54 protein-coding genes and 1 tRNA gene (1 of these 55 cut by a window edge) are annotated in these 57,055 nt (G+C 63.6%); 33 read left to right on the forward strand and 22 right to left on the reverse strand.

All coding sequences use genetic code 11. The features are described from left to right. Positions 1–134 precede the first annotated feature (134 nt). The 6 genes from G9U53_RS26870 (at position 135) to G9U53_RS26895 (ending at position 4,809) form a co-directional block, all read left to right on the forward strand. Positions 135–947: a lytic murein transglycosylase gene (locus G9U53_RS26870; protein WP_116058051.1), complete on the forward strand. Its 813-nt coding sequence runs from the start codon at positions 135–137 to the stop codon at positions 945–947. 214 nt (positions 948–1,161) lie between these two features. Beyond that, positions 1,162–2,448, forward strand: a complete 1,287-nt coding sequence (gene eno, locus G9U53_RS26875; RefSeq protein ID WP_003946309.1) for a phosphopyruvate hydratase — start codon at positions 1,162–1,164, stop codon at positions 2,446–2,448. A 134-nt stretch (positions 2,449–2,582) separates the two neighbouring features. Then, a complete protein-coding gene (locus G9U53_RS26880) occupies positions 2,583–3,194 on the forward strand; it encodes a septum formation initiator family protein (protein ID WP_063316805.1) in 612 nt (203 codons plus the stop codon). Next, positions 3,191–3,736, forward strand: a complete 546-nt coding sequence (locus G9U53_RS26885) for a DUF501 domain-containing protein (RefSeq protein ID WP_003946286.1) — start codon at positions 3,191–3,193, stop codon at positions 3,734–3,736. The genes G9U53_RS26880 and G9U53_RS26885 overlap by 4 nt, the downstream gene beginning before the upstream one ends. After that, complete coding sequence (locus tag G9U53_RS26890; protein WP_165639609.1) at positions 3,733–4,698, forward strand: Ppx/GppA phosphatase family protein; 966 nt, start codon at positions 3,733–3,735, stop codon at positions 4,696–4,698. Before G9U53_RS26885 ends, G9U53_RS26890 begins: the two co-directional genes overlap by 4 nt. A 34-nt stretch (positions 4,699–4,732) precedes the next feature. Beyond that, positions 4,733–4,809 (forward strand) — tRNA-Leu (locus G9U53_RS26895). A 93-nt stretch (positions 4,810–4,902) separates the two neighbouring features. Here G9U53_RS26895 and G9U53_RS26900 read toward each other — a convergent pair. The 3 genes from G9U53_RS26900 to G9U53_RS26910 all read right to left on the reverse strand — a co-directional run bounded on the left by G9U53_RS26900 (position 4,903) and on the right by G9U53_RS26910 (position 7,713). Beyond that, positions 4,903–5,589 (reverse strand): hypothetical protein, encoded by a 687-nt coding sequence (locus G9U53_RS26900; RefSeq protein WP_007728826.1) that lies wholly within the window; start codon positions 5,587–5,589, stop codon positions 4,903–4,905. Positions 5,590–6,551: 962 nt separating this feature from the next. Further along, the gene (locus tag G9U53_RS26905; protein WP_064444008.1) at positions 6,552–6,746 is read right to left on the reverse strand and encodes a hypothetical protein; all 195 of its coding nucleotides are present in this window, start codon (positions 6,744–6,746) and stop codon (positions 6,552–6,554) included. A gap of 289 nt (positions 6,747–7,035) precedes the next feature. Continuing rightward, positions 7,036–7,713 (reverse strand): tellurium resistance protein TerA, encoded by a 678-nt coding sequence (locus G9U53_RS26910; RefSeq protein WP_007728823.1) that lies wholly within the window; start codon positions 7,711–7,713, stop codon positions 7,036–7,038. A gap of 295 nt (positions 7,714–8,008) precedes the next feature. On the opposite strand from G9U53_RS26910, the gene G9U53_RS26915 reads away from it, so the two are divergent. The 8 genes from G9U53_RS26915 to G9U53_RS26950 all read left to right on the forward strand — a co-directional run bounded on the left by G9U53_RS26915 (position 8,009) and on the right by G9U53_RS26950 (position 18,389). Then, positions 8,009–10,312 carry an EAL domain-containing protein gene (locus G9U53_RS26915; protein ID WP_233405558.1) on the forward strand — a complete coding sequence of 768 codons (2,304 nt, stop codon included), beginning with the start codon at positions 8,009–8,011 and terminating at the stop codon, positions 10,310–10,312. Further along, the gene (locus tag G9U53_RS34275; protein ID WP_165639610.1) at positions 10,305–12,695 is read left to right on the forward strand and encodes an EAL domain-containing protein; all 2,391 of its coding nucleotides are present in this window, start codon (positions 10,305–10,307) and stop codon (positions 12,693–12,695) included. Before G9U53_RS26915 ends, G9U53_RS34275 begins: the two co-directional genes overlap by 8 nt. Before the next feature lie 46 nt (positions 12,696–12,741). Further along, the gene (locus G9U53_RS26925; protein WP_007728815.1) at positions 12,742–13,593 is read left to right on the forward strand and encodes an SDR family oxidoreductase; all 852 of its coding nucleotides are present in this window, start codon (positions 12,742–12,744) and stop codon (positions 13,591–13,593) included. Between the two features lie 3 nt (positions 13,594–13,596). After that, positions 13,597–14,502: a TIGR03619 family F420-dependent LLM class oxidoreductase gene (locus G9U53_RS26930; RefSeq protein WP_165639611.1), complete on the forward strand. Its 906-nt coding sequence runs from the start codon at positions 13,597–13,599 to the stop codon at positions 14,500–14,502. 68 nt (positions 14,503–14,570) lie between these two features. Further along, positions 14,571–15,257, forward strand: a complete 687-nt coding sequence (locus G9U53_RS26935; RefSeq protein WP_083058226.1) for a nitroreductase — start codon at positions 14,571–14,573, stop codon at positions 15,255–15,257. A 73-nt stretch (positions 15,258–15,330) separates the two neighbouring features. After that, complete coding sequence (locus G9U53_RS26940; protein ID WP_165639612.1) at positions 15,331–16,467, forward strand: methyltransferase; 1,137 nt, start codon at positions 15,331–15,333, stop codon at positions 16,465–16,467. Positions 16,468–16,661: 194 nt separating this feature from the next. Next, positions 16,662–17,513 carry a Bax inhibitor-1/YccA family protein gene (locus G9U53_RS26945; protein WP_007728810.1) on the forward strand — a complete coding sequence of 284 codons (852 nt, stop codon included), beginning with the start codon at positions 16,662–16,664 and terminating at the stop codon, positions 17,511–17,513. Between the two features lie 120 nt (positions 17,514–17,633). Further along, positions 17,634–18,389 (forward strand): enoyl-CoA hydratase/isomerase family protein, encoded by a 756-nt coding sequence (locus G9U53_RS26950; RefSeq protein WP_165639613.1) that lies wholly within the window; start codon positions 17,634–17,636, stop codon positions 18,387–18,389. Between the two features lie 66 nt (positions 18,390–18,455). Here G9U53_RS26950 and G9U53_RS26955 read toward each other — a convergent pair whose 3' ends face one another. Both G9U53_RS26955 and G9U53_RS26960 read right to left on the reverse strand, forming a co-directional pair. Continuing rightward, on the reverse strand, positions 18,456–19,673 hold the full coding sequence (locus G9U53_RS26955; protein WP_019744600.1) for an acetyl-CoA C-acetyltransferase: 1,218 nt from the start codon (positions 19,671–19,673) through the stop codon (positions 18,456–18,458). Positions 19,674–19,794: 121 nt separating this feature from the next. Next, complete coding sequence (locus tag G9U53_RS26960) at positions 19,795–20,766, reverse strand: SGNH/GDSL hydrolase family protein (RefSeq protein WP_042448870.1); 972 nt, start codon at positions 20,764–20,766, stop codon at positions 19,795–19,797. Between the two features lie 71 nt (positions 20,767–20,837). On the opposite strand from G9U53_RS26960, the gene G9U53_RS26965 reads away from it, so the two are divergent. The 3 genes from G9U53_RS26965 (at position 20,838) to ilvA (ending at position 24,739) form a co-directional block, all read left to right on the forward strand. Continuing rightward, complete coding sequence (locus G9U53_RS26965; RefSeq protein WP_003943292.1) at positions 20,838–22,223, forward strand: cystathionine beta-synthase; 1,386 nt, start codon at positions 20,838–20,840, stop codon at positions 22,221–22,223. 44 nt (positions 22,224–22,267) lie between these two features. After that, positions 22,268–23,440 (forward strand): cystathionine gamma-synthase, encoded by a 1,173-nt coding sequence (locus G9U53_RS26970; RefSeq protein ID WP_003943272.1) that lies wholly within the window; start codon positions 22,268–22,270, stop codon positions 23,438–23,440. 135 nt (positions 23,441–23,575) lie between these two features. After that, positions 23,576–24,739, forward strand: coding sequence for a threonine ammonia-lyase (gene ilvA, locus G9U53_RS26975; protein WP_242692799.1), 1,164 nt, complete (start codon positions 23,576–23,578; stop codon positions 24,737–24,739). Positions 24,740–24,745: 6 nt separating this feature from the next. Here the strand turns inward: ilvA and G9U53_RS26980 are convergent, their stop codons facing one another. Further along, on the reverse strand, positions 24,746–25,540 hold the full coding sequence (locus G9U53_RS26980; protein WP_003943281.1) for an FAD:protein FMN transferase: 795 nt from the start codon (positions 25,538–25,540) through the stop codon (positions 24,746–24,748). Further along, positions 25,537–25,782: a hypothetical protein gene (locus G9U53_RS26985; RefSeq protein WP_153211881.1), complete on the reverse strand. Its 246-nt coding sequence runs from the start codon at positions 25,780–25,782 to the stop codon at positions 25,537–25,539. The genes G9U53_RS26980 and G9U53_RS26985 overlap by 4 nt, the downstream gene beginning before the upstream one ends. A 205-nt stretch (positions 25,783–25,987) precedes the next feature. Here G9U53_RS26985 and G9U53_RS26990 point away from each other — a divergent pair, with 205 nt between their 5' ends. Beyond that, complete coding sequence (locus G9U53_RS26990) at positions 25,988–27,088, forward strand: C40 family peptidase (RefSeq protein WP_003943296.1); 1,101 nt, start codon at positions 25,988–25,990, stop codon at positions 27,086–27,088. Positions 27,089–27,176: 88 nt separating this feature from the next. On the opposite strand, the gene greA is transcribed toward G9U53_RS26990, so the two are convergent. Both greA and G9U53_RS27000 read right to left on the reverse strand, forming a co-directional pair. Beyond that, the gene (gene greA, locus G9U53_RS26995; protein WP_007726385.1) at positions 27,177–27,671 is read right to left on the reverse strand and encodes a transcription elongation factor GreA; all 495 of its coding nucleotides are present in this window, start codon (positions 27,669–27,671) and stop codon (positions 27,177–27,179) included. Positions 27,672–27,898: 227 nt separating this feature from the next. Then, positions 27,899–28,324 (reverse strand): DUF4307 domain-containing protein, encoded by a 426-nt coding sequence (locus G9U53_RS27000; RefSeq protein WP_007726384.1) that lies wholly within the window; start codon positions 28,322–28,324, stop codon positions 27,899–27,901. A gap of 303 nt (positions 28,325–28,627) precedes the next feature. On the opposite strand from G9U53_RS27000, the gene mca reads away from it, so the two are divergent. Genes mca through G9U53_RS27015 form a run of 3 tightly spaced genes read left to right on the forward strand, consistent with a single transcriptional unit; the run spans position 28,628 to position 31,864 of the window. Next, the gene (gene mca, locus G9U53_RS27005; protein WP_007726383.1) at positions 28,628–29,506 is read left to right on the forward strand and encodes a mycothiol conjugate amidase Mca; all 879 of its coding nucleotides are present in this window, start codon (positions 28,628–28,630) and stop codon (positions 29,504–29,506) included. Further along, entirely contained in the window at positions 29,503–29,817 is a 315-nt protein-coding gene (locus G9U53_RS27010; RefSeq protein ID WP_007726381.1) for a hypothetical protein, read from the forward strand. Before mca ends, G9U53_RS27010 begins: the two co-directional genes overlap by 4 nt. A 19-nt stretch (positions 29,818–29,836) precedes the next feature. Then, positions 29,837–31,864 (forward strand): thioredoxin domain-containing protein, encoded by a 2,028-nt coding sequence (locus G9U53_RS27015; RefSeq protein WP_042448864.1) that lies wholly within the window; start codon positions 29,837–29,839, stop codon positions 31,862–31,864. On the opposite strand, the gene G9U53_RS27020 is transcribed toward G9U53_RS27015, so the two are convergent. Further along, positions 31,831–32,499 (reverse strand): hemolysin III family protein, encoded by a 669-nt coding sequence (locus G9U53_RS27020; RefSeq protein ID WP_003945269.1) that lies wholly within the window; start codon positions 32,497–32,499, stop codon positions 31,831–31,833. The genes G9U53_RS27015 and G9U53_RS27020 overlap by 34 nt on opposite strands. A gap of 172 nt (positions 32,500–32,671) precedes the next feature. Between G9U53_RS27020 and G9U53_RS27025 the strand changes: the two genes are divergently transcribed. Further along, entirely contained in the window at positions 32,672–33,439 is a 768-nt protein-coding gene (locus G9U53_RS27025) for an isoprenyl transferase (RefSeq protein ID WP_003945211.1), read from the forward strand. A 6-nt stretch (positions 33,440–33,445) separates the two neighbouring features. Here G9U53_RS27025 and coaA read toward each other — a convergent pair whose 3' ends face one another. Further along, positions 33,446–34,378 (reverse strand): type I pantothenate kinase, encoded by a 933-nt coding sequence (gene coaA, locus G9U53_RS27030; protein ID WP_003945270.1) that lies wholly within the window; start codon positions 34,376–34,378, stop codon positions 33,446–33,448. A 172-nt stretch (positions 34,379–34,550) separates the two neighbouring features. Here coaA and G9U53_RS27035 point away from each other — a divergent pair, with 172 nt between their 5' ends. The 5 genes from G9U53_RS27035 (at position 34,551) to G9U53_RS27055 (ending at position 41,102) form a co-directional block, all read left to right on the forward strand. Beyond that, positions 34,551–35,747 (forward strand): DUF885 domain-containing protein, encoded by a 1,197-nt coding sequence (locus G9U53_RS27035; protein ID WP_161120280.1) that lies wholly within the window; start codon positions 34,551–34,553, stop codon positions 35,745–35,747. A gap of 76 nt (positions 35,748–35,823) precedes the next feature. Then, positions 35,824–37,131: a serine hydroxymethyltransferase gene (glyA, locus tag G9U53_RS27040; protein WP_003945195.1), complete on the forward strand. Its 1,308-nt coding sequence runs from the start codon at positions 35,824–35,826 to the stop codon at positions 37,129–37,131. 151 nt (positions 37,132–37,282) lie between these two features. After that, a complete protein-coding gene (locus G9U53_RS27045; protein ID WP_165639615.1) occupies positions 37,283–38,716 on the forward strand; it encodes an amidase family protein in 1,434 nt (477 codons plus the stop codon). Between the two features lie 26 nt (positions 38,717–38,742). Beyond that, positions 38,743–39,459 carry a LuxR family transcriptional regulator gene (locus G9U53_RS27050; RefSeq protein ID WP_063316812.1) on the forward strand — a complete coding sequence of 239 codons (717 nt, stop codon included), beginning with the start codon at positions 38,743–38,745 and terminating at the stop codon, positions 39,457–39,459. 275 nt (positions 39,460–39,734) lie between these two features. Continuing rightward, a complete protein-coding gene (locus tag G9U53_RS27055; protein WP_003945274.1) occupies positions 39,735–41,102 on the forward strand; it encodes a PhoH family protein in 1,368 nt (455 codons plus the stop codon). A gap of 60 nt (positions 41,103–41,162) precedes the next feature. On the opposite strand, the gene G9U53_RS27060 is transcribed toward G9U53_RS27055, so the two are convergent. The 5 genes from G9U53_RS27060 to G9U53_RS27080 all read right to left on the reverse strand — a co-directional run bounded on the left by G9U53_RS27060 (position 41,163) and on the right by G9U53_RS27080 (position 45,987). Then, positions 41,163–41,567: a carboxymuconolactone decarboxylase family protein gene (locus tag G9U53_RS27060; protein ID WP_003945227.1), complete on the reverse strand. Its 405-nt coding sequence runs from the start codon at positions 41,565–41,567 to the stop codon at positions 41,163–41,165. Between the two features lie 30 nt (positions 41,568–41,597). Then, positions 41,598–42,023 carry a limonene-1,2-epoxide hydrolase family protein gene (locus tag G9U53_RS27065; protein WP_007726363.1) on the reverse strand — a complete coding sequence of 142 codons (426 nt, stop codon included), beginning with the start codon at positions 42,021–42,023 and terminating at the stop codon, positions 41,598–41,600. Between the two features lie 17 nt (positions 42,024–42,040). After that, the gene (locus G9U53_RS27070) at positions 42,041–43,654 is read right to left on the reverse strand and encodes a serine hydrolase (protein ID WP_165639616.1); all 1,614 of its coding nucleotides are present in this window, start codon (positions 43,652–43,654) and stop codon (positions 42,041–42,043) included. Positions 43,655–43,751: 97 nt separating this feature from the next. Continuing rightward, positions 43,752–45,323 (reverse strand): MFS transporter, encoded by a 1,572-nt coding sequence (locus G9U53_RS27075; RefSeq protein ID WP_070162415.1) that lies wholly within the window; start codon positions 45,321–45,323, stop codon positions 43,752–43,754. A 97-nt stretch (positions 45,324–45,420) separates the two neighbouring features. Next, positions 45,421–45,987, reverse strand: a complete 567-nt coding sequence (locus G9U53_RS27080) for a TetR/AcrR family transcriptional regulator (RefSeq protein ID WP_165639617.1) — start codon at positions 45,985–45,987, stop codon at positions 45,421–45,423. Between the two features lie 340 nt (positions 45,988–46,327). Here G9U53_RS27080 and G9U53_RS27085 point away from each other — a divergent pair, with 340 nt between their 5' ends. After that, a complete protein-coding gene (locus tag G9U53_RS27085) occupies positions 46,328–46,783 on the forward strand; it encodes a nitroreductase family deazaflavin-dependent oxidoreductase (RefSeq protein WP_042920867.1) in 456 nt (151 codons plus the stop codon). 59 nt (positions 46,784–46,842) lie between these two features. Further along, positions 46,843–47,562, forward strand: a complete 720-nt coding sequence (locus G9U53_RS27090) for an NAD(P)-binding domain-containing protein (protein WP_082661311.1) — start codon at positions 46,843–46,845, stop codon at positions 47,560–47,562. A 49-nt stretch (positions 47,563–47,611) separates the two neighbouring features. Here G9U53_RS27090 and G9U53_RS27095 read toward each other — a convergent pair whose 3' ends face one another. Both G9U53_RS27095 and glpX read right to left on the reverse strand, forming a co-directional pair. After that, positions 47,612–49,015 carry a class II fumarate hydratase gene (locus tag G9U53_RS27095; protein WP_003945220.1) on the reverse strand — a complete coding sequence of 468 codons (1,404 nt, stop codon included), beginning with the start codon at positions 49,013–49,015 and terminating at the stop codon, positions 47,612–47,614. A 101-nt stretch (positions 49,016–49,116) separates the two neighbouring features. Next, complete coding sequence (glpX, locus tag G9U53_RS27100; protein ID WP_003945202.1) at positions 49,117–50,151, reverse strand: class II fructose-bisphosphatase; 1,035 nt, start codon at positions 50,149–50,151, stop codon at positions 49,117–49,119. A gap of 180 nt (positions 50,152–50,331) precedes the next feature. Here glpX and G9U53_RS27105 point away from each other — a divergent pair, with 180 nt between their 5' ends. Then, a complete protein-coding gene (locus tag G9U53_RS27105) occupies positions 50,332–50,901 on the forward strand; it encodes a DUF4245 domain-containing protein (protein ID WP_003945206.1) in 570 nt (189 codons plus the stop codon). Between the two features lie 21 nt (positions 50,902–50,922). On the opposite strand, the gene G9U53_RS27110 is transcribed toward G9U53_RS27105, so the two are convergent. The 3 genes from G9U53_RS27110 to G9U53_RS27120 are packed head-to-tail and all read right to left on the reverse strand — an operon-like array spanning position 50,923 to position 52,999. Beyond that, positions 50,923–51,141 carry an exodeoxyribonuclease VII small subunit gene (locus tag G9U53_RS27110; RefSeq protein WP_003945276.1) on the reverse strand — a complete coding sequence of 73 codons (219 nt, stop codon included), beginning with the start codon at positions 51,139–51,141 and terminating at the stop codon, positions 50,923–50,925. Next, the gene (gene xseA / locus G9U53_RS27115) at positions 51,138–52,403 is read right to left on the reverse strand and encodes an exodeoxyribonuclease VII large subunit (RefSeq protein WP_042920858.1); all 1,266 of its coding nucleotides are present in this window, start codon (positions 52,401–52,403) and stop codon (positions 51,138–51,140) included. The genes G9U53_RS27110 and xseA overlap by 4 nt, the downstream gene beginning before the upstream one ends. Next, entirely contained in the window at positions 52,400–52,999 is a 600-nt protein-coding gene (locus G9U53_RS27120; protein WP_030536251.1) for a lipid droplet-associated protein, read from the reverse strand. Before G9U53_RS27120 ends, xseA begins: the two co-directional genes overlap by 4 nt. A gap of 155 nt (positions 53,000–53,154) precedes the next feature. On the opposite strand from G9U53_RS27120, the gene G9U53_RS27125 reads away from it, so the two are divergent. After that, positions 53,155–54,168: a 4-hydroxy-3-methylbut-2-enyl diphosphate reductase gene (locus G9U53_RS27125; RefSeq protein WP_003945273.1), complete on the forward strand. Its 1,014-nt coding sequence runs from the start codon at positions 53,155–53,157 to the stop codon at positions 54,166–54,168. 69 nt (positions 54,169–54,237) lie between these two features. Here G9U53_RS27125 and G9U53_RS27130 read toward each other — a convergent pair whose 3' ends face one another. Then, the gene (locus G9U53_RS27130) at positions 54,238–55,194 is read right to left on the reverse strand and encodes a DUF6542 domain-containing protein (protein ID WP_042448843.1); all 957 of its coding nucleotides are present in this window, start codon (positions 55,192–55,194) and stop codon (positions 54,238–54,240) included. A gap of 217 nt (positions 55,195–55,411) precedes the next feature. On the opposite strand from G9U53_RS27130, the gene G9U53_RS27135 reads away from it, so the two are divergent. Together G9U53_RS27135 and G9U53_RS27140 are read left to right on the forward strand one after the other, a co-directional pair. After that, the gene (locus G9U53_RS27135) at positions 55,412–56,587 is read left to right on the forward strand and encodes an exonuclease SbcCD subunit D (RefSeq protein WP_064689303.1); all 1,176 of its coding nucleotides are present in this window, start codon (positions 55,412–55,414) and stop codon (positions 56,585–56,587) included. Continuing rightward, a protein-coding gene (locus G9U53_RS27140; RefSeq protein WP_165639618.1) for an SMC family ATPase crosses the window boundary here: on the forward strand, positions 56,584–57,055 show its 5' end (the start). The gene runs 2,507 nt beyond the window's last position; the window shows 472 of its 2,979 coding nt (coding positions 1–472); its start codon is at positions 56,584–56,586; its stop codon lies beyond the right edge, outside the window. The genes G9U53_RS27135 and G9U53_RS27140 overlap by 4 nt, the downstream gene beginning before the upstream one ends.

Here is a 57,055-nt window from a genome sequence, read left to right on the forward strand (position 1 = left end):
GGGCGACTCCTGACTGAGTGAGTGCAACAGCTTCTGACGAACGCATGAGGCTAGGCCAGCCTTAACTCAGAAGAAGATACTCCATCATCGACTGCGAACCATGCTCTCACCTGTACTTTTGCTGTTCTTTACCAATGGATTCGGGAGTAGTTCACTCGCATGTGGATGATGGAGGGGTGTACCGAACTCCCGCAGCCCGCAGAAGTCCCCGGCGTCTCTCGCGAGCCGTAGCAGCAGTAGCTGCCGGAACAGCTTTGCTGGGCGCAGGCGTCGTGGCTTGCGGATCGAACGAACCGAAGGTTGCTATTCCCGAGGGCATACCCCCAGGTACCGGCTCTCCGACGCCGCCGATCGACATCAATGCTCCCGGCCGCAGTGCTGATCAACTCGCCGACTGGGCAGCGGGATTGTCGGACGACATCGGGATCGGGACGACGGCACTCGAGGCCTACGGGTACGCCGCCGCGGTGATGGCCGAGACGCTTCCCGGCTGCGGAATCGGGTGGACAACTTTGGCCGGTATCGGCAGCGTCGAGAGCCGCCACGGGACCTACGACGGCTCGTCGGTCGACGCGTTCGGCCAGGTTGCTCCGATCATTCGGGGAATCCCTCTCGACGGTGGCCCGGGAGTTGCCGAGATCCCCGATACCGACGGCGGGGCGATGGACGGCGATCCAGTGCACGACCGTGCGATGGGGCCCATGCAGTTCATCCCCGAGACGTGGCTCAAATGGGGAGTCGACGCCAACGGCGACGGCCGGGTGGACCCCGACAACATCGACGACGCTGCCCTCACGGCCGCCCGCTACCTGTGTGCACGCGGGGGAGACCTCACTTCCGCTGCCGGATGGCAGCAGGCACTGATGGCGTACAACCTCTCGGGCGACTATCTCGCGCTCGTTCGTGATCGTGCGTCGGCGTATTCAGTCGGGGTACGGCCGGACTGACGGTGATCGATCCGCAGGTCGGACCCGTGACCGCGCGTCGATAAAGAAGCCTTCGGCCCGTGCGGTTAGGCTGTGTGCTGGCACTACAGAGGTGCTGGCACTGCAGAGGCCCAGCCGCGATCGTGGTCCTCTTTCGACCGGAGGGGTCGGAGCCCAAGTGTCAAGCACGCAGAGCGTGCCCCAATGCGAAGCCCATTCGAAGGAGAACCACACAGTGGCCAGTATTGAGCAGGTCGGAGCTCGCGAGATCCTTGATTCCCGTGGTAACCCCACGGTTGAGGTCGAGGTTCTGCTCGAAGACGGAAGTTTCGCCAGGGCTGCGGTGCCGTCCGGCGCTTCGACGGGTGAGCACGAAGCCGTCGAACTGCGCGACGGTGGCGCACGCTACGGCGGAAAGGGCGTCGAGAAGGCCGTGGAGGCTGTGCTCGGCGAGATCGCTCCTGCCATCATCGGCATCGACGCAACCGAGCAGCGCACGGTCGACCAGGCGCTGCTCGACGCGGACGGCACCCCGGACAAGTCGCGTCTCGGCGCAAACGCTCTGCTCGGTGCCTCGCTTGCCGTGGCTCGCGCCGCCGCCGAGTCCTCGGGCCTCGAGCTGTTCCGCTACGTCGGTGGCCCCAACGCTCACGTTCTCCCTGTCCCGATGATGAACATCCTCAACGGTGGCGCGCACGCAGACACCGGCGTCGACGTCCAGGAGTTCATGGTTGCTCCCATCGGCGCACCGAGCTTCAAGGAATCGCTGCGCTGGGGCGCCGAGGTCTACCACTCTCTGAAGTCGGTTCTCAAGGAGAAGGGCCTCTCCACCGGTCTCGGCGACGAAGGCGGATTCGCGCCCGACGTCGCAGGCACCAAGGAAGCACTCGACCTCATCACGATCGCCGTGAACAAGACCGGCCTCAAGCTGGGTACCGACGTCGCGCTCGCTCTCGACGTCGCTGCCACCGAGTTCTACACCGACGGCACCGGCTACAAGTTCGAGGGCAAGAACCGCACCGCGGCCGAGATGGCGGCGTTCTACGCCGAGCTCATCGACGCCTACCCGCTCGTTTCCATCGAGGATCCGCTCGACGAAGACGACTGGGACGGCTGGGTCGCACTCACCGATCAGATCGGCAACAAGATCCAGCTCGTCGGCGACGACCTCTTCGTCACCAACCCCGAGCGCCTCGAAGAAGGCATCGTCAAGGGTGCGGCCAACGCACTCCTGGTGAAGGTCAACCAGATCGGCACCCTGACCGAGACCCTCGACGCCGTCGATCTCGCTCACCGCAACGGCTACAAGACGATGATGAGCCACCGTTCCGGCGAGACCGAGGACACCACCATCGCCGACCTCGCGGTTGCCGTCGGCAGCGGCCAGATCAAGACCGGTGCTCCGGCACGCAGCGAGCGCGTTGCCAAGTACAACCAGCTGCTGCGCATCGAGGAAAACCTCGGCGACGCAGCACGTTACGCCGGCGAGGTTGCGTTCCCGCGCTTCGCTTTCGAGGCCTGACGGAAATCTAAGATTCAGTAGTGTCTGCACAGCGCGGTAAGCCACGATCCCCCGGCGGAAGTCCGGGGGGTCGTGGTTCCCGTCGTGGGGACACACCGTCGCGTGCGCGTCGGGACAGTGCCCGACGCCCACGCGTGTCGGAACCTTCGGTAGATCCGGAAGCAGTCGATTCCGCTGTGACAGGCCCCGCGCAACCGGGGGTCTCCGCCGAGAAAGCGTCGGCGCGAGGGTCGAAGTCGGCCCGGGGGAAGAGCGGAACCAACAAGTTCTGGTCTCGGCTTCCGAAGTCGGACAACACCATTTTCGGCTTGTCCACCAGTCGGGCAGTTGTGCTCGCGATGGTTGTGCTCATGCTGGCGCTGACACTGGCAGTGCCGCTCCGTACTTACATCAGCCAGCGTTCGGATGCCGCGCAGGTGGCGGCGGAACGTCAGGTACTCGAGGAAGAACTGCGAAAGCTGCAAGGGCAGAACGCGCGCTTCGACGACCCTGCGTACATCGAAGCTCTTGCACGAGAACGCCTTCGGTACGTCAAACCGGGCGAGACCCCGTTCCAGGTTCAGCTTCCCGGTGACTACAAGGAACCCGAGAAGAAGCAGGAAAAGGAAACACCGCTCACAGGTCCGTGGTATCGCGATCTGTGGCAAACGATTTCGGAACCGCCAGTGGTTCCCGAGACGACGACACCGGCCCCGATGCCGTTGGCGCCGATAGAGCCAGAAGAACAAGGAGTACCCACCGGGTGAGCAACACGTCCGAAAATTCCCCACAGGTTTCACAAGCGGATCTCGACGCCGTTGCCGCTCAATTGGGCCGTGAGCCACGCGGAGTGATCGAGATCGCGTACCGCAGCCCGGACGGTCAGCCGGGCGTGGTCAAGACCGCCCCCAAACTTCCGGACGGAACACCGTTCCCGACGTTGTACTACCTCACGGACCCGCGACTGACTGCCGAAGCGAGCCGTCAGGAATCCGCCGGCGTCATGCGTGAAATGACCGAACGCCTGACCCAGGATCCGGAACTTGCCGCGGCCTATCGACGGGCATACGAGTCGTACCTTGCCGAGCGTGACGCGATCGAATCTCTGGGAACCGACTTTGCCGGCGGTGGGATGCCGGATCGTGTCAAGTGCCTGCACGTGCTGATGGCACATTCGCTTGCCAAGGGACCCGGCGTCAATCCGCTCGGTGACGAGTCCGTCGCGTTGGCCGGTCACGGAAAGCTGCGCGGCACTGCAATTCCCGCGGACTGGCCTGGCATCGACGATGCCGACAACACCGACCGGTGACTCGCCGTGTCGCCGCAGTCGATTGCGGTACCAACTCCATTCGACTGCTGATCGCCGACGTCGGCGCCGACGGTCGTCTGGTGGATGTCCGGCGCGAGATGCGCGTCGTGCGACTCGGTCAAGGTGTTGATGCGACAGGGACATTCGCGCCCGAGGCCATCGAACGCACCCGGGTCGCGCTGGTCGAGTACGCGTCGATGATCGCCGATGCCGGAGCAACCGCCGTTCGCATGGTCGCCACCTCGGCTACTCGCGACGCTGCGAATCGGGAAGAATTCTTCACGATGACGCGGGACGTGCTCGGCGCGGTGATTCCCGGATCCGGAGCAGAGGTCATCACCGGCGACGAAGAGGCGCGCCTCTCGTTCAGCGGTGCTGTGGGAGAACTCGATCCGTCGGAGGGCCCCTTCGTGGTGGTCGATCTCGGCGGCGGATCCACCGAAGTTGTCCTCGGCGACACATCGGGCGTCCAGGCTGCGTACTCCACCGACATCGGCTGTGTGCGCGTCACGGAGCGTTGCTTACCGTCGGATCCGCCTACAGCAGAGCAGGTTTCCGAGGCGACGGCTTTCGCGACCGCGAAACTTGCCGAGGCGTTCGAGGCCGTACCTGTCGAGAAGGCGCACACGTGGGTGGGTGTCGCTGGAACCATGACGACGCTGGCCGCGATCGCGCAGGATCTTCCGGAGTACGACGCCGAGAAGGTGCACCTGTCGAGGATTTCGTTCAATCAACTGTTCGACGTGTGCGAGCGTCTCATTGCTATGCCTCGGGTTGATCGTGCTGCCTTCGGCCCGATGCATCCGGGGCGGGTGGACGTCATCGGCGGCGGAGCGATCATCACCACGGTGCTGGCTCAAGCGTTCGAAGCCAAAGCCGGGATCGCCGAACTGGTTGTCAGCGAACACGACATACTCGACGGCATCGCGATGTCGGTAGCTCAGACCGACCCGATAGTCTGATCCCTGCCGCACCCGACCCGTCGGGTGCGGCAAGGCCCCCATAGCCCAATTGGCAGAGGCAACGGACTTAAAATCCGTCAAGTGTCGGTTCGAGTCCGACTGGGGGCACCACGTAGATCCTCCTGCACATTGAATCGAAAAACCCCGCTCGTCCTCTTCGGGCGGGCGGGGCTTTCCGTGGAGCAGCGACTGACCACCAAGTGGCTACTGAGCCCAGACGGTCGTCCCGGCAGGAGCATTCAGCGTGTTGACGAGATCGATGCCGGCTACGACAGCCGCGCCGCCGCCGCCGAGGATCGTTCCGGCGACACCGCCGATTCCGGCGCCTGTTGCGAGGCCACCCAGGCACAGTGCCGCGGCGACGGGGAGTCCGACGATGGTCAAGCCCAGCGGAGCGCCGACAGCGCAACCGATTCCGGCGCCGACGATGGTGCCGAGCAGGCTGCCGACCTGAGTGCCGAGTCCGAGTTGGCTCTGGAAGTGCGCAATCGCCCGATCATTCTCCTCGGGCGAGGCGACGGGCGTCCATTCCTTTGCCGCAGGCGCACTCTCGGGTCGAGGTGTTGCCTTCGCCGAATCGGTGATCGGTGTCAGCGTGAGGGTCTTACCGTCTTCACTGATCGTGCGATCGAAGGGGAACTGTAGATCCCCGAGGTTGTATGCGAGAGGCAGGGAAACAAGGTCGGCTCCCTTGCTGTCCTGCAAGACGACGGACTTGCCGTCGCCGGACACCTTGAACAACCCGGCGTCGATGGTGGTGACGATCGACTTGTCGACGACCTTCGCTTCGTAATTCACGTCGGTCGACGGATCAGCTGATGCGATCCCTGTTGATGCTCCGACTGCAGCGACCGCTAGAGCAGTCACAGCCGCCTTCTTGAAGAAACCCATAGTTCAACCCCGTGTTCGCCTGCGTGTGCTCGCAGAAACTCGACAACTTCGGACATTGGTAAACCCCCGACAAAGCCTTCGTATTAAAGCAGACCGAAGTGACGGAAGGGATAGTTGCGCTCGGGCCGACCGGAAGCGGCCGGTGTAATCGAATGTGCAGCGTGCAGTATCAAGTTGTCGAACATGTGTGCGAAAATGTGGAGATGCGGTTGACCGAGCAATCCCCGGACTGCTGCCCCAACGGACACCGGCTCACGGCGAACACATGCCTTGTCGGTTGGGAGGTCTGCGGGTGTGCCTCGACGGAGAATGGCGGACACAGGACCCATTACTGCAGGCGATGTGGTGAAACTGTCCGGACGCCGGAGTGTGTCGGCGTGGATCCGCAGAAAAGTCGGTGGAGTTGAAGTGCTGTTACGTTGTGTTTCAAAGAGATTCGCGAGAGCCTCACCCGGCGGATCGGTGCCGGGTGAGGCTTGTGGATCAGGTAGGCGGGGCGACGGGTGCGTCGCTGCTTCCTCCCGAGCTCCCGCTCGACGAGCCGGTGCCGAACAGTAGGCCGAAGAAGCCGGAGATTGCGCCGAAGAAATCGAACATGGGCGAGCCTTTCGCGAGGACGAATGCGGTCACGACAAGTGGCCGACTTGTGGTGGTGTTCAGAGAAGTTCCGTCGACATTGACGGCAAAGGCGTCGGACGAAGGCCGACTGCCGGATGAAATGTACGATTCGCCCCGGTTTGATACAAGTCTTTCCCGAGTAACAGTTACTTGAGGCTTAAATTATCGGGGGTGCCTGCCCGATCGGGGGTGCCTGCCTGATCTGGGGTGCCCTGCCTGCTTGGGTGGGGCAACCAGGCGGGGCAGTGGTTGGCCGTCCCTCTCAATACCGACCTACGGCGAACCATCGGCGTTGAAACTACCCACAGTTCGTGACGTGCGCCACTTACGTACCGGTACCTTCGTTAGCCGAGGTCGGACGTTGCGGCGAAGGCGGTCGTCGACGTCCCCGCGGGGATGTGGTTCATCGAGAAATCGCGGTCCCGATCAGGGTTGACGACGCTTGCCAACAGGAGCATGGCGGCGACAAAGAGAACTCCTGCGGCGAGGTAGGCGATTCTCACGGGCAGGCGCGGGCGTCGATCTGAATTCGTGGACATTCACGTTCTCCATCGGTGCATGTTGGACGAACGCCTAGTTTAACGATCAACTAATGAAAGGGTGCGAACAGTGACGCAAGATACGAAAAGGCCCTCGATCTCGGGGGAAATCGAGGGCCTTTCCGGTCGAACGTCGGCGCCGCCAAGCACATAGCGTCACCGACCCACTATCGGTGTCGAGCGTGACCCCTCATGTCCGACCCCACTTCTCGACACTATCCAGTAACTTGCGACATTGTGGATGATTCGGACATTGTCGTTCGGATGGGGGAGATCGCGTCCGCAGCCCCTACTTTCGTCCGGCAGCCCATTTCATTCCCCAGTTGTAGGCCCGATCGAGATCTGACTGACTGCCGTTGATGTACTGAACTTCGCGCGTCACCGTCACGCCTTGACCTGAACTTTGGATGAGCGCGATCGCGCACAGTCGCTCCTGGTTGCTCGCGGAGTCGAGTCGCACTTCCACCTCCGGCCCGTTGGTGGGATACAAGGTGACGACGCCGTCCACGGCCGCCCAGTTGGGAGCGCCGTCGTAGATCATCGCGAAGATCAGGATTCGCCGGAAAGCGCTTGGGTCACCAAGATTGACGTGCATGTTCTCGCCGCCGGTGTTCGCGCCACTGCGGTCGTCGCCGTCGAGGGAGATGTAGGGCGGAGAAGTCAGTGAACCGAAACTGTTACCCAAGGCCTGAACTACTCCCTTGGACCCGTCGGCAAGTTCGTAGAGGCATCCGAGGTCCAGGTCGACCGCACCAGAGCCTGCGCCGGCGAGCTTGGCGAGAAAACCGGTCTTCTTCGGTGGAGCCCCCTGTGACCAGTTGAGGTTCACGCGCATATTGCCTTGTCGTTCACCCGCCTTCGCGAGGTTGACCGTCGGCGCCGATTTGGTGAGCGTGATCTTGCTCAGGCTGACCGGTGCTTGCGACGGAGTGGACTCGCCGGAACGTCGGGTGTAGTCGATTGCCATCGTGATAGTCCTTGTCTGAACTCGAATGAGTCCGATCGTGTTACCCGTCGAGGAATCTCCACCGACGTGATCGGCGATCTCCGGCCATTGTCCCTCATGTCTGATTTCAACCGTGGGTATCAAACTCGCCGCACCAACTTCCGGCAGACCAGCAGTTTGCTGATTACTGTGTCTGTGGGCAGACCTGACTCCGAAATAGGTCGGACGTACTGGTTGACACCGCAGTGCCCAATTACGGGAGAATTGCTGAGTCGGACGTCCGATTCGATTGCGTCGTGGGAGCGGGAGGTAAGAGATGTCAGTCCTGTCTCTTCTTCAACCCCACCAGAGAGAAAGACTGACGCCCGCCCAGCGCGATGACGTCACTCGCGAGCAGATAGCCGTCACCTTCGGCGTGCTGCCATGGGCCGCTGCCGTCCACCTCGTCGTCACACTCGGGCTGACGTTGTATGTGATTCCGCCGGACAGCGGACTGTTACCAAGCCTGTGGCCATTTCTGTCCGGCGTGATCGGGTTGGTGGGGATGTGCGTGGGTCTCGCCATTCATTTCAACCTGATCACACCCACGTACCGGATGTCCTACGCGTTTCTCATCGTCGAATTTGCTGTAGTCGGGATCCTGTATTCCTCGCTCGCCCTGGTCCTGTACCCGATCCTGGACGATTCCGGCGATCTGATCCTGATAGCGGTCACCACATCGATCACCGGTGCCGGAGCCGTGGCCACCGCGATGTTGCGAGTGGTGGGGGTCACCTGGGTCCTGTCCAATCTGATAATCCTCGGGGTGGCATTCTGGCTTCAGCCGGGACCCGAGTTCGAACGAATTCTCATTGGAATGATCGCCTATGGCGCGGCTCTGATCGGCGGCACGATAGTGGTCTCGGGCAACCTGGAATCTCGCTATCGAGCTGAATTGAGCGCCGCGTCGGAACGATCGGTCGTGCAGATGCTTCTCGAAGACTTCGAAGGCAACGCCGGGGACTTCGTGTGGGAGACGGACCAGAAAGGCAAGTTCAACCGAATCCCGACGCGGCTCGCGGTCGAAGCGGGGCTGGACTCCACCGAGTTGCAGGGAACGGCGTGGCAGGACCTGTTCATGGAGTTGGGCACCCTACGGATCCCCGGCGGGATCGATGCGCTCATGGAGTTGCAGCAGGCCCGCCACACGAAGACCGCATTCGTCGACGTGCTCGTTCCGGTCCGAGTTCACGGTGAAATTCGGTGGTGGCAGATCTCCGGACGCCCGCGCCCCGGCCGTACACCCGACGAGTTCGTCTGGCGAGGAGTCGGTTCCGACGTCACGGAAGTAAAACTGCAGAGTGACGAGATCGTGCGGATGGGTCGTGTGGACGCACTCACCGGTATGCCGAACCGGCACAGCTTCTGGACCGAGCTTGAGCGACTGCTGCGCGAGCCGTACACAAGCGAAAGTGGTCTCGCGTTGGCCATGCTCGACCTCGACAACTTCAAGTCGGTCAACGACACACTGGGACACACCGTTGGCGACGCGGTTCTGCGAGAGGTCGCGGATCGCCTGTCCGAAGCCGGCGGGGTGTCACAGTTGTTCGCACGTCTGGGGGGAGACGAGTTCGCGGTTCTTTTCACCGATGTGGGTGACAGCTCACAAGTTCGTACTCTGCTCGGCCGCTACATCGAAACTCTGCACGAGCCGATCACAGTGGCCGGTACGCGGTTGGAGATCGGATGCAGCATCGGGTACTACCTCCCCGACGAGCTGCCGTCCTCCGCCGACGAGATGATGGGCGCTGCGGACCTGGCCTTGTTCGCGGCAAAGGAATCCGGGCGCGGGGCCGTACGTGAATATCGAGACTCGATGAAGTCCGTGGCCGATCGGCGGGCCCGCCTGCTCGAAGATCTGGGAAACACTGTCGCGGAGAAGGACCTCGAACTCGAGCTGTTGCCCAGGATCGACGTGGTTTCCCGCGAGATCGTGGCCGTGGAAGTCCGCGTGATCTGGCACAACGCCCGCCTCGGTGCCGTTACGTCCGCCGAATTCATGAGCGTCGCAGACGACACCGGTTTGGCGTACTCACTGGGGACTACCGTCTTCGAGTTGGCCTGCGAGGCGGCGTCCCGCCTTCCTGATCACCTGCGGGTAGCCGTCGCGGTATCGACGCGTCAGCTCGAATCGGATTCCTTTGTCGTCGCGATAGGGGACTCGCTTCGACGATCAGGTGTCAGTGCACATCAGCTCGAGCTCCAACTCAACGAATCATCGGCGATCACCGACGAGTCCAAGTTTGCGTTGCACGCCATCGCGGACATGGGAATCGCGCTGACCGTGGACGAGTTCGGCGCCGGATTCTCCTCGCTCGCATCACTGTCCGGCCTTCCGTTCACCCGAGTCCGGATAGAACGCTCCATTTCGGGTGCAGTGCCTGGTGGACGGTCGATCCTCGAAGCTGTCGTGGATCTGGTCGACGCATTGGGAATGGAGGTCGTCGTCTCGGGAGTCGACGGTGAGGAAGACTTGAAGTCCGTGGCCGCTGCAAGGGTGAGGACTGTTCAGGGATACATCGCCGGCGGAGCCATGTCGGTCGACGCGGTCGCAGCGGCGGTAGCAGGCCGACGTGGATGACCCGGCAGTACTCCGTAGGCGTCGCGTCGGGACGTCGGTGCGCAAACTCGGTCGCAGCGGCACGGAACAACACCTCTCGGATTACGATCGCCGTCGCCTACTCGATCGACGACTGCGGTTCACCGCGCGCGTACTGCCGTGGTCGTTTCTGACCGCGGCGGTTGCCTTGTCAGCGATCGTGGTGCTTCTGCCGGTGGATGCCGGATGGTTCACCTTCGCCTGGTCGAGCGTCATGCTGTTGTCGAGCGCTGGATTCAGTGTGTATTGGCTCCGGCGCTCGCGTCTCGGCGTCTCCGAGTCCCAGACCACCGAACTGGTGGTACTCACAGTCGAAATCATTGTCTGGGGAGTGCTCCTGGCGTGCTTGGCTCTCGTTCTCTTCCCGATGCTCGATCCTCGTGACGAGTTGGTACTGAGCTCGACCTTGATCGGTGGGATCGCGGTCGGCGTGTTTCCCACCATGATGTTTCGCGGAATCACTGTGGTCTGGATCAGCCTGGTGGGAGTCGGGTTGGCCGGGGCGTTCTGGACGGAACCGGGCACATCGCGTTTCGTGCTGATCGGGGTGCTGGTCGTCTTTGTAGGTTCGCTCTACAGCGGAACTTTGCTGTTGGCCAAACTTTTCGAGAGACGGCTACGCGCCGAACTGATAGCCGAGGACGAACGAGATCTCGTCGAGTTGTTGCTCAACGATCTCGAAGACGGAGCACAGGATTGGCTCTGGGAGACCGATTCGCGCGGTATCGCCAGTACCGTGTCGTATCGCTTCGCCGAGCAGGTCGGTTTGCCGGCAGCACAGATTCGGGGCCGCACAATGCACGAGATCCTGATCGGGATCGGCGCGTCCCGAACAGATGTGGGCAGGAAGTCCCTTGATCTCCTCGCCGCGAATTTTCAAGCCGGGACGGCGTTTCGGGACCTCACCATGCAGGTCGTCGTTCGGGGCGATACTCGCTGGTGGTCGATGTCAGGTCACCCGGGCAGTGGCGATGGGGCGACCTACGGGTGGCGCGGTGTCGGATCCGATATCACGCACTCGTATCACCAGCGCCAGAACATCTTGCGATTGGCAGAGATCGATTCGTTGACCGGTCTCAGAAATCGGTACAGCTTCAACGCTCAACTGTCTTCGCGGATTCGGGACGGACACAGGGTGTGGCTGGCAATTCTGGATCTGGACAACTTCAAGTCGATCAACGACCGGTTGGGACACCACATCGGAGACGACGTGCTTCGCGATGTTGCCGGCAGACTGCACAGCGTTCTGCGATCGAACGAGATCTGTGGCCGACTGGGGGGTGACGAGTTCGCCATCGCCTTCGACGACCTAGCCTTCGACGACATCGGGAGTGCAGATGAGGTGGAGAAGAGATTCCAAACGATTCTCGACTCATTCGAACGACCATTTTCACTGGTCGGCAACCAGATTCGCATTCGTGCCAGTCTGGGGTACGGCTCGATGCCCGACGACGCCGACAGCCTCGAAGACCTGGTGATTGTCGCGGACCTCGCGCTTTACCACGCAAAGGAGAGCGGTCGGAACCAGATTCGCGCCTTCGATGCGACTTTGCGGGATCGTGCGACGGGTAGGGCTAGGGCACTGTTGGATCTTCGTCGTGCGTTGATCGACGAAGAGTTCGAGTTGGTTTATCAGCCACAGGTCTCGGCCGCGACTGGAGTTGTTGTCGGGTTCGAGGCTCTGCTGCGGTGGAACCATCCGACTTCAGGTCTCGTCTCGCCGGGAGACTTCATTTCGGTCGCCGAGGAAACCGGCTTGATCGTGCCGATCGGTGCAGGTGTTCTGAGGGCTGCCTGCACGGCGGCGACAACGTGGCCGGAGGACATTCGGGTTGCCGTCAATGTTTCTCAGGTGCAACTGCGTTCGAGTCGATACGTCGACTCGGTACGCCGGACACTGATCGAGGTGAACCTCCACCCCAGCCGACTCGAGATCGAGGTGACCGAATCGTTGGTCATCGACGACGCCGACCGAGATGTGTTGGTACAGCTCTCGGCGCTCGGCATCGCCATTGCGATGGACGACTTCGGCACAGGGTTCTCCTCGGTTGCCAGCTTGGCCCGGCTGCCGCTCGATCGGTTGAAGATCGATCGGGCGTTCGTCGCACCGCTGGACGCGGATCCCTCGAATTCGAGGTTCGCTGTCTTGCGAGCCGTCATCGCGATTGCCAAGTCTCTGGGGCTGGACACCGTCGCCGAGGGCGTGGAGACGGAGAGGCAGCGCGCGATAGTGACCGAGTGCGGATGTGACGTGATCCAGGGGTACCTCGAGGGAATGCCGATACGGGCAGCCGAGATTCCGCACTATTTGAATGGGCGACTCGGCGGTTCGAGCAGGTGGGGTGTCGCGGCTACCACTGAGTGAGAACTTTGCGCCCGTTTTGCCGTTCGATGTGTGACGGTACGCCGAAGTGCTTCACATCGAACTGCAGAAGGGTGTCTTCGTGGTGGTCGGATCGGCGTACTCCCCAGGGCCGATGTTGGTGGGTAAGAAGGCAGTGGTCACAGGCGGTTCCCAGGGAATCGGCGCAGCGATTGTTCGAGCATTTGCATCGCATGGCGCGTCAGTTCTGGTTGTCGATGTGGCTCCTCTTGGCGACGTCGAATTCGACTCGGCTGCAGGTGGTTCGATCAACTATCTCGAGTACGACGTGCGGACGCGGGAAGTCCCCGTCGCGTTGACCGAGTTCGCCCCGGACGTCCTTGTGAACAACGTGGGTCATTTCCTGAACCCGCCGACAGAGTTCACCGGTACGGATCCCGGTTTCTGGTCCGAGGCCGGCAGCATCAATTTCGATCACGTCGTGCGTCTGACCCATGCCCTGCTTCCCGGCTTGATCGACCGCGGTTTGGGTGGATCGATCGTGAACCTGACGACGGTGGAGGCGCATCGAGCGATCCCGGGCCACACGATGTACTCGGCATACAAGGCCGCGCTGACACAGTTCACCAGGAGCCTTGGTGTGGAGATCGGTCGAACCGGAGTGCGCGTCAACGCCATTGCCCCGGATCTGATCGAGTCGGTACAGGTGCCGTATCGCACGATCGTTCCCGCCGACGACTGGGACAAGTGGCCGGGGTGGGCACCGTTGGGCGGACCGGGCCAGCCGGTCGACATTGCCGGCCCCGCACTGTTCCTGGCTTCCGACCTGGCGAGATACATCACCGGAACCGTGATCCACGTCGACGGCGGCTCGCACGCTGCCGGAGGCTGGTTCCCCACAGAAGAGGGTGGCTGGACCAACCGGCCCCGAAAGGCTTGACACATGACAACTTTCAGTCTGAACGTTCCCAACTTCGGCACCACTCTCGGGGAGGACTCCTACGCGAAACTCGTGCAGGTCTGTCAGAGCGCGGAAGCTGCCGGCTTCGACCGGGTCCTCGTCACCGATCACGTGGTGATGGGCTCGGACAACTCGGCGTACACGTGGTCGGCGTTCCCCACCGAGCCCGACGCCAACTGGCTCGAGCCGCTGACCGTCCTGGCTTTTGTTGCCGGACAGACGAAGACAATTCGCTTGGGGACAGGAATCGTCATCGCGGCGCTGCGCGGGGGAGCGGTACTGGCCAAGACGGCCGCGACACTCGATCTGCTCTCCGGTGGCCGACTCGACCTCGGCGTCGGAACCGGTTGGCAGGAACGTGAATACGAGGCGGCAGGTATGGATTTCGGTAAAAGGGGACCACTGCTCGACGACGCTCTCTCAGTGTGCCGGGCCCTGTGGAGTGCGGCGCCGGCGAGCATCGACACCCCTCGTCTGAAGTTCGACGACGTGTACTGCGCGCCCCGTCCGGCCGCTGGAATCCCGATCTGGGTGTCCGGTTCACTCTCCAAGGCCGTTGTACGACGCGTTGCAACCTGGGGTGACGGGTGGATTCCGATCATGGGTGCCGCGGACGACGACCTACGTGAAGGGATCGACGTCATCGGCAAAGCGATGGCGGATCTCGGACGCGATCCAGCGGAATTGCAGGTCCGTGGGCGACTGACCGTCGTACGCGGGTCCGACGGTTCGATCGACCTCCCGGCGACGATGATCGGCGCCGAGCAGCTGCTCGAATCCGGTGCCACCGATGTGCTGGTTGCGCTGGCAGCAGTAGATCCGGATCCGGATGCGGCGATGGCAGAGTTCGGCGAGCTGGTGTCGGCCTTCGCAAAGGTGACCCGCTGACGATTGCGTCGAGGCGGTAGTTCTATCGTGCGAAGTGTTGTAGTGCAGCCTGATCGAGGAGAGAACACATGACCGAGAGCATCGTCGTGGATACGAGCCTGGAAGCGTTGCTCGACGCCCGGATCAGCTGCCGCGCCTACGAGGACCGTCAGGTGCCACGTGAGGTGATCGAGGAGATCCTTCGGCTGGCGCAGAAGACGCCGTCGTGGTGCAACACGCAACCGTGGCAGGTCGCGATCACCGAAGGGGAGGGCACCGAGCGATTCCGCGCCGGCCTCGGTGAGTACGTGATGGCCAACGCCCAGGAGTCGGACTTCGAGTTCCCGCGCGCGTACCAGGGCATCTACAAGTCGCGTCGGTTCGACTGCGCGATGGCGCTGTATTCGAGCGTCGGAATCGAGCACGGTGACCGCGCCGGATCCGCGGCACAGACGATGAAGAATTTCGAGCTCTTCGGCGCTCCTCACGTCGCGATCATCACCACCGACGAGGCATTGGGCACCTACGGCGCAGTCGACTGCGGGTTGTACGTGAACAGCTTCCTGCTCGCGGCCCAGAGTCTGGGGGTCGCCACCATCCCGCAGGCGGCGCTCGCGGGCAGCTCCAAGTTCATTCACGAGCATTTCGGTATCGACGACACTCGCAAGGTTGTCTGCGCGATCTCGTTCGGGTACCCCGACACCGACCACCCGGTGAACGGATTCCGCACCGAACGCGAAACCGTCGACAACGTCGTGCAGTGGAAGTCGAACTGACAGGGATGTCGAACTGATCACCTGCTGGTCGGGGGATTGAGTGTTGCGTAGTTCCACCTGAAAGACTGGTGGCATGTCCGACACACCCGAACTGTTCGATCGTCTGCGCCGATTCCCCGATGTCGAGGCACCCAATCTCTTTGCCGTCGATGCGGCTGATCGTCTGATCCTCGACGAGGCCGCCGACGCTCTTGCCGCGGCACCGGCGGGCACCGTCGTCGTGATCGGCGATCACTACGGTGCGCTGACTGCCGGTGTTGCGCTCGTGCACGGAATCGCCGCCGTGCGCGTTCACCAGGATCCGCTCACCGGAGAGCTGGCCCTCGCGAACAATGCGCGCGAACTCGGATTCAGTGACGCCTTCACCTCGCACGGACTGGACGAGGAGTTGCTCAGCGGCGCCCGCGTCGTGCTTATGCAATTGCCGCGTAGCCTCGCCGAACTTGCCGAGATCGCCCAGCTGATCGCGCTTCACGCCGACCCGGCGGTTCGTGTCTTCGCCGGTGGGCGTGACAAGCACATCACCCCGGCGATGAACAAGGTTCTCGGCGAATCGTTTTCCGACGTCAGCGCCTCGCGTGGGCGTCAGAAGTCCCGCGTACTCAAGGCTTCGGAACCGAAGGCCGAGGTCGTCGTCACGTTCCCGATGGCCGAGCGCCTGGAAGAGTTCGACCTCGACGTCGTTGCTCACGGCGCAGTGTTTGCCGGTGCGAGCCTGGACATCGGCACCCGGTTGCTCCTGGAGAACCTCGGAAAGATTGCGGTCGATCCGCTGAGTGACGTGATCGACCTGGGTTGTGGCAGCGGTATTCTCGCGGCGGCGATCGCGCGGAAGTTCCCGGACGTGCACGTGATCGCAACGGATCAGTCCTCGGCAGCCGTCGCTTCGGCTCTGGCGACCGCGTCCGCAAATGGCGTCGGCGATCGAGTGAGCGGCCTGCGCGACGACGCCGTGAGTTCGTTGCCCAGTGCGAGCGCGGATCTGGTTCTGTTGAACCCGCCGTTCCACGTCGGCGCGGCGGTCCACACCGGCGGAGCACTCAAGATGTTCGAAGCTGCCGGCCGTGTCCTGCGTCCCGGTGGCGAGTTGTGGACTGTTCACAACGCGCATCTGGGGTATCGCGAACCGTTGAAAGCCGCGGTGGGTCCGAGCGAGGCGATGGCGAAGAACGCGAAGTTCATCGTGATGAAGTCGGTCAAACCGTCCTAGTATCGAAAAGGGACGAGTGTCGACGAGTGTTGATCTTCCGGAAATGCGCCGGGAACTACAACCGAAGCTTCGACGTTGTAAATTACGAGTGCTTTACTTTTAGTCAGGTACACGGACCGTGTCGGAAACTCGGATCCGTCCGGCGAACCCGCGACGCACCCGTCGTAGGCCACCACGATGAAGGGATGATCACGGTGCGCACCACCAGCAACCCGGTGTTCCGCAATCTGCCCAAGCAAGAGGGCAACGGATACGCCTCGTTCGGATCTGCGACGGCGGGCGCCTCGCAGGCAACCCAGCAGTTCGGTCAGCCGCAGTACGCTCCGGCCGAGCCGTACCAGACCGGTCCCACCTCGCGGGCCATGACGATCGACGACGTCGTCACCAAGACGGGCATCACGCTCGGTGTGCTGACGATCTCGGCACTGGTGTCGTACTTCCTGGTCAACAACAACGCCGACCTCGCAGCCCCGCTGGTCATCGGCGGCGGTCTCGTCGGCCTCGTTCTGGTTCTGGTCGCTACGTTCGGCCGCAAGATGGACAACCCGGCAATCGTGTTGGCGTACGCCGTCGCCGAGGGTCTGTTCCTCGGTGCGCTGTCGTTCATGTTCACTGATATTCAATTCGGTGGCGTCGGCGGATCCGCACTGATCGCGCAAGCAGTCCTCGGAACGTTCGGCGTGTTCTTCGGCATGCTGGTCGTCTACAAGACCGGTGCGATCCGGGTGACACCGCGTCTGACGCGAATGATCATCGGCGCATTGATCGGCGTTGTCGTTCTGGCCCTCGGTAACCTCGTCGCGAGCTTCTTCGTCGACGGCGGGCTGGGATTGCGTGACGGCGGAACGCTCGCCATCATCTTCAGCCTCGTCTGCATCGGCATCGCAGCCTTCAGCTTCCTGCTCGACTTCGACGCCGCTGATCAGCTGATCCGTGCACAGGCGCCCGAGAAGGCAGCCTGGGGCGTCGCATTCGGCCTCACCGTCACCTTGGTCTGGCTGTACGTCGAGATCCTGCGTCTGCTGAGCTACTTCAACAACGACTAGTTCTCGAGTCGATCCGTAACACGAAGAAGGGCCCCGCGAGGGGCCCTTCTTTTGTCGTCTGTGGACGGTTACGGTGCTTGGATACCTAGCAACTGCTTGGTTTGGAACGAAGGGGAGCGAATGTCGACAAACACCTCTGAACCCATCCTGGTCGCGGATGCCGGAGCAGTGCGAACGCTGACCCTCAATAATCCGAGTCGCCTGAACGCATTTGATGCAGCCGGTTTTCGAGCGTTCACCAAAGCGCTCGACGACGCGGCGTCGGACGAAGCCGTGGCCGTGGTGATCGTCGAGGGCGCAGGCAAGGCATTTTCCAGTGGCGTCGACCTACGCGCACTCGCCGAACCAGGCGCAGACAACGCCGACTTCGGCCACGCATTCGCGCCGCTGATCGTCGCGCTGGTGGAGTTCCCGAAGCCATTGATCGCCGCGGTACACGGCGCTGCCGTCGGCATCGGCCTGACCATGCTGCTTTACTGCGACGTCGTCTACGTTGCCGAGGACGCACGTCTGCGTGCACCGTTCACTTCGCTGGGTACAGCTCCCGAAGCTGCCAGTAGTTGGTTGCTGCCCAAGGTGATCGGAACGCAGCGAGCCGCCGAGCTGATCCTGTCGGCCCGGTGGCTCAGCGGCGTCGAAGCTGCCGCCTACGGACTGGCGACAGCCGCCGTGCCGGCCGACCAGGTACAGGCACGCGCCCGCGGGAGTGCCGAGCAGATTGCCGCCAACGTCGGACCGGCAGTCCTTGCCGCCAAACGACTGCTCCGTCACGGATGGGCGGACGAAGCTCGCGCTGCCGTGCAGCGTGAGGACGACGCTGCGCGAGAGTTGATTCGCGAGTTGGGGAGTTTTGCTCGGAAGTTCACGACTACCTGAAACCCGACCACACGAAAGCGGCCGCCCGGCAGAAGCCGGGCGGCCGCTTTCGACGTGCTCAGGGGATCAGCTGAGGCGCTCGATCACCATTGCCATGCCCTGTCCGCCGCCGACACACATGGTCTCGACGCCGAAGGTCTTGTCCTGCTCCTGCAGGTTGTTGATCAGGGTGTTGGTGATACGGGCACCGGTCATACCGAAGGGGTGACCCAGCGCGATCGCGCCACCGGAGATGTTGAGCTTGTCCTCTTCGATGCCCAGTTCGCGAGCGGATCCCAGGACCTGCACTGCGAATGCCTCGTTGATCTCGAACAGGTCGATGTCGGAGATCGACTTGCCGGCGATCTTCAGGGCGTTCTTGACGGCCTGGATCGGGCCGAGGCCCATGATCTCGGGGGACAGGCCCGAGACGCCGGTGGAGACGATGCGAGCGAGCGGGGTCAGGCCGAGTGCCTTTGCCTTGGTGTCGGACATGATCACCAGTGCGGCTGCGCCGTCGTTGAGCGGGCAGGCATTGCCGGCGGTGACGGTGCCGTCGGGGCGGAAGACGGGCTTGAGGCCGCTGATGCCCTCGTAGGTGGTGCCGGCGCGGGGGCCGTCGTCCTTGGAGACGACGGTGCCGTCGGCGAGCGTGACGGGCGTGATCTCACGCTCGAAGAAGCCGCGCGCGATGGCTTCCTCGGCGCGGTTCTGGCTGCGAACTGCCCAGCGGTCTTGGTCTTCGCGGGTGATGCCGGTGGCCGAAGCGACGTTCTCGGCGGTCTGGCCCATGCCCAGGTACACGTCGGGGATCAGGCCCTCTTCGCGAGGATCGGTCCAGGCGACTCCACCTTCGGCGAGCTTGGCGCTACGGGCCTGCGCTGCGTCGAAGAGCGGGTTCTTGGTGTTGGGGAGGCCGTCGGCGTTGCCGGTGATGAAGCTGGAGACGGACTCGACGCCGGCGGAGATGAAGACGTCGCCCTCGCCTGCGCGGATGGCGTGCAGCGCCATGCGGGTGGTCTGCAGCGAGGAGGAACAGTAACGGTTGACCGTGACACCGGGGAGGAAGTCGTAGCCGAGCTGGACGGCGACGACGCGGGCGATGTTGAAGCCCGACTGACCGGCGGGCTGGCCGCAACCGAGCATGAGGTCGTCGATCTCGGTGGGGTCGAGCTCGGGGATCTTTGCCAACGCGGCGGCAACCATCTGAGTTGCGAGGTCATCCGGGCGGATGTCCTTGAGCGAACCCTTCATTGCGCGGCCGATGGGCGACCGTACTGCTGAGACGATTACTGCCTCGGGCATGAAAACTCCTTTTGTGTACTGCTCGAGGGCGGCTTGAAACGCCGTCGAGCAGGGCAAGTTGAATGCAGCTTCGACTTACAATTTACGTTGCCGCTCCCAGATGGTGGTCACGCAGTCTCACTCAGTTGACGTCGGGGCGCTGACCTGCAGGTTTGGTGCGTCTCGCGAAGGCTTTCCACTGGGTTGCCGCCGCCGTCAGTCGGGCCGCGACGGTGCGGGCTTGCGCCGCCTCCGAGACGTGGGGGAGTTCGGGTAGCGGGCCACCCTGCCATTCACCCAGAGCCGACGCGAGAACCGGGACGATCTGCTTCGCCGCGAGTTCGTATCCGGCCGCGGACGGATGGAAACGGTCGGCCGAGAACATCGTGTCGGGCGAGGCCAGGAATTCCTTGGCCAGCAGGTCGGCCAGTGGAACGGGATGACCCCCGGCGTTTCTGGTCGCGGCCGCCTGGGCGAGTGCGAGGCGATGGCCCCATTCGCGCACCACGGAGCGCAGAGGTTGCGGGATCGCCGTGACCACCCCCAGATCCGGGCAGGTGCCGACAACAACGACGGCGCCGCTCTCGCGTAAGCGTCGAACCGCGTCGCCGAGGCGTTTAGCCGACGCGTGAATCGCGTTCTTGGCGGTGACGTCGTTGGCGCCGATCAGGATCACCGCAGCGTCCGGGGGAGGACCGGCGACGAACATGGCGTCGACCTGCCCACTCAACCCGCGGGAGGTGGCGCCCCCGATGGCCTTGGTGCTCAAACGGATTCGCTTCCCGGTTTCACTCGCAAGCAGCTTCGCGACCTGAACACCCGGAACTTCCGAGGCCGTCAGCGCGCCCACGCCGGCCGCAGACGAATCGCCGAAGATCATCAAGTGGAGATCGAAGGGCACGGCCCGCCACCAGAGTTCCGGGTTGTCGGCGCCGGGCGCGTACACCCCGTCCGCCTCGGGTGGCTTGGCGATATTGCGACCGATCACCCCGCGGGCCGCCCCCGCCTGCGACATCAGATAGTTGTAGCCCAACCAGGAGAGCGTGCCTGCACTCGATCCGGCCACCACCGTGGCCACCGACGCTTTCAGTCCGGTTCGACTCACACTTGCCAATCTAGCCGGATTGCACCACCTTCGCCCGACGTCCGCGCGCACCGTTTTCTTTCATCTGGGAACATGGACGAATGCGCATCGCGGAACACGTCGTCGACCTCATCGGCAACACCCCACTCGTCAAGCTCACGTCCGTCACGGGCGAAAACTTCGGCACGGTGGCAGCCAAGGTCGAATACCTCAACCCTGGCGGTAGCTCCAAGGACCGCATCGCCGTCAAGATGATCGACGCAGCCGAGGCTTCGGGTGAACTGAAGCCGGGCGGCACCATCGTCGAGCCGACCTCGGGCAACACCGGAATCGGCTTGGCGCTCGTGGCGCAAAAGCGTGGATACAAGTGCGTTTTCGTCTGCCCAGACAAGGTCAGCGAAGACAAGCGCAACGTCCTGCGCGCCTACGGCGCCGAGGTGGTCGTGTGCCCCACGGCCGTCGCGCCGGACAACCCGAACAGCTACTACAGCGTCTCCGACCGTCTCACCCGTGAGATCCCCGGCGCCTGGAAGCCCAACCAGTACTCCAACCCGGGCGGACCGGAGAGCCACTACGAGACCACCGGCCCCGAGATCTGGGCCGACACCGACGGCAAGATCACGCACTTCGTCGCGGGCGTCGGCACCGGCGGCACCATCACCGGCACCGGCCGCTACCTCAAGGAAGTTTCGGGCGGCAAGGTCAAGGTCATCGGCGCAGACCCCGAGGGCTCCGTCTACTCCGGCGGCACCGGTCGTCCGTATCTGGTCGAAGGCGTCGGCGAAGACTTCTGGCCGTCGGCATACGACCCGTCCATCCCGGACGAGATCATCGCCGTCTCGGATGCCGATTCCTTCGAGATGACGCGTCGCCTCGCCCGCGAGGAGGGACTGCTGGTCGGCGGTTCCTGCGGTATGGCCGTCGTCGCTGCCCTCGAAGTAGCCAAGCGTGAGGGCCCCGACGCCCTGATCGTCGTCCTCCTCCCGGACGGTGGCCGCGGCTACCTGTCCAAGATCTTCAACGATCAGTGGATGGCGTCGTACGGATTCCTGCGCACCCCACTCGACGGCAAGACCAACGTCCCCACCGTCGGCGACGTTCTGCGTGGCAAGTCGGGCGAGCTGCCGGACCTCGTTCACACCCACCCGTCGGAGACCCTGCGCGACGCGATCGAGATCCTGCGCGAGTACGGCGTGTCCCAGATGCCCGTCGTGGGTGCGGAACCGCCGGTCATGGCAGGCGAGGTCGCCGGAAGTGTGTCCGAGCGGGATCTGCTGAGCGCGGTCTTCGAAGGCCGTGCGCACCTTGCGGATTCCGTCGAGAAGCACATGAGCAAGCCGTTCCCGCTCATCGGTTCCGGCGAGCCGGTCTCGGCTGCCACGAAGGCGCTCGGGGACACCGACGCACTCATGGTCGTCGACGACGGCAAGCCGGTCGGTGTCATCACGCGCCACGATCTCCTGGGTTTCCTGAGTTCGGATTCCTGAGTTCGGATTCCTGCGCCGGCACCGGCGCCATTAGGCTGGGGACCATGAGTGAGCAACGCAGCAAGGCCGACAACATCAGCTGGCAGGGTTTCTCCACGAAAGCGGTGCATGCGGGTTACGAACCCGATCCGCTGACCGGTGCGGTCAACGTGCCGATCTACGCGAGTTCCACCTTCGCCCAGGACGGCGTCGGTGGAATGCGCAGTGGCTTCGAGTACGCGCGAACGGGTAACCCCACCCGTCGCCCACTCGAGGCGAACCTCGCCGCGCTCGAATCCGGAACCTACGGCCGAGCGTTCAGTTCGGGAATGGCGGCCACCGACTGCCTGCTCCGTTCGGTACTTCGACCCGGCGATCACCTGGTCATCCCCGACGACGCGTACGGCGGAACCTTCCGTCTCATCGACAAGGTGTTCACGCAGTGGGGGATCGAGTACACCCCGGCTCCGGTGTCCGACGTCGATGCGGTGCGCGCGGCGATGAAGTCCAACACCAAGCTGGTCTGGGTCGAGACGCCCACGAACCCGCTGCTCAATATCGGTGACATCGAGCTCCTTGCCGAGGTCGCCCACGAGGGCAACGCAAAGATCGTGGTGGACAACACCTTCGCCTCGCCGTACCTGCAGCAGCCGCTGCAGCTCGGTGCCGACATCGCGCTGCACTCCACGACCAAGTACATCGGCGGACACTCCGACGTGGTCGGTGGCGCTCTCGTCTGCAACGACGAAGAACTGGACACCGCGTTTGCCTTCCTGCAGAACGGATCCGGCGGCGTTCCCGGCCCCTTCGACGCGTTCCTGACGTTGCGCGGAATCAAGACACTGGCGCTGCGCATGGAGCGTCACAGTGACAACGCGGAGAAGGTCGTCGAATTGCTCGACGGCCACCCCGCGGTTGCCGGCGTCATCTACCCCGGACTGGCTTCGCATCCGTCGCACAAGGTCGCGGCCAAGCAGATGCGACGCTTCGGCGGCATGATCTCCGTCCGCCTCAAGGGCGGCAAGGCGGCAGCTCTCGACCTGTGCTCGCGCACCGAGATCTTCACGCTGGCAGAATCTCTCGGCGGAGTCGAATCCCTCATCGAATTCCCCGGTGCGATGACCCACGCCTCGACGGCCGGTTCCGCTCTCGAGGTTCCCGACGATCTGGTTCGCCTGTCGGTCGGCATCGAAGACGCCTCAGATCTGGTCGGCGACATCGAGCAAGCGCTGTCCTGATCTTCGCTCTACAGTAATTCGACTTCGAATCTGCAGTGCGCCTTCACACCTCACGAGGGTGTGGAGGCGCACTTTCTGGAGGCATGCGTGAATCTCGAACAGATAAAGGCTGCACAGCAACTGCTCGCCCCGGTCATGCGACGCACCCCGGTCGTGGCCTCGCGAGTGTTGTCCGAAACCACCGGCTTCGCCGTGAGTTTGAAATGTGAAAATCTGCAGCGCACCGGCTCTTTCAAACCGCGCGGTGCGTACAACCGCATTGCCAATCTTTCCGCAGAGGAACGGGCAGCGGGCGTGGTGGCGGCCAGTGCCGGTAACCATGCGCAGGGAGTTGCCTGGTCTGCAACAGAATTGGGAATCAAGTCGACCGTCTTCATGCCGACGGGTGCGCCGCTGCCGAAGTTGGTGGCCACCAAGGCATATGGAGCTCAGGTCCACCTGCACGGTTCGACTGTCGACGAAGCGCTCGTGGCCGCTCGCGAATTCGCGGACCGAACCGGAGCAGTTCTGGTCCACCCGTTCGACCACGAGGACGTCGTGGCGGGGCAGGGGACTGTGGGGCTCGAAATCCTCGAGCAACTGCCTGAGGTCGGCACGATCCTCGTTCCCACCGGCGGCGGCGGTTTGATCGCGGGAGTGGCTGCAGCCGTCAAAGCTGTGCGCCCGCAGGTCCGCATCGTCGGAGTGCAAGCCGAGACCGCGGCTGCCTGGCCGGCGTCGTTGGCAGCCGGGAGGCCGACCGCCTTGGCGTCGATGTCCACGATGGCAGACGGTATCGCCGTTGGCTGCCCGGGCGAGGTTCCGTTCGCCGAAGTTGCCGCCCATGTCGACGCCGTGGTGACGGTCAGCGAGGAAGCGCTGTCCAAAGCGCTCCTGCTGTGCCTCGAACGCGCCAAGCTCATCGTCGAACCGGCCGGCGTCGCGGCCGTCGCGGCCTTGATGACCTGCACTCCGGAGGAGCTGGGACTGACAGGGCCGGTGTGCGCCGTGCTTTCCGGCGGCAACATCGATCCGCTACTTCTCACGCACGTCATCTCGCACGGTCTGCGAGCGGCCGGACGGTTCCTCGGCGTTCACATCACCATCGACGATCGGCCGGGCGCACTGGTCTCGTTGCTGGAAGTGGTTCGAGCGAACGGCGCCAGCGTGGTCGATGTCATCCATTCCCGTACCGGTGGCGAACTCGCGCTCGACGAAGTGGAAGTCTTCCTCACCGTCGAGACGCGTGGTCCGGACAACAAGGCGGAACTTCTGACGGCCTTCGACGGCGCCGGTTACGCAGTACGACTGCAGAACTGAGGCGAGTTACTCGTCAGGCCAGCCGCCCAGAACCGTCACGCGGTACTCCTGGTCGACCAGCCTGGCGGGTACGTCGAGTTGATGTAGCCAGTCGATGGCCGAACCGCCCATGCCGACCGCAACCCGACTGAATGCGGCGGCCTGGGCGCAGGAGGATGCAATCACCGACACCGTGCGCCACATCGGCGTCGCCGTCGATTCGCGGTGCAGTGGCTTGACGGTGCTGGCCGTGGCGATCCCGCAGTCGGACGGAAGTGCTACCTGGCAGGTCGGGTCGCCGGGCAGGTCTTGCACCTGAATCTGCCAGCCGTCTTCCGGCGCCGGGCCGGCAACCGCGATGTCCCCGCCGAGGCCGACCAGCACGCCACACCCGAGAAGAGTTGCAGTGGACGCGGCACAGTGGTCCGCTGAACTGGCGCGGGCCGTCGCGGACAGATCGAGAACGACGTCGTCCGGGCTGTACACGCGGTTGTTCTCGACGCGAATCTTCCACCAGGAGTGAGGGTCTGCCGACCCGGCCGTCGGCGTGAGTTTGCCGTCGGTCAGTCGTGCGACAGCCAACGCGTCTTCGAGGAAGTGCGCGAACATCGGGGTCACGGCGACGCCGTCGACGTTGCTCGCGGCGCTGACATAGGTACGAATCTCGGAGTCGGCACGATCTCGATTGGTGGCGGCGTCGGCAGCGGTGAGGTACCCGCGAACCAGGCTGGCCGCGGAGGGAAGGACTTCAGGGTCGGTGACGACGACCCGGGCCTGAACCCCCCACGTGAGCCACTCGGAGGCCGAGCGCGGAGTACTCACGAACCGTTGGAGACGGCGTCCGGGGTTCCGAATCCGGCGACCACGACGGGCCGCTTCGCTACGGGATTCTTGGTGTGAGAAGCCGACGTGTCCGGTGCGAGTGCCGTGGCAGTGGGAGAAGAAACGAGTGAAAGTCCGCCGCTTGCGAGTGCTCCCGCCACAGCCGTGGCTGCGAGGGCGAGGCGAACGGGTCGATACACCGTAGTGCGTCCCCGGGCGGGTCGTGGCCGATCGTCGCTCATGGACTCAGCTTGCACGCCGAAGCTGAGAAAAGCCTTGGCGTCTGTAGTCATTTGCGTAACGCCCGCCGAGATAAATGAGACATTGGTTACAGGAGTCGCGAGACTGAGCCGTGTCGAATGCATGTTCGAAAGAGTAGATGTTCGCACCGACAAGTTTCGGGTACGACCACGTACATGGATTTTCAGAGGTTTATCGGAGGTTCGGATGGCAGTCGGTGTCCTGGCGATCGCTGTGTCGATCGGCACCGCACTGGGCGTGATGAGTGGAACTCTCGGAGCGCCCGCACAAGTCGAGAAGAACGAGTCTTCGAATGCTGCAGTCTCACTTGCAGCCTGGAACGGACCGGCACGAACTCAGGACACACCTGAGGGAATCGTGCCTTCCGTACCCTCCAACTTTCCGGGAGCGACATTGGCGCCCGTGGGAGCGGTGGCAGTGTTCGCGCCGTGGATCAAAAAGGCCGGTGCTCTGTGCTCGGAGATCACGCCCGCGGTGATCGCCTCGCTGTACTCGGTCGAGAACGGATTCAAGTACGGACCCGATACCGACATCTCACCGGAAGGTGGGCGCGGGCCTGGCCGCTTCACCACCGCAGCGTGGACGGCATACGGCAAGGACGGTGACGGCGACGGAAAGATGGACATCCTGGGCGTTGCCGATCCGGTGATGACAACCGGATACCGGTTGTGCGATCTCGTGAAGCAAGCGCAGTCCTGGCAGAAGTCCGGTGAGGTCGAGGGCGATACCGTCGACCTCGCGCTCGCTGCCTACGACGTCGGGCCGGACGCAGTTCGCGAAGCGGGCGGCGTTCCGGCAGACAAGTCGGGCGAGGTTCCTGCGGAGCAGGCGGTCGCCGCTCCGTTCGTCGCCCAGATCAAATCGTTGCAGGACTCGTTCGCCCTGATGCTTGCGCCCTTCGACTACAACAACCTCGCCGCAGCGGTGGGCGGCGTCGTCGAGGCCGGTCTGAAGTTTCTCGGATTGCCGTACGTGTGGGGTGGCGGAAACATCAACGGGCCGTCGATGGGCGGGTTCGACTGCTCGGGGCTGACGTCGTACGCGATCCACGCGGCCACCGGGGTGACTCTGCCCCGGACCTCGGAGACGCAGTGGGGTGTCGGCGTCGAGATCCCGCTGGATCAGGCGCAGCCCGGTGACCTGTTGTTCGGCAACTGGCAGGCAGGCGGCCCCGGCCACGTGGCGATCTACGTCGGCAACGGTCAGATGCTTCACGCACCCACGTTCGGCGACGTGGTGAAGGTCGGCCCGATCTTCGCCGGCATGAAGGCTCGCCGCGTGGTGTGAGTGGGCAGGAAACGGCGAGCGTCGACAGAGCAAGAAGCGCCACCCGACCGAGTCGGGTGGCGCTTCTTTTCAGAGCTGGTACAGCCGATCAGCTGTGGTAAGGCTCCGCGCTCAGCAGCGTGACCTTCATGGTGCTGCCGTTGGGCAGGTTGTACTCACGCGTGTCGCCGACCTTGGCTTCGAGCAGCGCGCCGCCCAGCGGTGAGTTCGGCGAGTAGACCTCGAGCTTGGCGTCACGTGCGCCTTCTTCGCGGGTAGCGATCAGGAACGTCTCGGTGTCACTCTCGTCGCCGTCGTAGTAGACCTTGACTACGGATCCGGGCAGTGCGACACCGGACTGAGTGGGGGCCTCGCCGACCTTTGCGCTGTTCAGCAGCTCCTGGAGCTGGCGAATGCGGGCTTCCTGCTGACCCTGCTCTTCGCGGGCAGCGTGGTAGCCGCCGTTCTCCTTCAGGTCGCCCTCTTCGCGACGCTCGTTGATCTCGGCGGCGATGACCGGGCGATTGGCGATGAGCTGGTCGAGTTCGTTCTTGAGCCTGTCATGTGATTCCTGGGTAAGCCAGGTCACCTGGGTCTCGGTCATCTCGATCACTCCCTAGTAGTCGGAGCCGGGGGCTCCCTCGACGATCGCTGCAACAGCAGCGAACAACGACACAGAAGCACCACCAGGGATGCAACCTTGCCGTCAAACCTTGCGTCAATGCAGCAATACACGGTTCCACCCGGAACCGTGTATCGGGCAATTCTATCACGCATGACTACCCGCCCTGTCCGGCGTCAAACGTCCGGCAGGGTGGGTGCGTTCCGAGGTCAGCTCTTGGTCAGGTACTCCGGAACGTCGAAGCTGCAGCCGTAGACGTCGGCCATGCCTGGCGGCTGGGACGTCTTGACCTCGGTGTTGAACTCGAGGGTCTGATGTTCCGACGACGGGACGTAGACCTCACGTCGACCGGTTTCGGAGCCGTCCTTCGAGCGTGCGCGCACGATGCACATCGCTTCACGCGACGAGTCGTCGCGTGTGACGGTGAAACGGATCTTCACCGTGGAGTCGTTGGCGATGTCGAACGAGATGGTCTCGGTCTCGATTTCCTTGACCGCAAATTTTCCGTACGCGTAGTACGCGATTCCGCCGCCTACGACGATGACGAGAGCGGTCAGAGCCCACACCATCCACTTGCGGGGACTGCCCGTGCGAGTTGTGCTCGGGTACCGATCTTGGGGAAGCGGTTTGCTCATCACTCTGCTCTCGAAGACTCGAGTTCGCGTGTCGTGCAGCAACTGACTGTGTCCCGCCGGATTACCGAAGGGGTCACGGCTGCGCCAGGAACTCTCGGGTGGAACTATAGAGGACGTATCCCGTCGCGCCGTCGGTAGGTTTGTCGGCAGTCGGTACGTTTGACGGCAACGGCCCGGAGTAATCCGAGCGGTGCACAGCGTGTGATTCGAAGACTGCCGGTGACGGCTACAGGTGAACTGCCGGTGACGGCTACAGGTGAACTGCCGGCAACGGCTACAGGTGAAGTTGAGGTGAACGAACACGTGAGCGGATTCCGGCTCATGGCCGTCCATGCCCATCCCGACGACGAGTCGAGCAAGGGTGCGGCCACCACCGCCCGTTATGCAGCCGAAGGCCACGAAGTGATGGTCCTGACGCTCACCGGGGGTGAGCGTGGCGACATTCTCAACCCGGCCATGGACGTTCCCGGTGTCCGCGATCGAATCAGCGAAGTTCGCCAGGAGGAGATGGCCGAGGCCGCTCGCATCCTGGGCGTGAAGCAGCGCTGGCTCGGTTTCGTCGATTCCGGGCTTCCCGAGGGCGACCCTCTTCCGCCGCTGCCCGAAGGGTGCTTCGCCCTCGTTCCGCTCGAAGAGTCGACGCGCGCTCTGGTCAAGGTGATTCGCGAGTTCCGTCCCCACGTCGTCACGACGTACGACGAGAACGGCGGATACCCGCACCCGGATCACATCCGGTGCCACGAGGTGACGATGGCAGCCTACGAAGCCGCCGCCGATCCCGAGTACTTCCCCGAGGACGGTCAGCCGTGGGAAATCAAGAAGGTCTACTACTCGCACGGATTCATCCGTAAGCGCCTCGAACTCTTCCAGGAGGAGTACGAGCGTCGCGGAGAGCCGTTCCCGATGGCGGACTGGCTCAAGAAGTGGAAGACCGAACGCGGCGACATGATGGTCCGGGTGACCACTCAGGTCACGTGCGGCGACTACTTTCCCCAGCGTGACGATGCTCTGCGCGCACACGCGACGCAGATCGATCCCAACGGTTCGTTCTTCGCTGTGCCGCTCGACATTCAGCAGAAGATCTGGCCCACCGAAGAATTCGAGCTCGCCAAGACGCGGGTCACCACGTCCATTCCGGAAACCGACCTGTTCGCAGGTCTCGAAGAGGACGCTCAGAAGTGAATGCTCTGTCCGCCGAGGTAGTTCTCGGCACCACACAATTTCTTGCTCAGACCCCGAGTAACCCATCCGGACCGGAGTTCGGAAAGTCGTCTCCGGTCGGCCTGCTGGTGATTCTTGCGCTGCTCATCGGTGTGATCCTCCTGGTTCGGTCGATGAACCGCCAGCTCAAGAAGCTGCCGGAGACGTTCGAACCGGATCATCCCGAACTCGATCAGCAGGCAGACGAAGGCACCGACCGGGGAGCAATCACTGCTCCGAGCCCGGCGGAACCCAACGTCTCTACCGAGAAGAAGCCCAAGCAAGAATCCTGAGACGAACGAGGTAGCGGCGATGGACCCACGGATGCGGAACAACCTGGGTGGGTCCTCGAGCCCTTACCTGCGTCAGCACGCCGACAATCCGGTCCACTGGCAACAGTGGGGCGAAGAAGCGATGGAGTGGGCGCGCGAGCGCAACGTGCCGATTCTCCTCTCGATCGGATACTCGGCGTGCCACTGGTGCCACGTCATGGCGCACGAGTCGTTCGAGAACGACGAGATCGCGGCCGTCATGAACGCGAACTTCGTCTGTGTGAAGGTGGACCGAGAAGAACGTCCCGACATCGACGCCGTCTACATGAATGCGACGGTTGCGATGACCGGCCAGGGCGGCTGGCCCATGACCTGTTTCCTGACTCCCGACGGTTCACCGTTCTACTGCGGCACGTACTACCCGCCGACGCCTCGCGGCGGAATGCCTTCGTTCACACAGCTTCTCGAAGCGATAGTCGACACCTTCACGAATCGGCGCGACGAGGTCGACAACGCGGCGCAGTCGATCGTCACGGAACTTCAGCGCGCGTCGGGCGGGATTCCGTACGGCGGAGCACCCATCGACGCCGAGCTGCTGAACGCGGCGGGCCGGTCGATCCTCGGCGACGAGGACGTCCCGCGCGGGGGATTCGGTGGGGCACCGAAGTTTCCACCGTCGGCACTACTGGAGGGGCTGCTCCGACAGTACGAGCGAACGGGTTCGGGCGAGATCCTCGGCGGCATCGAGCGCACCGCCGAAGCAATGGCACGTGGCGGGATCTACGACCAGTTGGGTGGCGGTTTCTCGCGGTACTCGGTCGATGCCGAGTGGGTGGTTCCGCACTTCGAGAAGATGCTCTACGACAATGCGCTGCTCCTGCGGTTCTACGCGCACTGGGCGCGGCGCACCGGATCGGACCTCGCCACTCGCGTCACCGAGGAGACCGCAAGGTTCCTGCTCTCCGATCTGCTGACCGAGAACGGTTGCTTCGCTTCGGCTCTCGATGCCGACACCGACGGCGTCGAAGGCCTCACGTACGTATGGACGCCGACGCAGCTGGTCGAGATTCTCGGCGCGGAGGACGGGCAGTGGGCGTCGGAGTTGTTCCGGGTCACCGATACCGGAACCTTCGAAGAGGGTGCGTCGGTACTGCAGTTGCTCCGTGACCCCGACGACTGGTCGCGCTGGCAGACGGTCTCCGACGCTCTACGCGCCGTCCGGGCTCAGCGTCCACAGCCCGGCCGCGACGACAAGGTGGTGACGGCCTGGAACGGGCTGACCGTCACGGCCTTGACGGAAGCCGGACTTGCCCTGGACCGACCCGACTGGATCACCGCGGCGGCCGAGTGCGCAGGCGCTCTTCTCGACCTTCACCTGGTGGACGGTCACTTGCGTCGCGCTTCCCTCGGCGGGGCTGTCGGCGTCCCGACGGGCGTGCTCGAGGATTACGCAATGTTGGCCACCGGACTCCTGGCTCTATACCAGGCAACGGGATTGGCGCGGTGGCTCGATGCGGCGCAGCAGTTGCTCGACGTCACTGTCGACCACTTCGCTGATCCGGCCGAGCCGGGAAGCTGGTTCGACACGGCCGATTTCGCGGAGTCGCTCGTGACTCGGCCCCGAGACCCGTTGGACGGCGCGACGCCGTCCGGTGCGTCGAGCGTCGCGGAGGCTCTGTTGACCGCAGCGGCGTTGACCGATGCCGAGCGCTCTTCTCGTTACGCCCAGGCCGCGGCGGACGCGCTGGCGAGGGCCACGCTGCCGCTCGAGCGTGCGCCTCGGTCGGCGGGGCACTGGCTCGCGGTGGCGGAAGCGTCGTTGCGTGGTCCGATACAGGTGGCCGTCGTCGGGGAAGGTTCGCTGTTGGCCGATGCCCGCCGGCTTGCGCCGGGTGGTGCAGTGGTTGTCGGGGGTGCCCCGGATTCTTCACCGCTGCTTGCAGATCGACCCCTCGTCGACGGTGGTGAAGCCGCGTACATCTGTCGGGGATTCGTGTGTGATCGGCCGGTGACGACGGTGGTGGAACTGGCGAGTCAGTTGAACACGACGAGCCATACCGCGATGTAGTGGCAGATCGCTGCGACGACCGTCGCGGCGTGGAAGAACTCGTGATGCCCGAACGTCGTGGGCCACGGGTTTGGCCATTTCGTCGCGTACAGAATTGCGCCGACGCTGTAGAAGATTCCGCCGACGAGCAGCAGCACCATAGGCGCCACACCGACCTGGTGCGTCAGTTCACCGACCACGGGAACGATCGCCCAACCGAGGAGCAGGTAGAGCGGGACTCCCACCCATTTCGGGGCGGTGGGCCAGAGCATCTTGAGTGCGACGCCGGCGAGCGCGCCTGCCCACACGATCGCGAGGATGATCTTGCCGGTGTGAGTCGGGAGGCCGAGCATGGCGAACGGTGTGTAGCTGCCGGCGATGAAGAGAAAGATCATCGAATGGTCCGCACGCTTCATCCACGTACGGCCCTTGACCGTCTGCCACTGGATGCGGTGATACGTCGCACTGATGCCGAAGAGGCCGCAGATCGTGACGCTGTAGATCGCGGTTGCCCAAGCCGCTTTGGCGCCGACCTGAGCGCCGGCTACGGAGACGAGAACGATGCCTGCGACGACGGAGACACCGAGCGCCCACAGATGGATCCAACCGCGCATGCGTGGTTTGACCGGAAGCTCGTCGAGCCCGAATGCCGTCATGTGCAACCCCTCTCGTTCCGTACTGTTGCGAACCGCGTAACCTACGGTACCGTAGGTTACGCATCAGTAGCATAACCTACCTGCGGGTTTTCGACGCGTACAAAAACCGTGACGGCGCTCGCATGTGCCTGTCACTGCCGGGCGTAGTCTTTGACACCATGGTGATGTCACGGTGAATCTGCGCGGACTGCTGTACAGCATCTACGAGCGACGACTCCTCAGTCATCTCGACGGTCTCGCGCACCCACGGCACGTAGCCGTGATGTGTGACGGAAATCGGCGATGGGCTCGCGAGAACGGCTTCACCGATGTCAGTCACGGGCACCGCATGGGCGCGCTCAAAATTGCCGAATTGCTCGAGTGGTGCGACGCCGCCGGAATCGAGATGGCAACCATCTACCTGCTCTCGACCGAGAACCTGCGCCGCGAGCCGGAAGAGCTCGACACCCTCCTCGAAATCATCACCGACGTCGTCGAAGAGATCTCCGGGCCCGGCAAGAACTGGAGTGTGCAGATCGTCGGGGCTCTCGATCTTCTGCCTCCCGAGCAGTCCAGGCGCTTGCGGGAAGCGGCGGCGGGGACGAGCGGCCGAACCGGGACACATGTCAACGTCGCGATCGGATACGGCGGGCGTCAGGAGATCGCCGACGCCGTCCAATCGCTCCTGCGCGACAAGATCGGTGCGGGCCTGAGCGGAGACGAACTGATCCAGGCCGTCACGGTCGACGGCATCGACGGGCATCTGTACACGTCGGGACAGCCCGATCCGGATCTGGTGATCCGCACCTCCGGCGAGCAGCGGCTCTCCGGATTCCTGTTGTGGCAGAGCGCCTATTCGGAGATCTGGTTCACCGAGGCGTACTGGCCCGAGTTCCGTCGAGTCGACTTTCTTCGAGCCTTGCGCGATTACGCGGCGCGCCACCGCCGGTTCGGCGCCTGAGCCGTCTCAGAGCTTGCGCAGCCGCAGCCGGTTGATCGTGTGATCGGCGTCCTTGCGCAGCACCAGGGTTGCGCGGGGACGGGTGGGGAGAATGTTCTCCACCAGGTTCGGGTGATTGATCGAGTTCCAGATCTCCTTCGCCGCGATGGTCGCGTCACGGTCGGAGAGGCCGGAGTAGTGGTGAAAGTGGGCGTTCGGATCGGCGAACGACGTGTTGCGTAGCGCAAGGAACCGCTGGATGTACCAGGCTTCGATGTCCTCGATGCGGGCGTCGACGTAGATCGAGAAGTCGAACAGATCGGAGACCATCAGACGCGGGCCGGTCTGCAGGACGTTGAGGCCCTCGATGATGAGGATGTCGGGCTGGCGGATCAGGTGGTACTGGCCCGGGATGATGTCGTACGACGTGTGCGAATAGACCGGTGCCGCTACCTCTTCCGCCCCGGACTTGACTTCGGTGACGAAGCGCAACAGCTTGCGGCGATCGTAGCTTTCGGGAAAACCCTTGCGGTGCATGATGCCCCGACGCTGGAGTTCCCTGGTCGGATAGAGGAATCCGTCCGTGGTGACGAGGTCGACGCGCGGATGGTGATCCCAGCGGGCCAGGAGAGCTTGCAGCACACGAGCAGTCGTGGATTTTCCGACCGCGACCGAACCGGCGACACCGATGACGAAGGGCACCTGACGGTCGGGATGCTTCTCACCGAGGAAGGTCGCGGTGGCCGCGAACAGCCGTTGGCGCGCCGCCACCTGCAGGTGGATCAGACGTGCAAGGGGGAGATAAACCTCGGCAACTTCTTCGAGATCGATCTGCTCGCCGAGACCACGCAGGCCGTACAACTCGTCCTCGGTCAACACCAGTGGCGTCGACTTACGCAGTGTCCGCCACTGCTTGCGGTCGAACTCGACGTAGGGACTCGATTCGTTGGTGCGCGCCATCAGCCCAGCTCACCGGCACGTAGTGAACCCGGGGCCCGGCGGACGAAACAGCTATGCGAGCAAGCCAGGCGCGTGTGCGCACGATCCGAGTGCATAGTCGGATTGTGCTCGGTGCCACGTCCGGGACTTTCGCCGGGTGGCATTCCGGAGCGAGCGACTAGGCTCGGTCGTTATGGATCCAGACACACTTGTTCGCCAATACCTGCTGCTCGGACTGGGTTTCGACCGTCTCGAAGACGGGTTCGTCGACGCGTTCACCGGTGACCCGGCGCTGCGTAAGCAGATCGAGAGCGCCCCGAAGCCCGATCCGCGTGAACTTGCCCGCACGGCACGTGAATTGCGGGGCGAGTTGGCCGGAAGTGGTCTGAATGCCGAACGCGCCCACTTCGTCGACGTACACCTTCGCGCCCTGGAATGCTCCGGGCGCAAGTTCGCGGGTGAGGACATCGGCTTCGTGGACGAGGTCGAGGCGTACTTCGACGTCCGAATCGAGAAGGGAAACGAGGACGCCTACAGCGACGCTCACCGGTTGATGGGTGAAGTTCTGCCCGGTCCGGGACCGCTGGCGCAGCGGGTGCAGGCGCATCGCAAGGCCGACGAGATCCCCGCGGCGAAACTGAACGAATGCGTCGAGGCAATGTCGAGTGCGCTGCGCGATCTGGTCCGCGGCACGTTCGGGCTTCCCGCGTCGGAAACCGTCGAATACGAAGTGGTGGGGGACAAGCCGTGGTCCGGCTTCAACTACTACCTCGGTGACTACCGCTCCAAGGTTGCGATCAATTCGGATCTGCCGCAGTTCATGGCCAACCTGCCGCGGCTGATCGCGCACGAGTCCTACCCCGGCCATCACACCGAGCATTGCCGTAAGGAAGCCGGTCTGGTCGGTTCGGGCCAGCTCGAGCAGACACTGTTCCTGGTCAACACGCCGCAGTGCATCATGGCCGAAGGCCTCGCGGATTTGGCGCTGGAAGCGATTGTCGGCCCGGACTGGGGTTTGTGGGCGCAGGACATCTACGCCGACCTCGGCTTGTCTTTCGACGGGGAAAAGGCGCAACGGCTCTCCGCCGCGTCGGGGCAACTGCTGAGTGTCCGGCAGGATGCGGCGCTGATGTTGCACGACGAGGGGCGCAGCCTCGACGACGTGGCGCTGTTCCTCGAACGGTGGTCGCTGTCGACGCCGGAACGCGCTCGCCAATCGCTCAAGTTCCTGTCTTCGCCGCTGTGGCGGGCATACACCAGCACGTATGTCGAGGGATACCGGCTGCTCGGGGGCTGGCTGGACGAGGTGCCGGTGGGCGCGGAGCGCACCGAACGCTTCCGCAGGCTGCTCGACGAGCCGCTGGTCCCCAGCTCTCTGCGTGCTGCCTAGTGCCGGGTGGAGACGGCGGGAGCGAACTTCGTAGACTGGACGCATTCGTTTCCGCATCCAGCTTGGAGATTCCTCGATGACCGCTGTGCCCGGCTCCGACGTCAACTCTGCATCACTCGCCGAACTCGACCCCGAAGTCGCCGAGGCGATGGCTGGTGAATTGGCTCGTCAGCGCGACACGCTCGAGATGATCGCGTCGGAGAACTTCGTTCCCCGCTCGGTTCTGCAGGCTCAGGGCAGCGTCCTGACCAACAAGTACGCCGAGGGCTACCCGGGACGTCGTTACTACGGCGGTTGCGAGCACGTCGACGTCATCGAGGATCTGGCGCGCAACCGTGCGAAGGAACTCTTCGGTGCAGAGTTCGCGAACGTTCAGCCGCACTCGGGCGCACAGGCCAACGCTGCTGTTCTGATGGCACTGATGAACCCGGGTGAGAAGCTGCTCGGCCTCGACCTTGCACACGGCGGTCACCTCACGCACGGCATGAAGCTCAACTTCTCCGGCAAGTTGTACGACGTCGCGTCCTACGGCGTCAGCAAGGAAGATCACCGCATCGACATGGACGAGGTGCGCTCGATCGCCCTCGCCGAGAAGCCGAAGGTCATCGTTGCCGGCTGGTCCGCGTACCCGCGTCAGCAGGACTTCGCGGCGTTCCGCGCGATCGCCGACGAGGTCGGGGCGTACCTGTGGGTGGACATGGCTCACTTCGCCGGACTGGTTGCGGCAGGACTGCACCCGTCGCCCGTCCCGTACGCAGACGTCGTCTCCTCGACCGTCCACAAGACCCTCGGTGGTCCGCGTTCGGGCCTGATCCTGGCGAAGAAAGAGTGGGCCAAGAAGCTCAACTCCGCTGTCTTCCCCGGTCAGCAGGGTGGACCGCTCATGCACGCCATCGCGGCCAAGGCAGTCACCTTCAAGATCGCTGCCGGTGAAGAGTTCAAGGATCGTCAGGCACGCACCCTTTCCGGTGCGCGCATCCTTGCCGAGCGTCTGGGCAACAAGGACGTCGCAGACCAGGGCATCAGCGTCCTGACCGGCGGCACTGACGTCCACCTCGTGCTCGTGGACCTGCGTAACTCGCAGCTCGACGGCCAGCAGGGTGAGGACCTTCTGCACGAAATCGGCATCACGGTCAACCGCAACGCTGTTCCGTTCGATCCCCGCCCGCCGATGACCACCTCCGGTCTGCGTATCGGTACCGCAGCGTTGGCCACTCGCGGATTCGGCGATGCCGAGTTCACCGAGGTCGCCGACATCATCGGTACCGCTCTGGCCGGCAACGCGGATCTGCCGGCGCTGCGTGCGCGCGTCGCCAAGCTCGCCCTCGACCTTCCGCTGTACGACGGTCTCGAGAACTGGGGCCTGCTCAGCAAGAACGTCTAGGTATTCCTTCACCGACGGCCCGGTCCCTTTCGAGGGGCCGGGCCGCTGGTTTTTGCCAGTCGCGGATTGTGGCATCGGTCACATGACCGATGGTGGCCGAGTTCGGCGCTTCCTAGCCTGAGAGCATCACCCCTCCGGCGAAGGAAACCCCATGACCGAACAGAATCTGCATTGGCTCTCCGCTACCGAGATGGCGGCGTCGGTCGCGTCGAACAGTCTCTCGCCCAACGAGATTGCCGAAGCGATGATCCAGCGCGTCGACGCCGTCAATCCGTCGATCAACGCGATAGTGCAGTTCGAGCGCGAGCAGGTGACGCGCGATGCGGCCGAACTCTCACGGCAACAGGAAGCGGGCGAGAAGCTCGGCCCGCTGCACGGCGTTCCGTTCACGATCAAAGATCTGACGGCAGTCGACGGGCTGCCGACCACGTTCGGGATGAAGCCGATGGCCGACAACATCGCGACGGGAAATGCCGTCGTCGTGGACAGGCTGCGAGGCGCCGGCGGACTGTTCCTGGGAAAGACGAACACTCCCGAAAGTGGTTACTACGGAGGCACGGACAACCACCTGTACGGGCCGACGCACAACCCGTGGAAGCTCGGCAACAGCGCGGGCGGGTCCAGTGGCGGTGCGTCGGCTGCCGTGGCTGCAGGCCTCGGGCCACTTGCCGAGGGCAGTGACGGTGCGGGATCGGTGCGTATCCCGTCGGCGCTCTGCGGGGTCGTCGGGTTGAAGCCGACCACCGGCGTCATCCCGCAGACCATCCTGGCCGGGCGCTTCTACAACTGGGCGTATCACGGTCCGATCACCCGGACTGTTGCCGACAACGCGCTGATGCTCGACATCATGGCCGGGCCGGACAATGCGGACCCGCTCTCGATCGAGCGTGCCGAGACCTCGTACGTCGAAGCCTCGAAGGGCGACGTGAAGGGCCTTCGCGTGGCGTGGTCGCCGAATCTCGGTCTCGGCCATGTTGATCCGGAGGTGCTGGCGGTGTGTCTCGACGCGTTGTCGGCATTCGAGGAATTGGGTGCCCGGATCACCGAGGCGACCCCGCAGTGGGGAAATCCGTCGGAGTCGATGTGGAACGGCATCTGGGTTCCCGGTTTCGCTTCCGAATACGACTTGCTCGACTGGGAGAACCAGCGCGGCGAGGTCGACGACAACCTGATCGAGATCATGCACGAGGCCGAGCGGCTCACCGGTGTCGACGTCGGGCGGGCCGACGCATTCCGCGGCGTCATGTGGGACACGTGGACCGCGTTCATGAACGACTACGACGTGTTGGTCTCGCCGACCTTGGCTTCGGCCACGTTCCCGCTCGGTCAGTTCGCGCCGTCGTGGCTCGAGGGTGCGTCGCTGCGTGAGCAGTTGCTCGATTGGCTCTTCACCTACCCGTACAACATGCTCAACAATCCGGCGATCACCGTGCCCGCTGGATTCACCGCCGACGGTCGACCGGTGGGGCTGCAGATCGCCGCACGTCACCGCCAGGACGCACTGGTCCTGCGGGCTGCCGCGAACTTCGAAGCGGCACGTCCGTGGGCGGACAAGAAGCCGGCCGATTCACTGGTCGTGGCCTAGCTCACACGATTGGCTAGATTGGTGTGATGACGTCTGTACTGCCTGATCGCGGCGCTGGACCTGACATGTTCGCGCCGCGATCGCCGGCGGCCGGGGCGTACGGCATTCTCGGCCTGTGCGCCGAAGAACTCCGCGCTCGTGGACTCGCGTACTCGGCTGCGGCGGTCACGTACCGAGACCCGTCGAGCGGAAGGCATCGGGCTCTGGCGTGTTCCGGATACGACGCCAGGGTGCTCGAGTTCCTGCTCGAGGACTTCGTCGCCGATCGCAATCTCTTCGGCATCATTCGCGAGGCTTCGGGCGTGCCCGTGTTCTGGCAGGACGTGCCACGATTCGAGCAGGTCGAGATGGTCACCGATGTTCTGCGGCCGTCCGGGTACGCCGAGGGTGCCTCGGTCGCATTGGGGTTCTCCGGCCGTGAGGTGACCGGATTGCTGCACATGAGCTTCGCGGATTCCGGCGTCGTCGATCGCGTACGGGAGGTGGTGGCGGCGTCCAGCGCAGCCTGCTCGCGCGTCGTGGGGGACCAGGTGGCGCTCGATCGTGTCCATCTGAGCCCACGGGAGATTCAAGTACTGCAATTGGTGGCCAGAGGCGCGGGCAATGTCGAGATCGCCGAGGAGTTGTTCGTCAGCCGTCGCACCGTCGCCACCCATCTCGAGAACATCTTCGTCAAGACCGGAACCAATTCGCGGGTTCAGGCAGCGGTGCGCGCCGCCAAGTGGGGTCTGATCGAGTCCTGAGTGACGCCGAATCACACGAGTGGCATTTTGTTACCTGGCGTTCACCAGATGTGCGGCTCGTTCCGTGGCGCGAGTGTCCGATCCGCAGTACCGTCGGCAGTAACGAGTAACCAGAAGTTACTTGTGCGGGAGGTTCTGATCGTGACTGAAACACTCAGTACGAGAGGGCCGGCGCCCGGCCCTTGTTTCAGCTGACACAGCGTCACCTGACACCAGAGCCGTCCGGCCCAGCGAGCTGAGTTTGCGCGGGTGCCGCGCAGACCTAGGAGCCCAACGTGACTGCATCACGCTCCGTCTCTGCCCACTCGGCCCGGGCTGATCTATCAGCCGGGAATCATTCGGGAGATGCACTTCGCACGTACGTCTTGGATACCTCGGTACTACTGTCCGATCCATGGGCTGTCACTCGATTCGCCGAACACCACGTGGTACTCCCACTGGTCGTGATCAGTGAACTCGAAGGCAAACGGCACCACCACGAACTGGGATGGTTCGCCCGAGAATCGCTCCGCATGCTCGACGATCTACGGATCGAATACAGCCGCCTCGACCGTCCGGTGCCGATCGGCACCGAGAACGGGACACTGCAGGTCGAACTCAATCACACCGACCCTGCGGTCCTGCCCGTCGGATTCCGCACGGACAGTAACGATTCGAGGATTCTGGCGTGTGCGCTGAATCTTGCTGCGGAGGGCAAGGATGTAGTCCTCGTCAGCAAGGACATTCCGCTTCGTGTGAAGGCAGGCGCGGTGGGACTACCTGCCGACGAGTACCACGCTCACGACGTCGTGCCATCCGGATGGACGGGCATGACCGAGCTGGACGTCGCCTCAACGGACATCGACGAGCTGTTCAACGAGGGTTTCCTGGACCTCGACGAAGCGCGAGATCTGCCGTGTCACACGGGTCTTCGCCTGCTCGGTGGTTCGTCGAGCGCCCTCGGTCGGGTGACTCCCGACAAGCGCATCCAGTTGGTGCGCGGTGAGCGCGAGGCGTTCGGGTTGCACGGCCGCTCCGCCGAGCAGCGCATTGCGCTCGATCTCCTCATGGACGAGAGCATCGGCATCATCTCTCTCGGTGGTAAGGCGGGCACCGGTAAGTCGGCCTTGGCTCTGACAGCAGGTTTGGAAGCCGTTCTCGAGCGCCGCACTCAGCGCAAGGTTGTCGTCTTCCGTCCGTTGTATGCCGTTGGCGGACAAGAACTCGGCTACCTTCCCGGTAGTGAGAGCGAGAAGATGGGCCCGTGGGCTCAGGCCGTTTTCGACACTCTCGACGGGTTGGCCTCGCCAGAGGTTCTCGAAGAGGTTCTCGCCCGCGGAATGCTGGAAGTGTTGCCGCTGACGCACATTCGCGGTCGGTCGCTGCACGATTCGTTCGTGATCGTCGACGAAGCGCAGTCGCTCGAACGAAATGTTCTGCTGACAGTGCTTTCTCGTCTGGGAACCGGCTCGCGAGTGGTCCTCACGCACGACGTCGCGCAGCGTGACAACCTGCGAGTGGGCAGGCACGACGGAGTTGCGGCCGTCATCGAAAAGCTCAAGGGGCACCCGCTTTTTGCGCACATCACACTCACGCGCAGTGAGCGTTCGCCGATCGCCGAGTTGGTGACCGACATGCTCGAGGAGTTCGGCCCCACTTCCTGAGAAGTGATCTCCCCGTGCGGACTTCGGTCTGCACGGGGAGATGCCTGGGTTTGAAGTTGTTCAGTTTTGCAGCGGTCCCAGTTCGTTGTCGAGAACTTCCTGCACGACACGCATCGCCGCCAGCCCCGCCGGCGCGCCGCAATACGCGCTCGCGTGGATCACGGTTTCGACGATCTCGGTGCGCGTCAATCCGTTTCGCAATGCCCCACGTACGTGGCCTTTGAGTTCGTTCTCGGCGCGCAGCGCGATCAGCATCCCCAGATTGATCAGACTGCGACTGCGGCGATCGAGTCCGGGACGCGTCCATACAGAACCCCAGACGTTGGCCGTCACGAAGTTCTGCAGTTCTTCGCTGTCCGTTCCCCGGGTGCGCTCGAAGGCGGCGTCGACGAAATCGGCCCCCATGACTTCGGTGCGCACAGCCAATCCGGCGTCGAAGGAGTCAGGCGTGGTGTTTTCGGACATGGCAGGTTCGCTCGCTTTCGGCAGGTGATTTCAGGCCGGAGCAAGCCTACTTCGTGTCCCGGTCCCGACGACTGCGCGGCCGACCGCGGTTACCACGCCCCACGCGACGTCTCGCAGACTGAAGTAGTCCCGCCAGACGCAGACCTTGCCGTCGCGCAGTTCGAAAGTTCCGCATACCCAGAACTCGATGCGCAACGGTCCGACAGTGAGGATGTCGGTGCGTTCGGTGAGCACCGTGGACTCGTCGCCGACGATGTGGTGCATCTCCGCCTCGAATTTCAGTGAAGGCTTGGTGACCAGACGAAGCGCTCGCACGACGGTCTTCTTGCCTCGCAGGGTGGGGAGCGAGACGTTCTGCCAGACGATGTCGTCTGTCATCAATTCGGCTGCGGCGTCCACGTCGAAATCGGTGAGGGCCGCGAACATTGCGTTCACCGTGGCTGTCGAACTACTCATGGGGTGTCCTTGGCTGATTATTCGGCCGGTGTTGCCCGGATGAAGGTACCGAGATGATCGTGATCGAAGTACTCCAAGGTTAGCGAGTTTCCGTCGAAGGTGGCCTTCGAGACCGTCCCGGCCGGTGCGTTCTCGCCGCTGAGCGGGAACGTGAAGGTGTTTCCGTCCCAGTGGGTCAGAGGGTACGTCGCGGCCGCGGGACCCATGGTCAAGGTCAGCGCACCGTTCTGCTGCGTCACGAGCGCGGGACCCCAGTACGGATTGCCGTAGTCGCCGGTCAATTGGTCTGTCGGTGGCGCGGGAGCGGGGGAGGCCGGCGGCGTCTTCCCGGCAAGTTCGCCCTCAGGGTCGGCTTGTGAGGCAAAGGACGCTTCGTACAGCGGGCGCCACTCGCGGGTGATCTTCCCGAACTGCACCAGATCGGCGAATTCGGCGGTCAAGGTCTCTGCGACGCCGGTAGGCGTGCCGTTGGTCAGAACGACTATGCCGACGTCAGCGGAGGGAATCGTCACGAAATTGGTCCCGGCACCGAGCAGGAAGGCGCCGGAGTGGCTGGCGGTCACACGGCCTGCCGCGCTGTCGGAAACGTTGAACCCGTAGCCGTAGAAGCCGGAGCGTTCCCCGATTTCCTGCGCATGGCGCGAGACGATTTCCGGGTTGACTGCGGGCACGAGCGCCTCCGTCTGAACGACCTGCTGCCCCTGATACCGACCGCCCGACAGCACCATGTCCAACCACTTGGCCATGTCGTTCACCGAGGAGCTGACTCCACCGGCGGGGGATTGGGCGTCGGCGTCCCGAACCGGCCCTACCTTGTACTTTCCGTCCTCGAGGATGTGGCCCACTGTTCGATTTTCTCGGGCTTGGTAATCGGCGAACCGCGAAGACGTCGACGTCATACCGAGCGGACCGTAGATCGTGTTCTGCGACAGCGTTTCCCAATCGGTGCCCGCCGCGGCTGCAACGGCCTCCGCACCGGCAGTGACGCCGAAGTTCGTGTACTCGTATGTGATTCGGAAGGGATTGAGCGGTAGTTGGCGAAGTTTTTCGAGCACCTGTGCCCGGTTGTAGCCCAGGTCCTCCAGCCCGTCGCCGGCGTGGTCCGGTAACCCCGACCGATGCGTGTAGAGATCGGAGATCGTGAGGTGGTCGGTCACCCACGGATCGGCAAGCGCAAACTCCGGCAGTTTCGAGATCACCGGAGTGTCCCAGTCGACGGTCCCGATTCCGACTTCGTGGGCGACCACCGTGGCCCCGACCGATTTCGACACCGATGCCAGTTGGAACACGGTGTCGGCATCGACGGTGGCGCTCTTACCCAACTCGCGAACCCCGAATCCCTTCGCGTACACAGTCTTACCTCCGTGCACCACGGCCACCGCCATGCCGGGAACACCGGAACTTGCCATGAGGTCGTTCGCGAGGCCGTCGAGCTTCCCGACCGCGTCGTCGATTTGCCCGTCCGGGATCGGCACCCCGGCGTCGAGACCCGGGCTGGCGTCGCTGACGACCGGCCCGGGCGCCGAGGTGGTGTCTGAATCGGACGAGCATCCGGCGAGCAGGGCGACCGTCAGTACTACCGGAACCGCCGCTGCCGACAGTCGCGAGCTGTTTCTACTGGTGATGGACACGAGATTCTCCCTAGCAGGGTTGTCGTCGGTACCACTCGGTCAACCCAGTATCGGGGAACGGCGGGCTGATATTGGGACAAATCGGGAAACCTTGTAGCTACTTCGGGGTCTTGGTTGTCAGACTGCCGAGAATGGAGCCTTCCGTGACCGGCTTCCAAGGGAGCAACAACGCGACCAGCAGAGCGGTGATCAATGCTGCTCCGACCGTGAAGTACGACGCGATGGCGAAACCTTCCAGGCATGCGGTCTTCATCGTGTAGATCAGACTGTCCTTCTGCTGCTCGAAGAGCGGACTGATGTCGCGGGAGCGGATCTCGATGACGCTGAGCACGGACTCACGAGCGAAGCCTTTCTCCTGCGCCGACATCACGGCGTCGGGAATGGCGTCGACGATCGGAGCCACCTTGGACGTGTAGTACGAGGCGACGATCGAACCGATGACGGCGACACCCAGGGTCCCGCCGAGCTCACGCGTCGTGTCGTTGACTGCCGAACCTGCGCCCGCTTCGTCGAGGGGCACCGAGGACATGATGGAGTCGGTCGCCGGTCCCTGGACAATTGCGAGGCCCAGACCCATGAGGACCATCGAGATCACGACGGGTCCGAGGTAGGGCGTCTCGACGGTCGTCCGACCCGCCAGGAACATCCCGCCGCTGAGTACCAGGAGGCCGAACACCATCACTGCAGTCGTGCCGAGTTTCTGTGCCGCCAAGGTGGCGACTGGGGCGCCCACGGCGACAGCTGCAGCGAAAGGCAAAGAGTGGATGCCGAATTCGAGCGGCGAGTACTCCCGAACGCCCTGGAAGTACTGCGTGATCAGGAACAAGAATCCGAACATGCTGAAGTAGCTGACAGCAATAGCCAAGGCGGGGAAAGAAAACCGCCGGATTCGGAAGAGATTCATGTTCAGGATCGGCGCGTCGGTGCGCAGTTCCCATGCGACGAATGCGGCCAAAAACACTGTCGCAGAGAGGTATCCCGTGATGCTGAATGTCGACACCCATCCGCGATGTGGTGCGTCGATGATGGTCCACACCAGAATGACGATGCCCAGTAGCGACAAGATTGTTCCGACGAAATCGAATCGGCCGACGTGGAGCGCCTTCGATTCCGGAACAACCAGCAGCACACCCACGATGACCAACAATGCTGCCGGGACGTTCATCCAGAACACCGAGTGCCAGGAGAAGTGCTCGAGAAGCCAGCCGCCCGCAGTCGGGCCGATGGCAATCGCGAAGCCGGCCATTGCGGTCCAGGCCGCGATGGCGATGGCTCGTTCTCTGGCGTCGGTGAAGATGTTGGTGATCATGGCCAACGTAGCCGGAAAGACAGCTGCGGCAAAGACACCCATGGCGGCTCGCGCCATGATCACCTGTTCGAGGTTGGAAGCCAAGGCGCCGACGAGCGACATCGCACCGACGCCGATCAAGCCGATGATCATCACTCGGCGGCGTCCGAAGCGGTCACCCAGGTGGCCGAAAGTGAGTAGGAACCCGGCGAAGGTCAACGTGTACGCGTCGACGATCCATTGCAGGTCGCTGACGCTGGCGAACAAGTCGACGCTCATCGTCGGCAGTGCGACGTTGACCACTGTGTTGTCCAGCACGACAAGGAGTTCGGCGAGGCAGATGAAGATCAGCGCAGTGAATCGACGTGACTTGGTCATCATGGGCGCCGAGGGCGCCGGTGCAAGTGTGTGAGACATGTTTGTACGCCATCTCTGCTCCTGCGCGGACGGCAGCAGCGGTTGGAAGAAAGAGGGTTGGTCAGCTCGGGGCCGAGACCAGAGCCTTGAGGTGAGCGCCGATGCGATCGAGAGGCGCCGTGGTGTGCTGAGCTTTTGCCATCAGCGTCGCGCCTTCGATTGACGCGATCACGACGGTTGCCCATTGTGCTGCAGTCTCGGACGGCTGTCCCTGCTGCCAGAAGAACGATGTGAGAAGCGATTCCCACGAGGTGAAGGATTCGCCCGCAGCAGTTAATGCCGCCGGCGTCGACGCGCCCTCCACTGCCGCGGCTGCGACCGGACAGGAGGAGGTGAAATCGCTCTCTACCAAGCTGTTTCGAAATATCGTGACAACCGCGTCGATGATCTCCGGTGGGGAAGACTGAGCGATCATCGAACTGATGGCGGCACTGACGCCCCGGCCGAAGTAGGCAACTGCTTCGCCGGCCAGCTGTCCTTTGCCCTCGGGAAAGAAGTGGTACACCGACCCTCGGGGAGCTCCCGAGCGTTCGACGATCTCGGTGAGCGAGGTCGTCGCGATCCCGTGTTCACGGAAGGCATTGATGGCGCCGACCAGCATCAGAGTGCGGGAATCGGAGTCGGCCATCCCGCCATCGTATGCAATCGCAGTGCTGTTCGAATCATCTGGTGCCGCTGATTCTCTTGGTACTCCCCACTTGCGACGCGCTGCGGCGATCGGACAACGCGTCTGCGGGCCGGTCATGGCAACGAGGCGTCTCGAGGTGTGTTCATCACTGCCTCCCAGTATGTCGATCGGTATAGGAACGAATCTGAGACTAGATGTAACCGACAGACACAGTCAAGTGTTGTGTGCAGGTGGTGGGTATCGACGGAGATTCTTGGTGGCAAAACTCCCCGAACAGTGGTTATATCGTGCGGTATAGAGCTGTTGCTTCGAGCACCAGCTTCGGAGGAGAGGAAACGACATGCCGGTACCGACGTCAGTTGCACGAAAACGAAGAATCGAAGTCGCAGTCGGGAAGTATTTCGCCAATCCGCTGGTCACCGGATTGAATCGGATCGGTTTGATGCCGTCGTTGATGACCGAGATCGAGACGGTTGGACGCCGAACCGGTCTGACCCGCCGAGTGCCCGTTGCGATCACCTACGACGGTGACGAGGCGTGGGTCATTGCGCAGCATGGCACCGGCACGGGGTGGGGTGCCAATATCTCTGCGACGCCGAAGGTTCGGATCCGTCGCCGCGGCGAGTGGGTGGACGGACAGGCCCAGATCATGCCGGACGACGACGTGCCGGCGCGGGTGAAGACATTTGCGTCGGGGAAGATCAGATCGGCGCTGACGGCCTCTGCCTTTCGCGGATTGCAGACCGACCCGGTCAGTGTTCGCATCAAACTCGCACTCGATTCGTCAACCGATTGAATCAACGGGAGTTGAAATGGCCGGTGCGGAATGACCCGGTGCGTTCTCGTCGTTGACGAATGCAGCGGTGGCGCGATCGCCACTCCACACGACGAAGGAGCAGGATCATGCGCATCGGAATCATCGGAGCCGGTCAGATCGGTGGCACGCTCACACGTAGGCTCGCTGCGCTCGGTCACGACGTGCGCGTCTCGAACTCGCGGACACCGGACACGCTTGCAGAACTGGAAGCCGAGACGGGTGCGAAGGCAGTCCGCAGCACCGAGGCCGCCGAGGGTGCCGAGCTGGTCATCGTGAGCATTCCGCAGAAGAACGTGGTTGATCTACCGGCGGGGATTCTCAGCGGTGCGGTCGCCGGTGCCCCGGTCATCGAGACCAACAACTACTACCCGCAACAGCGTGACGGTCTGATCGCCGCCATCGAGGACGGACAGACCGAAAGCGGATGGGTGCAGGAACACCTGGGTGTACCGGTGTTCAAGGCGTTCAACGGAATCTGGTGGAAGCATCTCCTCGAGAAGGGGCTTCCCGAAGGTGCAGAGGGGCGCATTGCGCTACCCGTCGCCGGCGACGACGACGCGAACAAGCAGGTCGTCTTCGATCTGATCAATCAGTTGGGCTTCGATCCCGTCGATGCGGGAACGATCGACGATTCCTGGCGTCAGCAGCCGGGAACTCCGGTGTACGGCAAGGACTTCGATCGAGAAGCGACGTTGAAGGCATTGGCCGAGGCGAGCCCCGATCGCACCGACGAGTGGCGGGCAACCGCTGCGGTGTGAGTGCAAGGGTGGCGGTTTCCGAAGTGGAAACCGCCACTCTTTTGTTTGTTCAGTCCTTGACCTTCGCCATCGCCAGAACGTCGAGACGCTTGTCGAGTTCTTCCTCGCTCAGCTTGTCCGGGACGAGTCCGCGCTCGATGACGACCTGACGGATCGTCTTCTTCTCTTTGAGCGCCTGCTTCGCGACGGCTGCGGCTTCCTCGTAACCGATTGCCGAGTTGAGGGGCGTCACGATCGACGGCGACGATTCGGCGAGTGTCTTGAGGTGCTCCTCGTGCGCGACCAGTCCGCTGACGCACTTGTCGGCGAACAGTCGAGAGACGTTGGCCAGCAAGGTGAACGACTCCAGCAGGTTGCGGGCCATGACCGGGATGTAGACGTTGAGTTCGAAAGCTCCGGCTGCGCCACCCCACGCGATGGCGGCGTCGTTTCCGATCACCTGAGCCGCAACCTGAGTGGTTGCCTCGGGCAGGACCGGGTTCACCTTTCCGGGCATGATGGAGCTTCCCGGCTGCAGATCGGGGAGTGCGATCTCGCCGAGTCCGGTCAGCGGACCCGATCCCATCCACCGAATGTCGTTGGCAATCTTCGTCAGTGAGACGGCGATGGTCCGCAGCGCGCCCGATGCCTCGACCAGTCCGTCACGCGCGGCCTGCGCTTCGAAGCTGTTCTTCGCCGGAGTCAGCGCGTCGACACCGGTCGACTTGACCAGTTCGGCAACAACTTTGGGGCCGAATCCATCCGGAGCATTGAGACCGGTGCCGACTGCTGTTCCGCCGATCGGCAGCTCGCCGAGGCGGGGGAGTGTTGCGTTGACGCGCTCGATGCCGGCCTCGATCTGACGTGCGTAGCCGCCGAACTCCTGACCGAGCGTGACCGGCACAGCGTCCATCAGATGGGTGCGCCCGGATTTGACGACGGTCTTCCACTCGGTCGCCTTCGTGGCAAGCGCAGCATGCAGATGTTCCAGTGCCGGAACAAGATCGGTGACCGCTGCTTCGGTAGCTGCGACATGCGTGGCGGTGGGGAAGGTGTCGTTGGAGGACTGCGACATGTTGACGTGATCATTGGGATGTACGTCCACACCGGCGGCCTTCGCGATGGATGCGATGACCTCGTTGGCGTTCATGTTCGAACTGGTTCCCGAGCCGGTCTGGAAGACGTCGATGGGGAACTGATCGTCGTGCTTGCCTTCGGCGATCTCGTTCGCGGCGGCGATGATTGCGTCGGCCTTGTCCGCGTCGAGGAGTCCGAGGTCCTTGTTGACCTGCGCACACGCTGCTTTCAGCAAGCCCATTGCGCGGATCTGGGTGCGCTCGAGCGGGCGCCCGCTGATCGGGAAGTTCTCGACTGCACGCTGGGTCTGTGCTCGCCACAGTGCGTCGATGGGCACCCGAACTTCGCCCATGGTGTCGTGTTCGATTCGGAACTGTTGATCGTTGCTCTCCGTCATGGCTCCACATTGCCACTTTTCGAGAGCGGGTAGGGGACTACGTCCCCCGTGAGCGGTTGAGGAATGCAGGGACTCCCTAACCACTCACGGGGCGGAGCCCATCAGAACGTCGGGGGAACCGCGCCCTCTTCGCCGTCGAAGTCGACGGAGCTGTACTCGCGCAGCTTCTCGAGACGGTGGTACGCGTCGATCATGCGAACGGTGCCGGACTTGCTACGCATCACGATGGACTGCGTGCTGGCGCCGCCGCCGTAGTAGCGGACGCCGCGCAGGAGGTCACCGTCGGTGACGCCGGTGGCGCAGAAGAAGACGTTCTCGCCCGAGACGAGATCTTCGGTGGACAGGATCCGATCGAGATCGTGACCGGCGTCGATGGCCTTCTGACGCTCTTCGTCGTCGGTGGGGGCCAGCTTGCCCTGCAACGATCCACCCATGCAGCGCATGGCTGCTGCGGCGATGATGCCCTCTGGCGTTCCGCCGATGCCCACGAGCATGTCGGTGCCGGACTCCGGACGCGCTGCGGCGATCGCGCCGGCAACGTCACCGTCGGAGATCAGACGGATACGAGCGCCGGTGTCGCGAACGTCCTGGATCAGCTGGTTGTGACGCGGGCGGTCCAGGATGCAGATCGTGATGTCGGAGACCGACGCCTTCTTGACCTTGGCCACGCGCTTGATGTTCTCGGCGATCGGTGCGCTGATGTCGATGACATCTGCGGCATCCGGCCCGACAGCGATCTTCTCCATGTAGAACACGGCCGACGGATCGAACATCGCGCCGCGCTCGGCAACAGCCAGAACAGAGATCGCGTTGGGCATGCCCTTGGACATCAAGGTGGTGCCGTCGACCGGGTCGACGGCGAAGTCACAGTCGGGGCCGTCGCCGTTTCCGACCTCTTCGCCGTTGAACAGCATCGGCGCTTCGTCCTTCTCGCCTTCACCGATGACGACGATGCCGCGCATCGAGACTGAGGAGACGAGCTGACGCATGGCGTCGACGGCTGCTCCGTCGCCGCCTTCCTTGTCGCCGCGGCCTACCCAGCGGCCGGCAGCCATAGCACCGGCTTCGGTGACTCGGACCAATTCGAGTGCGAGGTTACGGTCCGGGGTCTCACGATGAGTGCTGCTGGCCGTCATGTGCGGTGCCTCCTGGCGCGGTCGCGGTCGACGGGGTGTGTCGACGCAGTGGTTTCTTCAGGCGTCATTGTCCCAGATGGGAGCGGCTACGTGCGCTGTCGGGTCGCCGCAGAGACGTTTTGTCTCGCTCGAGGGGGACCGGGAATCGTATCTACTGCGCAGTACCTGGATACTGGGGGTGTGGCATCGAAGAAACCCCGCATTCTCGAAGACAACAAAGACATGGTCTGGTCTCTCGTACCGTTGGTGCTGTTCTGCATCATCATTGCGGGCATCGCCAGCCAGTGCACGTTCAGTCCTGGCGGCCCGACACAGGGGCCTATCCCGAGCGTCGACGTGGACGCAGCTCTGAACTACGACGCGAAGGAACTCGGATTTCCCATCCGTAATCCCGGTGTTCCGGACGGGTGGACTCCGAACTCCGGCAGTCGCAAGATCATCTCCGGCGACGGCGGCGGAGATTCGAGCACTGTGGGATTCATCACGACCAGTGGTCGCTACATCCAGCTGACACAGAGCAACGCCGAGGAATTCCCGTTGGTGTCACATGTTGCCGGTGGACAGCGATTCGCGACCGGAGTCGAGACCGTCGGTGCCGATACGTGGAACGTCTTCGGCGGCGAAGGTGTCGAGTCGATCTGGGTCACGGACGTCGGGGATGTTCGCCTGTTGCTCACGGGCGCGGCGACGCCGGAAGAGTTCCGGATTCTTGCCGAGAAGGTCGGCGCAGCGCAGCCGATCACGCCATAGGATTTGCGGTCGGAGCGGACGCTACTCGTCCGCTTCGGCCAGAGCCTTTTCGACGCGGGCCCTCGCGCCGGCCAAGTGCTCTTCACAGCGCTTGGCCAACGCTTCGCCTCGCTCCCACAGTGAGAGTGACGCGTCGAGGTCCAGACCGCCCTGTTCGAGAATCTTCACGACGCTCACCAGTTCGTCCCGGGCTGCTTCGTAGCCGAGTTCGTTGATGTCGGTGTCGGTGGCGTTGCTCATTTTTCTCTTCCCATCACTGCGGCGCGAACGGCGCCGTCTGCAAGTCGAACTCGAATCTGGGTACCGGGTGGCGCGTCCTCGACCGAGCGCAGAACCTCCGGATCGCCTTCGGCGACAACACGTTGCACGACTGCGTATCCGCGGGCCAGCGTCGCGGCGGGGCCCAGCGTGGTGAGCCGGGCGCGCAGATGCTCGATCGTTCGGGACTCGGAGTCGATCAACCGAGTCACATCGCGTCGTCCGGCGGCTTGGAGCCTTTCGACCTCCTCGGCGCGACGGTCCACCGCGAGCAGCGGCGATGCCATGACCGGTCGAGTGCGCAACTGTTCGATCAGATGAGACTCACGCTTGACCCAGCTGCGCAGTGCCGCAGCGCTGCGGTCACGCAGATCCGCAACCAGGGCAGCTTCCGCAACCGCGTCGGGTACGACGCGCTTGGCCGCGTCCGTGGGTGTGGCTGCGCGCAGGTCGGCGACGTGGTCACTGAGCGGGCTGTCCGGCTCGTGTCCGATGGCACTGACGATCGGCGTCGTGCAGGCCACGATGGCGCGGCACAGCGCTTCGTCGGAGAACGGCAGGAGATCCTCGACGCTACCGCCGCCGCGAGCGAGGATGATGACGTCGACTACCGGGTTGGCGTCGAGTTCCTTCAGCGCTTCGATGATCTGGGGAACAGCAGTCGGGCCCTGAACCGCGGTGTTACGCACTGCGATGGCAACTGCTGGCCAACGACGATGGGCGACTGAGACGACATCCTTCTCGGCCGCACTGGCTCGGCCCGTGATCAGGCCGATCGTGCCGGGCAGAAACGGAAGCGGCCGTTTGAGCCGCGGATCGAACAAGCCCTCGGCGGCGAGCAAGGCGCGCAGTCTCTCGATGCGGGCAAGCAGCTCACCGATACCCACGGCGCGAATCTCGGTGACACGCAACGACACCGTTCCGCGTCCGGTGTAGAACGAGAGCTTGCCGAACATCACGACTCGCGAGCCCTCGGTCAACGGCACCGGGGAGTTGTGCAACAACTGCGGTGAGCACGTGATCGACAGCGACATGTCTGCCGACGGATCACGCAGGACGAGAAAGGCCGTTCGGGTGCCGGGTCGTGCATTGATCTGGGTGATCTGACCTTCGACCCAGATACTGCCGAGCCGATCGATCCAGCCGGCGACCTTGGCGGAAACCGTGCGGACCGGCCACGGCTGCTCAGCGCTACTGGCGCCGGACGATCGCTGCGATGAAGCGGGGGGCGTTGCGGAAGTCACTTTGCCTTGGCTGTGGTGATGCGGTTGGTGAGCATGGTCTGGAACGGTGCGCGAGCGAGCGTCGCATTCTCGTAGTCCAGGACTGCGGTCAGCTCGTCGATGCTGAGCGTCCGGATGCGCGCACGGAGCTGTGCGAGTGTGAGGTTGGGGTAGTCGAGTTCGGTGACGATCTCGGGCTCTTCGGCAGGTCCGTCCGTCGTAGCTGCCGTGGATTCGGACTCGGCGACGGGTGCGGGTTCCTCGATGGGGGCAGTCGGCTCGAGCGAGTAGAGCGCGAAGCGACCGGCGTTGGTCGGGGTGTCAGCGGTGGTCGATCCGGTGGAAGGCGTCGGGTCAGCAGGCGCGTCGACGTCTTCGTCGAAGACCGCCCACTCGGGCTGTTCGTCCTCGGAAGACCAGTTGATCAGTGCAAATGCCTGATCGCCCTTGATGGCCAGCGAGGTGATCGACTGCTGCACGCGCATGCTTGTCTGCAGCATCTGGCTCACGGCGGTCATCGGCAGGGCGACGGCGGTGGTGGGCAACTTCTTTGCCTCTTCCATCGCGGTGACGGCGAGTCCCGCGGCAACGCGCGCCACGAACGGTGGTCGGATCATTCCCACAGCTTGCCGCAAAGCTCCGACAATCGGTAGCCGACTTGCCTGTGACGGCCGTACTCGTTTACTTCGGAACCTTCGATCGGAGCCCGAAACCGAGGTGTTCACGTTTGCCGGAGTGTCTCATTCGTTCGAGGTGCCAGTAGGCTGGTCACATGTCTTCGGCTGTTCCTCTCAATCTCGGTATCGCGCACTCGGCTGATTCGCCGTCCACCCGCAAGGGCAGCGCCAAGCGCGTGCTCCTCGCCGAGCCTCGCGGCTACTGCGCCGGCGTCGACCGCGCGGTCGAGACCGTCGAGAAGGCCCTCGAGAAGCACGGCGCACCCATCTACGTGCGTAAGGAGATCGTCCACAATCGCCACGTCGTCGAGACGCTCGAAGATCAAGGCGTGATCTTCGTCGACGAAACCGACGAAGTTCCCGAGGGATCGTTGCTGGTGTTCTCGGCGCACGGTGTGTCGCCGGCCGTCCACGACTCGGCTGCCGAGCGGAACCTGCGCACGATCGACGCAACGTGCCCCCTGGTCACGAAGGTGCACCAGGAAGCAAAGCGATTCGCCCGCGACGATTACGACATTCTGCTCATCGGCCACGAAGGCCACGAGGAGGTCGAGGGCACCGCAGGTGAGGCTCCCGATCACGTCACCATCGTCGACGGCCCGGATTCGGTCGACGCGGTCACGGTTCGTGACGAGTCGAAGGTCATTTGGCTTTCCCAGACCACACTGAGCGTCGACGAGACGATGCAGACCGTCGCGCGCCTGCGTGAGCGCTTCCCCAATCTGCAGGACCCGCCGTCCGACGACATCTGCTACGCCACGCAGAACCGTCAGGTCGCGGTCAAGGCGATGGCTCCCGAGTGCGATCTCGTGATCGTGGTGGGTTCGCGGAACTCGTCCAACTCGGTTCGCCTGGTCGAGGTCGCGCTCGGGGCGGGCGCTGCCGCGTCGTACCTGGTCGACTACGCCCGTGAGGTCGATCTCGCGTGGCTCGAGGGTGTCCAGACAGTCGGCATCACGTCAGGCGCATCGGTACCCGAGGTGCTCGTGCGCGGCGTGATCGAACTTCTTGCCGAGCACGGATACAACGACGTTCAACCCGTCACCACTGCCAACGAGACTCTGGTGTTCGCCCTTCCCCGTGAATTGCGAGCAGCGCGCACGTCCTGAAACAAGAAAATGCGGGGCACCTTCCATCTGGAAGGTGCCCCGCATTTTTGTGCTACCGGGCGCGTCTGTTCAGGGCTCTTCGCGATCGCGGTACCGAACTCGCGGCGGCGGATACGCGGGAAGATCGACTCCGGGTGGGCGGCGGCGAGGGGGCAGCGGCGGCGATACGTCGTCACCCGAAGCGAAGAAGGGCTCCATCCGCTCCTCACGTCTGGGCGACGGAGTGGGCTCGGGCGCCCGGCGGCGACCGTACGACGGGTAGTCGTCGTCTGCCACGGGCCGACTGTCGGGCTGGGGGCGACGCGTAGGCGGTTGGTGCGTGCGATCGACCCTGGGTGGCTGAGGGCTTCTCCGAGGCGGCAGCGGACGCTCGTCCTGGATCGGCTCGCGCCTGGGGGTGCTTCGGTAGGCGGGCTGCTCGTCCACCTCGGGGGCGCGGCGACGCGGGGGCCCGGGGACGGGCGCGTCCGAGACTCTGCGTCGACGCCCGGTCTCGGGTGCGGGTTGTTCTCGCGTGGCAGCTGCAGAGGAGTCACGAGTGGTGGCCGCCGAGCGGCGGGAGCGGGTCGAGCGCGCGGGTCCGGTGGGGCGCTGATTGAGCAGGAAGTATCGGAAGCCACCGATGATCAGCACGACCACGGTTGCGGCCAACATGATCGGAAAGCGGTTGACCAACGGATACGCGATGTTGATCGCGATATCGCGCAGCGCGGTGCTGTTGTCCTTGCCGATGAGCGTGTGCCCGATCGGCACCGCAGCGAAGAGCAGCAACGGCGGTTGGGCCATCGCGGTGAAGAGGGCCTTGTTCGAAGCGGCAACCACAGCGAAGAGACAGCCCAGGAAGTAGAACGTCGAGAACACCGCGGTGAGCTCTCCGCCGCCTCCGGTGGCATCGATCAGTACGCCGACGGCGGTCACACCGGCAGCAAGCAGGATCACTCCCCACCAGGGCAGGCCGGGGACGGTCACGATGAGCGATCGCTTGTCCAGCGGTACCCCGGAGCGAGCACGTTGGGTTGCAGACACATAACGACATTAGCGGTTCTTGCGTTGTCGGCCGTGTTTGTGCGGGTCGTGGCTGGCGCATTTATCGACGCGATGGCGCGATGGTTTCGGGTTCTTCGTCAAACGAACCGGACGGATTGTGTGCAGGGTCACCGGACGCTCGTGGGTTGGGGCACACCGACGAAGCCGTCAGCGTGGGAGATCGGCGGTGTCGGTGGGCTGCTCTACCGTCGGATTCATGAAGATTCTGCACACCTCCGATTGGCATATAGGTCGCACCTTTCACGGCGTCGATCTGTTGGCCGATCAGGCGAGTGTGCTCGGTTCCATCGCAGATTCCGTCCGCGAACACGGCGTCGACGTCGTGGTCGTGCCGGGGGACATCTACGACCGCTCGATTCCCAGTTCCGACGCGGTCACCGTGTGCAATCGAGGCTTCGAGGCAATCCGGGCGGCGGGGGCGGTCATCGTCGCGACGTCCGGCAATCACGATTCCGCGGTGCGGCTCGGAGCCGGGGCATCCTTTGCCGCTGCCGGCGGCTTGCACTTGATCACTCGCGTCGGCCAGATCGGTACTCCGGTGATGCTGAGCGATCAGTTCGGTCCTGTCGCCTTTTACGGGATTCCGTACCTCGAGCCGGAGATCACGCGCGTCGAGTTGGGCGTGCCCCGGGCTCGTACTCATTCCGACATCCTCGGAGCGGCCATGTCGCGTGTTCGGCGAGATCTCGCCGAACGAACGGCTGCCGACCCCGCGACTCGATCGGTATTGCTCGCCCATGCCTTCGTCGTGGGCGGTGAGGCCTCTGAATCGGAACGCTCCATCTCGGTCGGCGGAGTGGAGACCGTCGCAGTGGGCGAATTCGACGGCGTCGACTATGTCGCCCTCGGACACCTGCATTCTCCGCAGATGCTCTCGGAGAGTGTGCGGTACTCAGGTTCACCGTTGCCGTATTCGTTCGGTGAGCGCAGCCACCGCAAGGCTGCGCTTTTGATCGAACTCGACGCAGCCGGTCTGTCGTCGGTGCAGCGCCTCGATCTTCCGGTGATTCGAGGGCTGAGCCAGGTGACGGGAACTCTCGAGGAACTTCTCACCGAGTCGAAGTACGCCGATTCCGAGCAGTGCTACGTCTCCGCTTTGCTCACCGACCCGGTTCGTCCCGTCGATGCCATGAGGCAGCTCCAGGCACGTTTCCCCTTTGCCGTTCACCTCGAATGGCAAAGGCCGGAAGGACAATCGGATCTCAAGTATCGCGACGCGGTACGGGGTCGAACCGACATGGAGATCGCCCGTGGCTTTGTCTCGGCCGTGCGTAGTGACCCGTCCGAGCGGGAGGTCACGTTGATGGCCGAAGCGCTCAGCGCTGCCGCGCGCGCCGAGGAGTCCACGGTAGAACTGAGTGAAACCGCGTGAGGCTGCACAAACTCGAAGTCAGCTCTTTCGGGCCCTTCGCCGACACGGTCGAGGTCGACTTCGACCGTTTGGGTGCAGACGGGCTGTTCCTTCTGCACGGTGACACCGGGGCAGGCAAGACCACGATCCTCGACGCGGTTGCGTTCGCCCTGTACGGGCGGGTGCCGGGTGCGCGCAACGAGGGCAAGCGATTGTTGTCCGATCACGCGCCCGCCGGTTCGGTGCCGCGCGTGGAACTCGAAGCGACCATCAGTGGTCGCAGAATCAAACTTGTTCGTAGTCCAGAGTATTCGCGTCCGAAGAAGCGCGGGACCGGTTCGATCACAGAGAATGCAAAGGCCACACTGACGTGGTTGGACGGCCGCGGCGAGAATCTTTCGCGCATCCCTGACATCGGTGACGAGATCAACCGCCTCATGGGCATGAGCGCTGATCAGTTCTTCCAGGTGGTGCTCTTGCCGCAGGGTG

The sequence above is a fragment of the Rhodococcus sp. D-46 genome (assembly GCF_011290655.1).
In the GTDB taxonomy this organism is placed as follows: Bacteria; Actinomycetota; Actinomycetes; order Mycobacteriales; family Mycobacteriaceae; genus Rhodococcus_F; species Rhodococcus_F qingshengii.

Excerpts from the sequence above, each read along its gene's own strand:
- G9U53_RS26870 (WP_116058051.1), top strand. The coding sequence starts at position 135 with ATGGATTCGGGAGTAGTTCACTCGCATGTGGATGATGGAGGGGTGTAC.
- G9U53_RS26900 (WP_007728826.1), bottom strand. The coding sequence starts at position 5,589 with ATGGGTTTCTTCAAGAAGGCGGCTGTGACTGCTCTAGCGGTCGCTGCA.
- G9U53_RS26905 (WP_064444008.1), bottom strand. The coding sequence starts at position 6,746 with ATGTCCACGAATTCAGATCGACGCCCGCGCCTGCCCGTGAGAATCGCC.
- G9U53_RS26910 (WP_007728823.1), bottom strand. The coding sequence starts at position 7,713 with ATGGCAATCGACTACACCCGACGTTCCGGCGAGTCCACTCCGTCGCAA.
- G9U53_RS26915 (WP_233405558.1), top strand. The coding sequence starts at position 8,009 with ATGTCAGTCCTGTCTCTTCTTCAACCCCACCAGAGAGAAAGACTGACG.
- G9U53_RS26930 (WP_165639611.1), top strand. The coding sequence starts at position 13,597 with ATGACAACTTTCAGTCTGAACGTTCCCAACTTCGGCACCACTCTCGGG.
- G9U53_RS26935 (WP_083058226.1), top strand. The coding sequence starts at position 14,571 with ATGACCGAGAGCATCGTCGTGGATACGAGCCTGGAAGCGTTGCTCGAC.
- G9U53_RS26940 (WP_165639612.1), top strand. The coding sequence starts at position 15,331 with ATGTCCGACACACCCGAACTGTTCGATCGTCTGCGCCGATTCCCCGAT.
- G9U53_RS26950 (WP_165639613.1), top strand. The coding sequence starts at position 17,634 with ATGTCGACAAACACCTCTGAACCCATCCTGGTCGCGGATGCCGGAGCA.
- G9U53_RS26955 (WP_019744600.1), bottom strand. The coding sequence starts at position 19,673 with ATGCCCGAGGCAGTAATCGTCTCAGCAGTACGGTCGCCCATCGGCCGC.
- G9U53_RS26965 (WP_003943292.1), top strand. The coding sequence starts at position 20,838 with ATGCGCATCGCGGAACACGTCGTCGACCTCATCGGCAACACCCCACTC.
- G9U53_RS26970 (WP_003943272.1), top strand. The coding sequence starts at position 22,268 with ATGAGTGAGCAACGCAGCAAGGCCGACAACATCAGCTGGCAGGGTTTC.
- ilvA (WP_242692799.1), top strand. The coding sequence starts at position 23,576 with ATGCGACGCACCCCGGTCGTGGCCTCGCGAGTGTTGTCCGAAACCACC.
- G9U53_RS26985 (WP_153211881.1), bottom strand. The coding sequence starts at position 25,782 with ATGAGCGACGATCGGCCACGACCCGCCCGGGGACGCACTACGGTGTAT.
- G9U53_RS26990 (WP_003943296.1), top strand. The coding sequence starts at position 25,988 with ATGGCAGTCGGTGTCCTGGCGATCGCTGTGTCGATCGGCACCGCACTG.
- greA (WP_007726385.1), bottom strand. The coding sequence starts at position 27,671 with ATGACCGAGACCCAGGTGACCTGGCTTACCCAGGAATCACATGACAGG.
- G9U53_RS27000 (WP_007726384.1), bottom strand. The coding sequence starts at position 28,324 with ATGAGCAAACCGCTTCCCCAAGATCGGTACCCGAGCACAACTCGCACG.
- G9U53_RS27015 (WP_042448864.1), top strand. The coding sequence starts at position 29,837 with ATGGACCCACGGATGCGGAACAACCTGGGTGGGTCCTCGAGCCCTTAC.
- G9U53_RS27020 (WP_003945269.1), bottom strand. The coding sequence starts at position 32,499 with ATGACGGCATTCGGGCTCGACGAGCTTCCGGTCAAACCACGCATGCGC.
- coaA (WP_003945270.1), bottom strand. The coding sequence starts at position 34,378 with ATGGCGCGCACCAACGAATCGAGTCCCTACGTCGAGTTCGACCGCAAG.
- G9U53_RS27035 (WP_161120280.1), top strand. The coding sequence starts at position 34,551 with ATGGATCCAGACACACTTGTTCGCCAATACCTGCTGCTCGGACTGGGT.
- glyA (WP_003945195.1), top strand. The coding sequence starts at position 35,824 with ATGACCGCTGTGCCCGGCTCCGACGTCAACTCTGCATCACTCGCCGAA.
- G9U53_RS27045 (WP_165639615.1), top strand. The coding sequence starts at position 37,283 with ATGACCGAACAGAATCTGCATTGGCTCTCCGCTACCGAGATGGCGGCG.
- G9U53_RS27050 (WP_063316812.1), top strand. The coding sequence starts at position 38,743 with ATGACGTCTGTACTGCCTGATCGCGGCGCTGGACCTGACATGTTCGCG.
- G9U53_RS27060 (WP_003945227.1), bottom strand. The coding sequence starts at position 41,567 with ATGTCCGAAAACACCACGCCTGACTCCTTCGACGCCGGATTGGCTGTG.
- G9U53_RS27065 (WP_007726363.1), bottom strand. The coding sequence starts at position 42,023 with ATGAGTAGTTCGACAGCCACGGTGAACGCAATGTTCGCGGCCCTCACC.
- G9U53_RS27075 (WP_070162415.1), bottom strand. The coding sequence starts at position 45,323 with ATGATGACCAAGTCACGTCGATTCACTGCGCTGATCTTCATCTGCCTC.
- G9U53_RS27080 (WP_165639617.1), bottom strand. The coding sequence starts at position 45,987 with ATGGCCGACTCCGATTCCCGCACTCTGATGCTGGTCGGCGCCATCAAT.
- G9U53_RS27085 (WP_042920867.1), top strand. The coding sequence starts at position 46,328 with ATGCCGGTACCGACGTCAGTTGCACGAAAACGAAGAATCGAAGTCGCA.
- G9U53_RS27090 (WP_082661311.1), top strand. The coding sequence starts at position 46,843 with ATGCAGCGGTGGCGCGATCGCCACTCCACACGACGAAGGAGCAGGATC.
- G9U53_RS27095 (WP_003945220.1), bottom strand. The coding sequence starts at position 49,015 with ATGACGGAGAGCAACGATCAACAGTTCCGAATCGAACACGACACCATG.
- glpX (WP_003945202.1), bottom strand. The coding sequence starts at position 50,151 with ATGACGGCCAGCAGCACTCATCGTGAGACCCCGGACCGTAACCTCGCA.
- G9U53_RS27110 (WP_003945276.1), bottom strand. The coding sequence starts at position 51,141 with ATGAGCAACGCCACCGACACCGACATCAACGAACTCGGCTACGAAGCA.
- G9U53_RS27120 (WP_030536251.1), bottom strand. The coding sequence starts at position 52,999 with ATGATCCGACCACCGTTCGTGGCGCGCGTTGCCGCGGGACTCGCCGTC.
- G9U53_RS27125 (WP_003945273.1), top strand. The coding sequence starts at position 53,155 with ATGTCTTCGGCTGTTCCTCTCAATCTCGGTATCGCGCACTCGGCTGAT.
- G9U53_RS27135 (WP_064689303.1), top strand. The coding sequence starts at position 55,412 with ATGAAGATTCTGCACACCTCCGATTGGCATATAGGTCGCACCTTTCAC.